The 57218-nt window shown below is 35.6% G+C and carries 60 protein-coding genes and 1 tRNA gene; 12 read left to right on the top strand and 49 right to left on the bottom strand.

Going from position 1 to position 57218, the window contains the following annotated elements; genetic code table 11:
* Window positions 1-28 precede the first annotated feature (28 nt).
* Window positions 29-277 carry a DUF896 domain-containing protein gene (locus IV88_RS03240; RefSeq protein WP_057798697.1) on the bottom strand — a complete coding sequence of 83 codons (249 nt, stop codon included), beginning with the start codon at window positions 275-277 and terminating at the stop codon, window positions 29-31.
* A gap of 137 nt (window positions 278-414) precedes the next feature.
* Between IV88_RS03240 and lexA the strand changes: the two genes are divergently transcribed.
* Both lexA and IV88_RS03230 read left to right on the top strand, forming a co-directional pair.
* The gene (gene lexA / locus IV88_RS03235; protein WP_057798695.1) at window positions 415-1050 is read left to right on the top strand and encodes a transcriptional repressor LexA; all 636 of its coding nucleotides are present in this window, start codon (window positions 415-417) and stop codon (window positions 1048-1050) included.
* A gap of 99 nt (window positions 1051-1149) precedes the next feature.
* Window positions 1150-1776 carry a hypothetical protein gene (locus IV88_RS03230; protein WP_057798693.1) on the top strand — a complete coding sequence of 209 codons (627 nt, stop codon included), beginning with the start codon at window positions 1150-1152 and terminating at the stop codon, window positions 1774-1776.
* A 31-nt stretch (window positions 1777-1807) separates the two neighbouring features.
* Here the strand turns inward: IV88_RS03230 and IV88_RS03225 are convergent, their stop codons facing one another.
* Window positions 1808-2962, bottom strand: a complete 1155-nt coding sequence (locus IV88_RS03225; RefSeq protein ID WP_057798691.1) for a hydroxymethylglutaryl-CoA synthase — start codon at window positions 2960-2962, stop codon at window positions 1808-1810.
* A 245-nt stretch (window positions 2963-3207) separates the two neighbouring features.
* On the opposite strand from IV88_RS03225, the gene IV88_RS03220 reads away from it, so the two are divergent.
* Window positions 3208-4344: a DNA/RNA non-specific endonuclease gene (locus tag IV88_RS03220; RefSeq protein WP_236698595.1), complete on the top strand. Its 1137-nt coding sequence runs from the start codon at window positions 3208-3210 to the stop codon at window positions 4342-4344.
* A 47-nt stretch (window positions 4345-4391) separates the two neighbouring features.
* A complete protein-coding gene (locus tag IV88_RS03215) occupies window positions 4392-4934 on the top strand; it encodes a hypothetical protein (RefSeq protein WP_057798688.1) in 543 nt (180 codons plus the stop codon).
* A gap of 77 nt (window positions 4935-5011) precedes the next feature.
* On the opposite strand, the gene IV88_RS03210 is transcribed toward IV88_RS03215, so the two are convergent.
* From IV88_RS03210 to rnz, 5 genes are all read right to left on the bottom strand, one after another.
* Window positions 5012-5099 (bottom strand) — tRNA-Ser (locus IV88_RS03210).
* A gap of 82 nt (window positions 5100-5181) precedes the next feature.
* Window positions 5182-5703, bottom strand: coding sequence for an adenine phosphoribosyltransferase (locus tag IV88_RS03205; protein WP_057798686.1), 522 nt, complete (start codon window positions 5701-5703; stop codon window positions 5182-5184).
* Window positions 5704-5724: 21 nt separating this feature from the next.
* Window positions 5725-8034 carry a single-stranded-DNA-specific exonuclease RecJ gene (gene recJ, locus IV88_RS03200; protein ID WP_057798684.1) on the bottom strand — a complete coding sequence of 770 codons (2310 nt, stop codon included), beginning with the start codon at window positions 8032-8034 and terminating at the stop codon, window positions 5725-5727.
* 14 nt (window positions 8035-8048) lie between these two features.
* Complete coding sequence (locus IV88_RS03195; RefSeq protein WP_057798682.1) at window positions 8049-8825, bottom strand: SDR family NAD(P)-dependent oxidoreductase; 777 nt, start codon at window positions 8823-8825, stop codon at window positions 8049-8051.
* 11 nt (window positions 8826-8836) lie between these two features.
* Window positions 8837-9763, bottom strand: a complete 927-nt coding sequence (rnz, locus tag IV88_RS03190; protein ID WP_057798680.1) for a ribonuclease Z — start codon at window positions 9761-9763, stop codon at window positions 8837-8839.
* Between the two features lie 122 nt (window positions 9764-9885).
* Here rnz and IV88_RS03185 point away from each other — a divergent pair, with 122 nt between their 5' ends.
* Entirely contained in the window at window positions 9886-10170 is a 285-nt protein-coding gene (locus tag IV88_RS03185; RefSeq protein ID WP_057798678.1) for a hypothetical protein, read from the top strand.
* 50 nt (window positions 10171-10220) lie between these two features.
* Here IV88_RS03185 and IV88_RS03180 read toward each other — a convergent pair whose 3' ends face one another.
* The 5 genes from IV88_RS03180 to IV88_RS03160 all read right to left on the bottom strand — a co-directional run bounded on the left by IV88_RS03180 (window position 10221) and on the right by IV88_RS03160 (window position 17662).
* Window positions 10221-12161 carry an acyltransferase family protein gene (locus tag IV88_RS03180; protein WP_057798675.1) on the bottom strand — a complete coding sequence of 647 codons (1941 nt, stop codon included), beginning with the start codon at window positions 12159-12161 and terminating at the stop codon, window positions 10221-10223.
* 22 nt (window positions 12162-12183) lie between these two features.
* On the bottom strand, window positions 12184-13473 hold the full coding sequence (obgE, locus tag IV88_RS03175; protein WP_057798673.1) for a GTPase ObgE: 1290 nt from the start codon (window positions 13471-13473) through the stop codon (window positions 12184-12186).
* 57 nt (window positions 13474-13530) lie between these two features.
* A complete protein-coding gene (gene uvrC, locus IV88_RS03170; RefSeq protein WP_057798671.1) occupies window positions 13531-15324 on the bottom strand; it encodes an excinuclease ABC subunit UvrC in 1794 nt (597 codons plus the stop codon).
* Between the two features lie 126 nt (window positions 15325-15450).
* A complete protein-coding gene (locus tag IV88_RS03165) occupies window positions 15451-16197 on the bottom strand; it encodes an amino acid ABC transporter ATP-binding protein (protein WP_307725019.1) in 747 nt (248 codons plus the stop codon).
* On the bottom strand, window positions 16187-17662 hold the full coding sequence (locus IV88_RS03160) for an ABC transporter substrate-binding protein/permease (RefSeq protein ID WP_057798667.1): 1476 nt from the start codon (window positions 17660-17662) through the stop codon (window positions 16187-16189). The genes IV88_RS03165 and IV88_RS03160 overlap by 11 nt, the downstream gene beginning before the upstream one ends.
* A gap of 187 nt (window positions 17663-17849) precedes the next feature.
* Between IV88_RS03160 and IV88_RS09175 the strand changes: the two genes are divergently transcribed.
* Window positions 17850-17999, top strand: a complete 150-nt coding sequence (locus tag IV88_RS09175; protein ID WP_157059321.1) for an SPJ_0845 family protein — start codon at window positions 17850-17852, stop codon at window positions 17997-17999.
* Window positions 18000-18017: 18 nt separating this feature from the next.
* On the opposite strand, the gene IV88_RS03155 is transcribed toward IV88_RS09175, so the two are convergent.
* From IV88_RS03155 to rpsO, 8 genes are all read right to left on the bottom strand, one after another.
* Window positions 18018-18311 (bottom strand): nucleoside triphosphate pyrophosphohydrolase family protein, encoded by a 294-nt coding sequence (locus IV88_RS03155; RefSeq protein WP_057798665.1) that lies wholly within the window; start codon window positions 18309-18311, stop codon window positions 18018-18020.
* A gap of 4 nt (window positions 18312-18315) precedes the next feature.
* A complete protein-coding gene (yihA, locus tag IV88_RS03150; RefSeq protein WP_057798663.1) occupies window positions 18316-18903 on the bottom strand; it encodes a ribosome biogenesis GTP-binding protein YihA/YsxC in 588 nt (195 codons plus the stop codon).
* Window positions 18904-18994: 91 nt separating this feature from the next.
* The gene (gene clpX / locus IV88_RS03145; protein ID WP_057798661.1) at window positions 18995-20248 is read right to left on the bottom strand and encodes an ATP-dependent Clp protease ATP-binding subunit ClpX; all 1254 of its coding nucleotides are present in this window, start codon (window positions 20246-20248) and stop codon (window positions 18995-18997) included.
* A 131-nt stretch (window positions 20249-20379) separates the two neighbouring features.
* Complete coding sequence (tig, locus tag IV88_RS03140) at window positions 20380-21684, bottom strand: trigger factor (protein WP_057798659.1); 1305 nt, start codon at window positions 21682-21684, stop codon at window positions 20380-20382.
* Between the two features lie 149 nt (window positions 21685-21833).
* On the bottom strand, window positions 21834-23021 hold the full coding sequence (gene tuf / locus IV88_RS03135; RefSeq protein ID WP_057798657.1) for an elongation factor Tu: 1188 nt from the start codon (window positions 23019-23021) through the stop codon (window positions 21834-21836).
* A gap of 187 nt (window positions 23022-23208) precedes the next feature.
* Window positions 23209-24099 carry a hypothetical protein gene (locus IV88_RS03130; protein ID WP_057798655.1) on the bottom strand — a complete coding sequence of 297 codons (891 nt, stop codon included), beginning with the start codon at window positions 24097-24099 and terminating at the stop codon, window positions 23209-23211.
* Window positions 24089-25798: a ribonuclease J gene (locus tag IV88_RS03125; protein WP_057798653.1), complete on the bottom strand. Its 1710-nt coding sequence runs from the start codon at window positions 25796-25798 to the stop codon at window positions 24089-24091. Before IV88_RS03125 ends, IV88_RS03130 begins: the two co-directional genes overlap by 11 nt.
* 134 nt (window positions 25799-25932) lie before the next feature.
* Entirely contained in the window at window positions 25933-26202 is a 270-nt protein-coding gene (rpsO, locus tag IV88_RS03120) for a 30S ribosomal protein S15 (RefSeq protein WP_057798652.1), read from the bottom strand.
* 211 nt (window positions 26203-26413) lie between these two features.
* Between rpsO and rpsT the strand changes: the two genes are divergently transcribed.
* Complete coding sequence (gene rpsT / locus IV88_RS03115; protein WP_057798650.1) at window positions 26414-26668, top strand: 30S ribosomal protein S20; 255 nt, start codon at window positions 26414-26416, stop codon at window positions 26666-26668.
* Window positions 26669-26687: 19 nt separating this feature from the next.
* Here rpsT and holA read toward each other — a convergent pair whose 3' ends face one another.
* The 11 genes from holA to IV88_RS03060 form a co-directional block, all read right to left on the bottom strand.
* Complete coding sequence (gene holA, locus IV88_RS03110) at window positions 26688-27710, bottom strand: DNA polymerase III subunit delta (protein WP_057798648.1); 1023 nt, start codon at window positions 27708-27710, stop codon at window positions 26688-26690.
* Between the two features lie 9 nt (window positions 27711-27719).
* Window positions 27720-29912 carry a DNA internalization-related competence protein ComEC/Rec2 gene (locus tag IV88_RS03105; protein ID WP_162258639.1) on the bottom strand — a complete coding sequence of 731 codons (2193 nt, stop codon included), beginning with the start codon at window positions 29910-29912 and terminating at the stop codon, window positions 27720-27722.
* A gap of 55 nt (window positions 29913-29967) precedes the next feature.
* A complete protein-coding gene (locus tag IV88_RS03100; RefSeq protein ID WP_057798645.1) occupies window positions 29968-30456 on the bottom strand; it encodes a ComE operon protein 2 in 489 nt (162 codons plus the stop codon).
* Window positions 30457-30478: 22 nt separating this feature from the next.
* Complete coding sequence (locus tag IV88_RS03095; RefSeq protein WP_057798643.1) at window positions 30479-31240, bottom strand: helix-hairpin-helix domain-containing protein; 762 nt, start codon at window positions 31238-31240, stop codon at window positions 30479-30481.
* Window positions 31241-31293: 53 nt separating this feature from the next.
* Complete coding sequence (gene coaD / locus IV88_RS03090; RefSeq protein WP_057798640.1) at window positions 31294-31773, bottom strand: pantetheine-phosphate adenylyltransferase; 480 nt, start codon at window positions 31771-31773, stop codon at window positions 31294-31296.
* A gap of 2 nt (window positions 31774-31775) precedes the next feature.
* On the bottom strand, window positions 31776-32327 hold the full coding sequence (rsmD, locus tag IV88_RS03085) for a 16S rRNA (guanine(966)-N(2))-methyltransferase RsmD (protein WP_057798638.1): 552 nt from the start codon (window positions 32325-32327) through the stop codon (window positions 31776-31778).
* 2 nt (window positions 32328-32329) lie between these two features.
* Entirely contained in the window at window positions 32330-32584 is a 255-nt protein-coding gene (locus IV88_RS03080) for a DUF2129 domain-containing protein (RefSeq protein ID WP_057798636.1), read from the bottom strand.
* A gap of 1 nt (window position 32585) precedes the next feature.
* Entirely contained in the window at window positions 32586-33725 is a 1140-nt protein-coding gene (locus tag IV88_RS03075; RefSeq protein WP_057798704.1) for an FtsW/RodA/SpoVE family cell cycle protein, read from the bottom strand.
* 132 nt (window positions 33726-33857) lie between these two features.
* Window positions 33858-35702: a translational GTPase TypA gene (gene typA / locus IV88_RS03070; RefSeq protein WP_057798634.1), complete on the bottom strand. Its 1845-nt coding sequence runs from the start codon at window positions 35700-35702 to the stop codon at window positions 33858-33860.
* 76 nt (window positions 35703-35778) lie between these two features.
* A complete protein-coding gene (locus IV88_RS03065) occupies window positions 35779-36561 on the bottom strand; it encodes an inositol monophosphatase family protein (protein ID WP_057798631.1) in 783 nt (260 codons plus the stop codon).
* Between the two features lie 2 nt (window positions 36562-36563).
* A complete protein-coding gene (locus tag IV88_RS03060; RefSeq protein WP_057798629.1) occupies window positions 36564-36836 on the bottom strand; it encodes a UPF0223 family protein in 273 nt (90 codons plus the stop codon).
* 84 nt (window positions 36837-36920) lie between these two features.
* Between IV88_RS03060 and def the strand changes: the two genes are divergently transcribed.
* Window positions 36921-37475, top strand: coding sequence for a peptide deformylase (def, locus tag IV88_RS03055; RefSeq protein ID WP_083486829.1), 555 nt, complete (start codon window positions 36921-36923; stop codon window positions 37473-37475).
* Between the two features lie 29 nt (window positions 37476-37504).
* On the opposite strand, the gene IV88_RS03050 is transcribed toward def, so the two are convergent.
* Window positions 37505-37972, bottom strand: coding sequence for a hypothetical protein (locus IV88_RS03050; RefSeq protein ID WP_147165241.1), 468 nt, complete (start codon window positions 37970-37972; stop codon window positions 37505-37507).
* Window positions 37973-38159: 187 nt separating this feature from the next.
* Here IV88_RS03050 and IV88_RS03045 point away from each other — a divergent pair, with 187 nt between their 5' ends.
* A complete protein-coding gene (locus tag IV88_RS03045; RefSeq protein ID WP_057798625.1) occupies window positions 38160-38372 on the top strand; it encodes a DNA-directed RNA polymerase subunit epsilon in 213 nt (70 codons plus the stop codon).
* A 3-nt stretch (window positions 38373-38375) separates the two neighbouring features.
* Window positions 38376-40055, top strand: coding sequence for a ribonuclease J1 (rnjA, locus tag IV88_RS03040; RefSeq protein ID WP_057798623.1), 1680 nt, complete (start codon window positions 38376-38378; stop codon window positions 40053-40055).
* Window positions 40056-40186: 131 nt separating this feature from the next.
* On the opposite strand, the gene IV88_RS09400 is transcribed toward rnjA, so the two are convergent.
* The 7 genes from IV88_RS09400 to IV88_RS03010 form a co-directional block, all read right to left on the bottom strand.
* Window positions 40187-40654, bottom strand: a complete 468-nt coding sequence (locus IV88_RS09400; protein WP_147165246.1) for a C40 family peptidase — start codon at window positions 40652-40654, stop codon at window positions 40187-40189.
* A 153-nt stretch (window positions 40655-40807) separates the two neighbouring features.
* The coding region (locus tag IV88_RS09395) for a LysM peptidoglycan-binding domain-containing protein (protein ID WP_236698594.1) at window positions 40808-41548 on the bottom strand (741 nt) is incomplete at its 3' end.
* 337 nt (window positions 41549-41885) lie between these two features.
* A complete protein-coding gene (locus IV88_RS03030; RefSeq protein WP_057798619.1) occupies window positions 41886-43796 on the bottom strand; it encodes a PTS fructose transporter subunit IIABC in 1911 nt (636 codons plus the stop codon).
* A gap of 19 nt (window positions 43797-43815) precedes the next feature.
* Complete coding sequence (gene pfkB / locus IV88_RS03025; protein ID WP_057798617.1) at window positions 43816-44727, bottom strand: 1-phosphofructokinase; 912 nt, start codon at window positions 44725-44727, stop codon at window positions 43816-43818.
* A 2-nt stretch (window positions 44728-44729) separates the two neighbouring features.
* Window positions 44730-45464, bottom strand: a complete 735-nt coding sequence (locus IV88_RS03020) for a DeoR/GlpR family DNA-binding transcription regulator (RefSeq protein ID WP_057798615.1) — start codon at window positions 45462-45464, stop codon at window positions 44730-44732.
* A 119-nt stretch (window positions 45465-45583) separates the two neighbouring features.
* Entirely contained in the window at window positions 45584-46636 is a 1053-nt protein-coding gene (locus tag IV88_RS03015; RefSeq protein ID WP_057798614.1) for an AI-2E family transporter, read from the bottom strand.
* Between the two features lie 33 nt (window positions 46637-46669).
* Window positions 46670-47623 carry a ribose-phosphate diphosphokinase gene (locus IV88_RS03010; protein ID WP_057798701.1) on the bottom strand — a complete coding sequence of 318 codons (954 nt, stop codon included), beginning with the start codon at window positions 47621-47623 and terminating at the stop codon, window positions 46670-46672.
* Between the two features lie 267 nt (window positions 47624-47890).
* On the opposite strand from IV88_RS03010, the gene IV88_RS03005 reads away from it, so the two are divergent.
* Entirely contained in the window at window positions 47891-48217 is a 327-nt protein-coding gene (locus IV88_RS03005) for a hypothetical protein (protein ID WP_236698593.1), read from the top strand.
* A 59-nt stretch (window positions 48218-48276) separates the two neighbouring features.
* Window positions 48277-48642 (top strand): DUF805 domain-containing protein, encoded by a 366-nt coding sequence (locus IV88_RS03000; protein WP_057798600.1) that lies wholly within the window; start codon window positions 48277-48279, stop codon window positions 48640-48642.
* 34 nt (window positions 48643-48676) lie between these two features.
* Here the strand turns inward: IV88_RS03000 and recD2 are convergent, their stop codons facing one another.
* From recD2 to IV88_RS02950, 10 genes are all read right to left on the bottom strand, one after another.
* The gene (gene recD2, locus IV88_RS02995) at window positions 48677-51127 is read right to left on the bottom strand and encodes an SF1B family DNA helicase RecD2 (RefSeq protein ID WP_057798593.1); all 2451 of its coding nucleotides are present in this window, start codon (window positions 51125-51127) and stop codon (window positions 48677-48679) included.
* Between the two features lies 1 nt (window position 51128).
* Complete coding sequence (locus tag IV88_RS02990) at window positions 51129-51779, bottom strand: tetratricopeptide repeat protein (RefSeq protein ID WP_057798588.1); 651 nt, start codon at window positions 51777-51779, stop codon at window positions 51129-51131.
* 10 nt (window positions 51780-51789) lie between these two features.
* Window positions 51790-52464: a histidine phosphatase family protein gene (locus tag IV88_RS02985; protein WP_057798586.1), complete on the bottom strand. Its 675-nt coding sequence runs from the start codon at window positions 52462-52464 to the stop codon at window positions 51790-51792.
* A gap of 110 nt (window positions 52465-52574) precedes the next feature.
* Complete coding sequence (mnmA, locus tag IV88_RS02980; RefSeq protein ID WP_338045626.1) at window positions 52575-53720, bottom strand: tRNA 2-thiouridine(34) synthase MnmA; 1146 nt, start codon at window positions 53718-53720, stop codon at window positions 52575-52577.
* Between the two features lie 109 nt (window positions 53721-53829).
* A complete protein-coding gene (locus tag IV88_RS02975; RefSeq protein WP_057798582.1) occupies window positions 53830-54171 on the bottom strand; it encodes a DUF1831 domain-containing protein in 342 nt (113 codons plus the stop codon).
* Window positions 54172-54175: 4 nt separating this feature from the next.
* The gene (locus tag IV88_RS02970; protein ID WP_057798699.1) at window positions 54176-55333 is read right to left on the bottom strand and encodes a cysteine desulfurase family protein; all 1158 of its coding nucleotides are present in this window, start codon (window positions 55331-55333) and stop codon (window positions 54176-54178) included.
* 14 nt (window positions 55334-55347) lie between these two features.
* Window positions 55348-56034 carry a 5'-methylthioadenosine/adenosylhomocysteine nucleosidase gene (locus IV88_RS02965; protein ID WP_057798580.1) on the bottom strand — a complete coding sequence of 229 codons (687 nt, stop codon included), beginning with the start codon at window positions 56032-56034 and terminating at the stop codon, window positions 55348-55350.
* A 10-nt stretch (window positions 56035-56044) separates the two neighbouring features.
* Window positions 56045-56302 carry a hypothetical protein gene (locus IV88_RS02960; RefSeq protein ID WP_057798578.1) on the bottom strand — a complete coding sequence of 86 codons (258 nt, stop codon included), beginning with the start codon at window positions 56300-56302 and terminating at the stop codon, window positions 56045-56047.
* A 9-nt stretch (window positions 56303-56311) separates the two neighbouring features.
* A complete protein-coding gene (locus IV88_RS02955; RefSeq protein WP_057798576.1) occupies window positions 56312-56851 on the bottom strand; it encodes an NUDIX hydrolase in 540 nt (179 codons plus the stop codon).
* Complete coding sequence (locus IV88_RS02950; protein ID WP_057798574.1) at window positions 56841-57059, bottom strand: cold-shock protein; 219 nt, start codon at window positions 57057-57059, stop codon at window positions 56841-56843. The genes IV88_RS02955 and IV88_RS02950 overlap by 11 nt, the downstream gene beginning before the upstream one ends.
* Window positions 57060-57218: the final 159 nt, after the last annotated feature.

The raw sequence follows: 57218 nt of genomic DNA, 5'->3' as shown, positions 1-57218 counted from the left end.
TTCTACCCACAACAAAGAAACGCGACCATTAGTCGTCTCTTAGACCTTTGTCTCGTTGAACCTGTTTCACCTTTTCAGGTGTAACTTCTTTACCTGATTTATCAAAAATTTGCATCATTTCAACTTGGCTCTTAAAGCTTGCTCTAAACTTTTTTAAATATTTTTGTCTTAAATCTTTTCGCTCTAGTATTTCTATATCTGTCAAACCTTCATCCTTAGCCTTGTGAGCTAGCTCATTAATTCGATCAATTAATTTTTGCATTTCAGTATCTGCCATCTAATATCACTCCTTTTAACAATACTATTTTACTATGAAATTACAAAAATACAACAAATACGAACGTTTGTTTGATATATACCCAGAATCATGATATTCTTAATTCAATCAATAAACTGAAGAAACGAGGAATAATCATGGTAAAAAGCGTTGGCAATAAACAACTTGCGGTCCTAAGCTTTATTCATGAACGAGTTACTGAGCAAGGATATCCACCTACTGTTCGAGAAATTTGTGAGGCGGTTGGTCTGTCATCAACATCCACAGTACATGGTCATATTGATCGACTACAGAAAAAAGGATTTTTGAAAAAGGATCCAACAAAGCCACGCGCAATCGAAATTACCAATGAAGGTCTTGAACAACTCGGAATCGAACCAAACATAGAAAAAAATAAGATTCCACTTTTGGGTGTGGTAACTGCTGGTGAACCAATCTTAGCAGTTGAAGAAGCTACTGATTACTTCCCTATCCCGCCTGAATTTGAATCTGAGAGCAACGATCTTTTTATGTTAACAATTCGTGGTGAGAGTATGATTAATGCTGGCATTTTGTCAGGAGATCAGGTGATCGTTCGACGTCAAAATACGGCCACAAATGGTGAAATTGTAATTGCTATGACTGATGAAAATGAAGCAACATGTAAAAGATTCTTCCATGAACCTGATCATATTAGACTTCAACCTGAGAACGATACGATGGCACCTATAATTTTACCCAACGTTACTATTTTAGGAAAAGTTGTTGGACTATTCCGAAATGATATCTACTAATATATATTGTAAGAACAGCCATTATGGCTGTTTTTTCTTTATAAACAAACCAACTTGGTATATCCTTAAAGTAGACAATATTAAAGCGAGGATTATGAAATGCTATATTTATTTATTAGTGCCGCAATTGCCACCATTTTAAGCCTATTTGGAGTATATAATTCTATTCATAACCACAGCGGATGGTTAGGAAGTGGCTGGATTGTTTCTGTTATTATTGCAATTCTTTGCATATCTGCAACAGTATTCACTGGTCGCAGCGTTCAAAATACCGTTCATCAAAATCAAATTGCAAAAGAAGAAGCTAAGAAGTCTTCCAAGATGCCTGAATTAACGAAGAATATGACAATCGATCAACTGACTAGTGAAGACTCTGATCAGCAAAAGGCCGCTAAAACTGACTTAAAAGAGCAAAATGCTCTAAAGTCATTGGCAAGAAGTTTTGCTACGATTGGAAAAGTTTCATTTAACTCAAGTGATAAAACCTATTCAGTAGTACCTACAACCAAAGATTTTGCAGGACCATTAAGACAGATTGTAAAAAATCCTGAAAATGCATCAAAAGCCAACTTTGATTCAATAAAAGAAAGCTTTGTTAATTCATCTAAGTCAATTCAAAAGTCGGTTGATAGTGGATATACCCTTCAACTAATGAATCCGGACCAAACATCAAAATCACTCCTATCCGTTAAAGATGGTGAAATAATCTACAACTATTTTAAATAAAAAGAAGCTGACAATGTGCGTCAGCTTCTTTTTATTTATACATTCTCTGTTGATTAGTTTGCCCCATAAATTTAAATTCAGACTTATCTTGTTTAAATCCCGTCAAAAAATTTCGATCTGTAAATTCTAAACTCGCCTTGTATATATCTTCATACTCAGATACAGTAACTTGCCTTCTATTATCCAACCAAGAAATGTCCAAGTTTTCCAAAACCGACTTAAACCCAGGTACTGTATTGGCAGTAAAGAACTCCCCTTCAGCACCAGATCCATAACTAAACAGTCCGATTAAATCATTGTCCTTTAATTTTCCTTTTTTTAATAGAGAAATCAAACTCAAATATAATGATCCTGTATATAAATTACCAACCTCTGCATTTAATTGTTTAGATGCATCAAATTGATCAAACAAACGCTGTTGCACTTCCTTTGACTCCCCTTGAAGTCCGATTCTTAAAGCCTTTAGACCCATTTTTGTATATGGGAGATGAAAAATTAGTGCATCAAAATCTGACGTACTTAAGTTTTCGCGTTCTTTATATTCATTAAATGTCTGATCAAAAAAATCAATAAATTCCCTTGAGGAGTACTTACCATCCACTAAAGCTTCTTTACGATACAAAGGTCGCCAGAAATCCATAATGTCCTTAGTTAGATGTGCATTTCCAGGATTGATTTTCAAAATACTTGGTTTTGCACTCATAATCATGGCAACTGCACCACCACCCTGAGTTGGCTCTCCAGGAGTGTTAATACCGTATCTTGCAATGTCTGATCCAACTAATAAAACACGACTGTTAGGATTCATCATTATATGTCCCATGGCTAACTGAATTCCAGCTGTCAGTCCGAAACATGCTTGTTTCAGTTCCACCCCACTTGCCTGAGGATTAATTTTTAAAAGTCCTTGTAAATATACTGCAGCAGATTTAGATGAGTCTACTCCAGATTCAGTGCCAAATAAAATCAAGTCGATATTTTTTCTCTCAAAATCATCTACAATTTTACCTGCAGCATTAGCAGCCAAAGTCACGCTATCTTGGGAATTTGGAATGACTGCCTGTTTTTTTTGTCCAATTCCAATTAAATATTTATTGGGATCTTCTTTTCTAGTTTCTGCAAGCTCTCCCATATCTACATACATATCACTGGTGAAAAAGTTTAGTTTATCAATACCGATGTCCATTTTAAAACCCCGAATTCTATTAATAATGTTTGTAATTATATCATGAGCCATTAATTCACTCAGTAAGACACTTATTAATTTCAATAATATTTAATTTTTCCTGCACTTAATTGATTAGCTGCCATTAATATCACAAATACTCCTGTATAATAAATATTAGTTTTGCAAAATCAACCGCTTAAAAAATGCGTATAATTCGCATTAACAAGCAATTATTTTCAATAAATGACGAAAGGATTTTTCCCGTGAAAAAGTTTAAAATTTTATCCATTACCATTTTAAGTACCCTTCTACTCGGAGCGTGTGCTAATTCAAATGATAATCATGACAGTTCAAACACCAGTGCTCACAATCAGAGTGAAAAAGTATTTAAATCACAAACACATAAATCAAAAGCTTCAACGCAATTAAAAAAATCAGAAGGATCTTCTAACGATAGTCGAAAAGAAATTCTTGATAAATTAGTAAAACTAACAGATTCCAAATCATCTGGATCCAACAAAAATTATTACTGGGAAAACGGTGCAGCAAAAACGAATGGTTTCGGAGACTTAAAATACGGTGACTACAATTTTTCATCTGATAGCCAAGGACGCTCAGCCGTGGCTAAGGCCGTCCTAACATACTCGGAATATCAATCATCAAAAGGTGGACGACAAGGCACCCCATTAGATCCACCTAGCTGGCCAATGAATAATCCAATTGTCGGTATTCATTTTGAACTTACTGATCGTACATACCACGGTTATTTATATAATCGTAGTCATTCGATTGCTGATAGTTTGTTAGGTAAGGGATCATATACATCTCAATTTAACTTCACTACTGGTACTCGGCCACAAAATGTTGGTGCTAACCAAAAAGGCGGTATGCGTGCAGCTGAAGAAACAGTCGAAAAGTACTGGGAAAGCCATCCCAATTCCAAAGAAACTGTTGAATACGAAACAACCCCAATCTATAAAGGTGACGAAACCGTTCCTCGCGGATCAATTGTTGATATAAAATCATCAGATAATGAAATCAATACCGAAATTGTTGTTATTAATTCGGTTGAAGGAATCAAAATTAACTACAACAACGCCGATAGTGATGTTCAACCATATGTCAAAAATACTAGAGTTAAATCAAAACCAGTTGTAAAAGTATTGAGTCATCCTAAACAAACAGTTCAACCTGTTACTAAACCAGTTACACAATCCACAAATTATACAAAGAGTGCGGATTGGAGCGTTGCAGCACCAGGAAAAGTATTTGTTTCGGATAGCAACATGTATTACAGCCGAGTAAAAAATCCTGATAATTTTGCCTATATAAGCAAATCGACTGCCCAAGCTGAAGGAGACCAACCTGCCGCTCGGGGAAATGAATATGCTCAGCCATAGTAAAAATCCAGAAAAATTTATGCCAAAAATTGAAATCGGAGTAACTCATGAAAAAAATATCAAAGTTAACAACTAAAATACTTTTATTCGTTCTTTTAATATTAGGTATCTCAAGTACAGGTAATTTTGAATCTACAGCACATGCCGAAACTTATGTTTATACAACTGAGACTGGTTCTCACTACTTCTACAATCCACATGATCGCGGATTAAATCATGCAAAAAAGCTATTTCATGTGACACTATCTGAGGCCCAAAGCGAAGGTTTAACATTAGCAGGAACTGTAAGAAAACAAACTGTCCATCGAGCTAGACCGCATAAGGTTATCAAAAAATCTATCAGAAGAACTTATCACAAAAAAGTTGTGACACACAGAACAACCAGACCTCACAAGAGTAAAAAAACAGTTTTGAACACTGTCAAATATCAAACCACTCGTCCTGTACAACATAAAAGAGTAACAAAATCACATAAAGTTACTCGATCTAATCGAATTGTTAAACATACAAGCCTCATTACTCACAGAGCCACAAAACACCATACTGTTATTAGAAAAAGTATTCACCATAGAAGTTATCATCACAGATAGTTGAATATTGAGATTAGACAAAAAACGTTCTAGCATTTTATGCTAGAACGTTTTTATTATCTCTTATCCTTACTATAAGGAGAGTACAGGATTTGAACCTGCGCGCCGGTATTAACCGGTTCGCCGGATTTCGAGTCCGGTGCATTACCACTCTGCCAACTCTCCATAACAGCACTTAGTTTACCATACTAAATGATTAAATTTCAAACTGAAATCTATACCACTCATGGTCAGTGCCGACTAATTATTAGTATTCCATCAAGCACAACATATCATAATCTTTGATCTTTTCGCGACCGTGTAAGTCTTTCAGTTCGATAAAGAATGCTGTACCTACAACAATTCCACCAAGTTTTTCAACAAGCTCGATTGTTGCTTTAATTGTTCCACCGGTAGCAAGTAGATCATCGGTAACTAAAACACGTTGACCCGGTTTGATAGCATCCTTATGCAAATAAAGTGCTGATTCGTCACCGTACTCAAGTTCATACGTTGCTTTAACAGTTTCACGAGGTAACTTACCCTTTTTACGTGCTGGAGCAAAGCCAACGCCAAGCTCATAAGCAACAGGACATCCCACGATAAATCCGCGCGCTTCAGGTCCCACAATCATTTCTACTTGTTTACTTTTAGCATATTCAATAATCTCATTTGTAGCTTGTCTATAAGCATCGCCGTCACCCATTAATGGTGAGATATCACGGAATGTAACTCCGGGTTCTGGATAATCTTGGATACTAGCAATATACTTCGTTAAATCTAATGTCATCGTATGATAACCCCTTCTATATTACTCTCCTAAATATGGAGTAATTAATTGAGTCAGCTCATTGGAATTACTGTACAGCAATTGTTCTTGAACTTTAATTAACCTTTTGCGACGTTGATAGATCGGAGCACTGGAAAGTTCAACTTTATCAGTGACCGGCTCTATTTTCAAAAGTCCATTGTCTATTTTAACAAAATTCAGTTCAAAAAACACATTAAGAATAAAGTTAAACTTTTCGTTTGGAATATTCAGCGTTTTAGAAACTGTACCCAGCTTAGCTTTTTCAAAATTATTATTTTGTTTAAGAAAACTAAATACATGACCAAATTCCTGACGTGTCGGCATTCCAGCAGCGTAAAAATCTGTTTGATGAAAGAAATACAACACTATTGAATTTGGATGAACTTGACCAAGAACAGATTCAAGATCTTCCATAGATTCCGGGCAATCAACTATTGCAAACGTATTTATATCTTCATTATCTTCAAGATCTTTATAAAAAACAAGCTCACGATTTGGAATATTCTTTTGGGTAACTTCTAAAAGCTTTTCGTGAAAAAAAACATATACATATTGATTTTGAAATAAATTGACATTAAAGTTATTGGTTCTTTGGTCAATAATTGCTATACCACTAGTTTTTAAATCCTTAACCATTATTTGAGGTTTGACATTACCGCGCCATTCATTCTCTGACAAAGTTCCGACAAGACTAACATCTGTCGCATTAGCGTATTGATCAGCTAATTCACCACGTTTAAAAGCAATAGCATCAATTTGCTGACCATCGGCATTGGGTAAAGCAAACTTAAGATGGGAACTATCCTGGCCAATTGCTTTCACATTTTTCAACTCGATATGTTTCAACTCAAAGAATGGTTGTTGATTATCTGTTCCAAAGGGACCCATCTTTTTTAAACTAGCAATCAAATCTAAGGAAATATCAGAAGCATTAATTTCAGCATCAACTTTTAATTCTGCTTTATTCTTATATGAAATATCTGCTTCCTTGGCACCCTTTTCTAGAACTTCTTCTAGACTTTTGAGATTATTCTTTGCAATGGTTAGACCAACAGCCATATGATGTCCACCAAAGTTTTCAAAAATATTTGGTGCTTGATTCAAAGCATTAAAAAGATTTAAATCAGGAACACTTCTCCCAGATCCTTTGAAATCAGCACTCATTTCTGAATCACTTAATACAAGCGTTGGTTTATTAGTCAGCTCTACCAATCGACTCGCAACAATCCCTAAAACACCTTGGTGCCAATTATGCCCCACAACAACTAGTGTTTCTCGATTTTTGTGATCTTCATCTAAAGCTATTTTCTCCGCTTCAGAATAAATATCTTGAACCAAGCCTTGGCGCTTCTTATTAATACCATCAATATCTTCAGCTAGCTTACCCGCCTCATCTTCATCAAAAGTAAGTAAAAGCTCAACTGATTTAGTCGCATTCTCAATACGTCCTACCGCATTTAAACGCGGTGCGATTCCAAAACCAATATCTTGCTCGTCCACTTTTGCTTGATTGAGTCCAGCAACCTCCATTAACTTGGCTAAGCCAATTCGTTGGGTTTCCTGTAGTTGTTTAAGCCCCCATTTTACTAACTGCCGATTTTCATCAGTTAAAGAAACCAAATCTCCAATCGTGCCGATTGCGTACAAATCCAATAAATCAGTTGGTAACTCTTCTAAAAGTGCTTGGGCAACCTTAAAAGCAACCCCCACTCCGGATAAATCATAAAATGGATACTCAGCTTGAGGATAACGTGGATGAACAACTGCCAATGCGTTGGGCAACTTATCAGGTAACTCATGATGATCAGTAATAATAACATCAACATTATTTTGATTAGCTAATTCGATCTCATTAAAACCTGAAACACCATTATCAACCGTAATAATTAATTGCACACCAGCATCAATAAAACGTTGGTATTCATCCATATTAGGCCCATAGCCGTCTTTAAATCGATCTGGTACAAAGTACTCAATATTAGCGCCTAATTGCTCCAGCGTTTCGTACATTACGGCTGTACTAGTAACACCGTCAGCGTCATAATCACCATATACTAAAATTGATTCTCCATTTTCAATAGCAGATTGAATTCGGTCAATGGCTTTTTGCATATCATGTAACAAAAATGGATCATGAATTGCTTCCTGATCATCCTCAATAAAATTCTTTATGGATTGTTCATTATCTAATCCTCGGTTAAGTAATACTTTAATTAGCGTTGGATTTAAGCCAAGCGATGTACTTAATTCTTTAACATGAGTTGCTGGTAATTCTTTTGGTTCAATCCACTTATATTTGTCATCTCTCACAGTATCTACTCACCCTACTTACGATCAATTAATTTACTTCCTAAAACCTTATTACCGATTATCGGAAAGACTTTGTACAATTTGCTACTCCAACCCATATAGACAGGTAAAAACAGTTCTGTTTGATTACTTTGTGACATACGAATAATTTTCTTTGCGGTGACATTTGGATCGAGAGCCAAACTACCCATTTTTTCCAAATATTTCCCCGTCTTATCCGCATTATCAAAGAAATTTGTTTTCATTGGTCCGGGATTAACTACCTTAACACCAACATGTTTATTTTTTAGTTCCAAGCGTAGTCCATTTGACCATGCTACTAAAGCTGCTTTAGTAGCTCCGTAGACAGCTGCCTTTTTAGTAGTAACTGACGCAGCCACGGAACATATATTCAAAATATTACCTTCAACATTTTCAATAGATGAAACTAAACCTTTGGTAAAAAGCATCGTTCCCAATACATTAACATCAAACGTTGATTTAATTTCTTCCACCGATTGGTCTACAAAATCTTCAAAGAAACCAATCCCTGCATTGTTAATTAACAAATCGATTGCACTAAAATGATTACTTATCCATTTGGCCGTTGTTTCAATACTTGTTTGATTAGCTAAATCCAATTCAAGACAATTAACTGAATATGCTCCGTATAATAAGCACTCTCGTCCAACCTCTTGTAACCGATCAGTATTTCTAGCTACCAATATTAGTTTTGCTGATTGTTTAGCTAATTCAAGTGCAATTTCTCGTCCTAGCCCACTACTTGCACCTGTAACAACAACTGTTCTCATAAATAACCTCTCTATTTTAAGGGAATATCAATGATATCAAAATCTTTAACGACTTTAGTATTTGGAAAAACCGTCTGAGCCTGCTTTTCCAATTCTTTCGCCATTTTTCCGGTATAACGAGCCGAAATATGAGTTAAATATAACTCCTTGGCATGCGCTTTAACTGCCAGTTCAGCTGCCTGAATGTTAGTTGAATGATAATAATTATGAGCTAAACGACTTTCATCTTTAGCAAAGGTACTTTCATGCACAATTACATCTGCATTTTCCGCTAAGTGGATACTGTTGTCCGTTTTACGTGTGTCGCCAAAGACGGTCACAATCCGTCCATTCTTTGGCTCTCCGAGAAAATCATGACCGTCAAACGTTCGACCATCTGCTAAAGTAACTGTCTGCCCGGCTTTCAATTGACCGTAAACTGGTCCGGAAGGAATGCCTAATTCTTTTAGTTTTTCAACTTGTAATTCACCAGGATGGCTTTTCTCCTCCACTCGATATCCATAGCTATCGATTCGATGATCAAGCGACCAGGCCTTGACAATATAATTGCTGTCTTCAAAAACAACCTTGTCATTCTGAACTTCTACATAATTAATTTTATAATTCAATCTCGTATCAGAAACTCGTAAAGTTGTTTGTATAAAACTTTTTAGTCCTTTGGGGCCAAATAAAGTTAAATCTGAATTCCCCCCCTGAAAAGATCTACTACTTAAAAATCCTGGAAGACCAAAAATATGATCGCCATGTAAATGGGTAATGAATATTTTATCAATTTTTCTAGGTTTTAAATTAGTTCTTAAAATTTGATGTTGAGTTGCTTCACCGCAATCAAACAGCCAAACTTCGTTGCTTTCATCTAAAAGCTTTAAAGCTACAGATGTTACATTTCGAAACTTACCAGGTGTTCCGGCTCCAGTTCCTAAAAATTCTAATTCCATTTTATTCCTCATTCTTCATCGATGTTTTTATCTCTATTCAGTTTACTACATTTCCATTCTTACTACTTTAAATTTTTTTATTCCTAGTGTACTATTCAACTAAAACGTTAGGAGAATTAATTTTGAATCTGGGCGATTTTAAAACTTCCGTATCTGAACTAGATCCTAAACTGTACCTAATAGCACATTTTGATGATGATCTATCAATTCAAGATTTCGAAAACAGAGAATCTGAATTAAAAATCATTTTCAATCTTGGAACAGAAAACTCAAAAATAACCTTGTCAGATTTCATGGAATCAACAACCGATATTGATCCTAAAACTAACCTTTATATTCAAAGCGACACTAACATTCGATTAATTTTTGGATATCACTTACGGGGAGAAAAGTTAATTCTGGAATAAATTAAGAAAAGAGCCAAATAGCGTTTAACTGCTATGGCTCCTTTTTTATTTTAGTCAGCATCTTTAATTAATTGTTGTGTAACTAACTTAGTAAACGCTTTGCTTCCTTGTTCGTTTGGATGAACGTGATCCCCACCAAACCAACCAGGTTGATTCTGTGACAAATCGTGCCAATCGATTACAGTAAAGTTCTTATATTTTTTAGCTGCCTTAGCGAGAGTTCTATTTACTGAACCTTCCCAAGCCTGTGTTGGAACATGAACATTGACCCAATAAATATGACGATTCTTACCAGCGTCGTTTACAACATCTCCAATTTGTTGCATTGTAATTGGCGAGTTAGTTCCAAGATTAATCAAAACGTTATCACTGAGATTACCTTGGCTCTTGAGAGACTTCACGATATCTGGAGCATCCCAGACTTGACGTCCAACTTTACCAGAAATATATGCACTTGGAAATACTTGTTGAATATCAGTTGAAACGTCCAGCATAATTGAATCACCAATCCCGGTTACCGGAATCTTTTCAGCAATTTTTACTTCACTTGGTTGTAATCCATAATCTTTGGCAACAACTTTTTCTTTCTTGTTAAGTTTAACTTTTTTATTTTCTTTAAGTGCCTTAACCTCTGCCTTATGTTTTTCAGCAGCCTTTTGATTCTCTTTTTGTTTTTTTAATACTTCAGCATTCTTTTTATCAGTTTCTCTATTATTCTTAGCTAATTTAGACTGAAGAGCATCCGTTTTCTTAGCAGTATTAACTGGTGCAGTTGTTGCCCCGAATGCAGCAATAGCTGTAACTAGAACAACTGGAATCGCCCAGAAACGTTTATTGCCAATCCCCTTACCAGTGAATAGACTCTTAATTGTTGTCCAAGTTTGTTTGTAATCAAACTTAGCCAGAGGTATTTCAATAAATCGATACGACAATTCACTAATACCTAAAATAATCGCTGTTTCAATAATTGGATTTAAGATTGGGTGTTTAGCAATATTAGTAACAATTTGTTCATAGAAAATCATTACTGGGAATTGATATAGATAGATTGCATATGAACGACTACCTAACCATTTGAAAAATGGATTGGTTAACCATTTATCCCAGCTAGCTGATGGATGAGCAACAATCGCAATCATTAATACCGATAGTAATGAGAATATTAACATTCCACCATGATAAGTTAATGCACTAGTACCTGATAAACCAAATGTAAGAACAAGCATAAATACCAGTGTTACTGCACCGATAACATTCATAATCGTCTTAGTAGTTCGATCAACTACTGAACTCAACCTAGTTGAAGGCCAGACAAATGAAAGTGCAGCTCCCAACAAGTATGGTGCCATACGCGTATCAGTACCATAATAAACACGGTTAGTGTTATTAGGACTGAATAACACAGCCATCAAGATAGCAGAAACGATTGCCAATACGAATAATAACAATGCACTTCTTTGGCGTTTTTTGAGGAACTTAAGAAGGATTACCATAACAAATGGCCAAATAAAGTAATACTGTACTAATACTGACAAGTACCACAAGTGAGTAAACGGTGATTCACCATTATAACGATCAAAATATGATTGACCGTGTCCCACTTCCCACCAGTTATACACAAACACTAAATTGGTCCAGATTACACTTCTAATTTGACCCAACAGGTTTCTAGCAAACAATGTCATATAAGCTGTACTTGCTAGCAAAACGACAATTAAAGTTGGATATAATCTTTTGATTCGTCTAATAAAGAATGAACCAATTTTAATCTTACCGGTTCGGTCCCATTCTTGAATAAACAAATCTGTAATCAGATAACCGGAGACTGCAAAGAAGATTGGAACTCCTAAGTAACCTCCCTGAACACTATATGGCATTAAATGATACAAAATAACGCCGAGTAATGCCAAAACTCGAAGTCCATCAAACCCTGTTATGTAGCGACGTTTCCCGTCGTTTAATAATTGAACTGATTCTTGAGATTCATTCATTTCATCATTTCTCCACAATATATTACTCTACAAATTCAAAAACAAAATCCAAAATTTGGACACTGTCGCCATTCTTAGCACCTAATGAGCGAAGTTCATCATCAATACCCATACCTCTCATTTGACGAGCAAATCTAAGCATACTCTCATCATGAGTTGTATCAGTCATCTTAAATAGACGTTCAATCTTAGGTCCAGTAATAACCCATAGTCCGTCTTCATTATTGATTTCAAATCCCTTATCTTCACTATAACTGTAATTTTGTGAATCAATGGTTTCTTCTTCAACAAGTGGATTATCAGGAAGTTCTTCTAGAACTTCAGCAGTTCGTTTCATTAAGTTTTGAAGCCCATCATGCGTAATTGCAGAAATTGGAAATACTTCCGTATCAGCAAACTCTGAATCAGCCTTAAGCTTTTCAGTAAACTCTTTTAGATTTTCGTCTGCTCCACTAACATCCATTTTAGTTGGAACAATAATTTGATAACGTTCCATCAATGCCGGATTATATTTGCGAAGCTCGTTATTAATCTTTTTAAAATTATCAAATGGTTCGATTTCAGTAATTCCGCTCATATCAACTAAGTGTAAAAGTACTTTTGTACGCTCTACATGTCGTAAGAACTCAAATCCTAAACCAACACCCTGTGAAGCTCCTTCAATTAAACCAGGAATATCAGCAATAACAAAGTCTTTCCCATTATCCAACTGCACCATACCTAGGTTAGGTACTAAGGTTGTAAAATGATATTCGGCAATCTTAGGTTTAGCACTAGTTACAACAGACAAAAGTGTCGACTTTCCAACTGAAGGAAAACCAATCAAACCAACGTCAGCTAAGACCTTTAATTCTAAGCTAATCATCCGTTCATCACCTGGTTCACCATTTTCAGATATTTCAGGTGCTGGATTCCTTGGACTTGCAAAATGCATATTACCGCGGCCACCACGACCGCCTTTAGCAACCACTAATTCTTGATCAACATCAACTAAATCGCCGATCACTTCACCAGTTTCAGCATCTTTTACAATTGTTCCACCTGGGACACCAATCACTAAGTCCTGGGCACTGCGACCTGTCATTTGCTTATTCATACCATTACGTCCAGGATCAGCTTTAAACTTACGTTTGTAGCGGAAATCCATTAAGGTTCTCATCCCTGAGTCCACCTTAAATACGACACTACCGCCACGACCACCGTCGCCACCTGCAGGTCCACCATTTGGAACAAATTTTTCTCTTCGGAACGCAACTATCCCGTTCCCGCCATTTCCGGCTTTTACATCAATTTTGACTTGGTCAACAAACATTTAATTTCTCCCATACAGAATTATAAACTCAAGTATATCATAGGTAATTAAAAATCCTTAACTGTTTCCATTAGTCTGAGCAGCCAAAGATATTTTAATCGTCTGAGCCACTCTTTTCGATACACCATGTTTTTGTAAATCTTCAATACTTGCCGTACTAATCTTATTCAACGATCCATATTCACGCAATAGTTTGTTACGTGTCTTTGGTCCGACGCCTTGAATTGAGTCGAGCCTTGATGAAAGTGAGTTTTTAGCATGTAACTGACGATGAAATGTAATGGCAAATCGGTGCACTTCATCTTGAATTCTCTGAACTAAGTAAAATCCTTGGCTCTTTGGATCGAGCTCAATTCGATGGTCATCATCACCATACAACAAATCAGAAGTCTTATGATGCTCATTTTTAACCATCCCAGCAACTGGGATATGAAGCCCTAATTCATTAATTAATACATCTCGAACTGCATTTAACTGTACAACCCCACCATCCATTAAAATTAAATCTGGCATAGATTGGTGTTCTTTAAGTAATCTCACATATCTTCGTCGAATTACTTCTCTAGTACTAGCAGCTTCATCAGCGTGGTCGACTGAATTTAGTTTATATTTACGATACATTTTTTTATCTGGTTTGCCGTCTGTAAAGACAACCATGGCTGAAACCAAATCCTCACCTTGGATATGTGAATGATCAAAAGCTTCGATTCTATGTCCAACAGGTAATCCAAGTGCATCGGTAACTTCTTTCATGGCACCAACAGTCTTGCCTTCATCTAATTCCATCAATCTGAATTTTTCTTCAAGGGTAATCTGCGCATTCTCCTCTGCTAGATTCATGAGGTTACGCTTCTCACCACGCTGTGGAGTTCGAACTGGTACTCCCAGAATATCGGACATAACTGCATTGTCCAATCCTTTTGGAACTAATATTTCATTCGGCAAAACCTTATTTTTATTATTATAAAATTGCAAAATGAAAGAAGTGATTTCTTCATCTGCATCATTAACTACTGGAAAGAGACGCTTCTCCCGTTTCATTAACCGTGACTGTCGGATAAAGAAAATCTGAATCGATAGCCATCCCTTATCTAGATAGAAATTAAACAGATCTCTTGGTGTTCGGTCATTTGAAATGATTTTTTGCTTTTCAACAGTAACTTCAATGTAGTGAATTTGGTCTCGCAACTCAGCAGCGCGTTCAAATTCCATTTGACTAGCTGCTTTTTCCATTCTTGCAGTTAACGACTGTTTTACCTTAGCCACATTTCCATTTAAAAATGATTTGATACGAACAATTTGCTTTTCGTACTCTTCTTCTGGAACTTCCTTAAAACATGCTCCAAGACACTGACCCATGTGATAGTACAAACATGGTCGACCTTGGAATCCATTACAACGACGCAAGGGATAAACTTTTTCAAGAAAATGAAGAGTCTCTTCTGCCGCATACACATTTGGATAAGGGCCAAAATAATATCCACCATCGCGCTTGATAGAAGATACAATTTCCATTTTAGGATCACGTTCTTTAGTAATCTTGATATATGGGTATCCTGTACCCTTTTTTAATTTGATATTAAAGTAAGGCTGATACTTTTGAATCAATGTTATTTCCAGTAGAAATGCTTCTTTATCACTCGAAGTAACAATATAATCAAAATCTGCAATTTCTTCAACTAGACGCGCAGTCTTACCATCATGAGCACTTTTGAAATAAGAGCGAACCCGATTTTTAAGATTCTTGGCTTTTCCAACATAAATAATCTGACTATTCAAATTCTTCATTTGATAACACCCAGGTCGATCAGGTAATAAAGCCAACTTATGTTCAATATGTTCTGAAGCCATTCTCCCACCCCATTCTATTTTATACAGTCATACAATTATACAACCCTCATAAACGTTGAACAAGTTTTACGTTTTCATCAAAAAAAGTGTGAGCAATGGTACGCACACACTTTCAATATAAGATTTTTAGCTTTCGAGAATTTTAGATAAGAATTCTTGAGCACGTTCCGTAGTTGGTTGTTCAAAGAATTGATTTGGTTCAGTTTTTTCTTGAATATCAGCATTTTCCATAAACCAAACTTGATTCGAAACAGATTTAGCAAAGCCCATTTCATGAGTAACAACTACCATAGTCATTCCATCTTTAGCAAGTTGCTTCATAACATCTAATACTTCACCGACCATTTCAGGATCAAGAGCTGAAGTTGGTTCATCAAATAACATGACATCTGGTTTCATTGCTAAAGCCCTCGCAATAGCGACACGTTGTTTTTGACCACCAGATAAGCTTTCCGGATATGCATCAGCTTTGTCAGCTAGACCGACTTGTTCAAGTAAAGCTAACGCCTCTTTTTTTGCTTGTGCTTCATTAGTCTTTTTAACTTTAATTGGTGCAAGTGTTAAATTTTGCAAGACGCTTAGATTTGGAAATAGATTGAAGTTCTGAAATACCATTCCGACTTTTTGACGCACTTGTTCTAATTCTTTATCGCTCTTACCAACTAAGTTATCTCCTTCCAAGAATACATTTCCTCCACTTGGCTTTTCTAAAAGTGTAATACAACGAAGAAAGGTACTTTTACCAGCTCCTGAAGGGCCAACAACACTAATTACATCGCCTTCATTAACAACAGCTGAAATATTTTTAAGAATAGTATTTTCACCAAATTTTTTGGTTAGGTTTTCGATTTTTATGAGTTCTTTAGGCATGATTAAACTTCCCTTCGTAATGTTCTAAGACCTTAGATAATGAGAATGTCATAACAAAGTACAATACCATCGCTACAACAATTGGTGCTACTCCACGATAAGTATCGGATTGAACAATTTTAAGTTGATAAATTAAATCTGTTACACCGATAATAGAAACAATTGAACTTTCCTTAATTAAGGAGATAAATTCATTTCCTAATGCAGGCCAGATATTCTTCAAAGCTTGAGGCATAATAACAAATCGCATTTGATCACGACTGCTAAGTCCCAAACTTTGAGCAGCTTCAGTTTGACCTTTATCAATAGAATTAATACCGCCACGGATTACTTCTGCAACATAGGCTCCACTATTCAGAGAAACAGCGATAATACCAGCTGTTAATGCTGGTAAATTAACAAATAAACCAAGTCCAAAGTATACAAACATTAATTGGACCATTAGTGGAGTACCACGTACAAATTCAATGTAAGCAACCGCAATAGCATGGAAAATCTTGTTTTTACTCAATCTCATAAATGCTAATAGTGTTCCGGTTAGAAAACCGAAGAAAACTGAACAAACAGAGATTAGTAAAGTATAGCCAACTCCTAAAGCAAAGAACTTCCAGTAATGACTCATTGAAGTATTAACAGTATTACTCTTCAAATGACTTCCAGCTTCTTTTAAATACTGTGGAATTAAGCCTTGATCTTTAATTTCTTTAATTGTGCTATTAATATGTACTTTTAAAACAGGCGAATTTTTTGGCAAGGCTACAGCAGTACTACTATCAGTACCACTTAACTTAAAACCACCCTTAATAACTTTTAAACTTGGGTTATTGGCCGCAAAAGCTTCAGCACTTGGTTTTTCCATTACAACCCCATCAACCTTATTAGTTTGCAGAGCAAGGATTAAATCTGTTCCTTTTTCAATTCCAGTTACTGATGCTCCACTAATTTGCTTTTTTGCTAAGTTGTATTGAATAGAACCTGTCTGTGCAGCGACCTTCTTATTTACAAATGATGATTTATCTTTGTATAGTCCAGCATCTTTTTTATTAATTAAGATGCTTTGACCACCGTTGTAATAAACGTTTGAAAAATCAACACTTTTTTCACGAGCGGGACTTGGATTCATACCGGCCAAAATCATATCGACTTTATGTGTTTGTAAACCAACTAAGAGTGAATCAAAATCCATATTCTTGATCTTCAACTTAACGCCAAGATCCTTAGCAATTTTTTTTGCAATACTGATATCCATTCCGACATCAGTGCTTTTGCCATTTTGCGTAGTTTGAAATTCATAAGGAGCATAATCTGGACTAGTTCCTAAGGTAATGTATCCTCGTTCCTTAATTCGTTTATATGTACTATCTTGTGAATCACTGGCATGGATTTTAGCTGGACTAATCTGCGAAAATCCTAATGTACCAAATAACATCACCATCATTGTTATTAAAATACTTAGTTTTGCTTTCATAAATATGCTCCTCCAAATTTATTATGTCTTTTAATTTACACCTAAAATAAGAAATATAAAATATAAATATCACTAAATGCATATTTATAACTATTTTATATGTATATTCACAAATATATTGAATATACGAATAAAAATTATGACAGATTAAATATTATTTGCTATGATAACGACAAAGGATGTGTGGATGATGGGATTACAAGCAAAAAGAGAATTAAACCTTGATAAAATGTTAGATCAGTTTACTTCAAACACAAAAGAGAGTGAACAAACAAAAAAAGATCGTGAAAAGTTTTTAAAGAAAAATTCTGACAAGAAAACAAATAAAAAGAGCTGACCAACAAGGTCAACTCTTTTATTTTCCAGTATACTTGGGATAACGCTTTTCCAACGATCTAATATTAACCTTTGCAATATCGTCAAATGGAATATCTGCCCACTCAGCAATCTGTGAAAGATACCATAGTACATCTCCCATTTCTTTCTTTAACTCATCTTTATTCAACTCTTGGCTTCTAAAAGTGTAATTCTTAACGATGTTTACAACTTGACCACTTTCACCAGCTAATCCCAAAGCACAATTTGTTAAAACTTGTTCGTTTCCTAATAAAGTACGGTTTGCTTTCTTCTGATATTCATTAAACTCCATCTTATTAATCTCCCATTCGATCTTCAATCCATTTCCAAATCTCTTCTTTACCGCTTTTTGTTTGAGCAGAGAACATCTGGAATTGGTCTCTTTGATTAAAGCCTAACTTCTTCTTAATAATACTTTCTTGCTTATTCCATTTTCCACGTGCAATCTTGTCACTCTTAGTTGCAACGACTAAAACTGGAATCTTGTAATAACTTAAGTATTGATACATGGAAACATCGTCTTCAGTAGGCTCATGTCGTGCATCAATAAGAGAAATAACACCTTTTAATGGTTTACGCGTTGTCAGATAAGTTTCAATCATTTGACCCCATTTTTCACGTTCTTTTTGTGAAACCTTTGCGTATCCATAACCAGGAACATCCACAAAAAACACTTGATCTTCGACTCGATAAAAGTTAAGAGTTTGTGTTTTACCTGGTTGCGACGAAGTTCTCGCATATGATTTTCGATTGATTAAAACATTTGTCAAAGAAGATTTCCCGACGTTTGAACGGCCGACCATCGCAATTTCTGGATACCCTTGATCAGGATACTGTTCTGGTTGAACCGCACTAATTTGTAACTCTACGTTATGCACTTCCACTATATTCACCCACTATTCTTGATACTTAATCATACCATGAAATACTACTAAAAAAGTCCGCATTCAAATAAATCAATGCGGACTTTAAATTTTAAGAAGCTTGTTTGTCAGTTAATTCAAGTTCTGGTTGTGCTTCTTCAGTAACTGTTTTTTTATTCACAGTAACTTTTTTAACATCAGTTCGAGAAGGAATTTCATACATAATATCGCGCATTACATTTTCAATAATAGAACGTAAGCCACGTGCACCAGTATCTCGTTCAATAGCTAATTCAGCAATTGACTTCAATGCTTGTGGTGTGAAATGCAAATCTACTCCATCTAGTCCCAATAACATTGTATATTGCTTTACTAAAGCATTTTTGGGTTCAGTTGAGATCCGAACTAAGTCATCAGCAGTAAGCTTTTCTAAGGCAGTCAAAATTGGTAAACGTCCAATAAATTCTGGAATTAAACCGAACTTCAATAAGTCTTCAGGAATAACTTGTTGCATCAAGCTCTTGGAATCATCAAGATTACTATTTTCATTATTTCCAAATCCAATAGTTTTGTCGCCAAGACGATTCTTAACAATCGTTTCGATTCCGTCAAATGCCCCACCAACGATGAATAGGATGTTAGTAGTGTCAATCTGAATAAATTCCTGTTGTGGATGTTTTCTTCCACCTTGAGGCGGCACACTAGCGATTGTCCCCTCTAAGATCTTAAGCAATGCCTGTTGAACACCTTCACCTGAAACATCACGAGTGATTGATACATTTTCACTTTTTTTAGCAATCTTATCAATCTCATCGATGTAAATAATTCCACGTTCAGCCTGTTCAACGTTGTAATCTGCATTTTGTAATAACTTAAGTAAGATATTCTCAACATCTTCACCAACATACCCAGCTTCAGTTAAAGTTGTAGCATCAGCAATTGCGAATGGCACATGCAAAATTTTTGCCAAACTTTGGGCAAGAAAAGTCTTTCCTGAGCCAGTTGGTCCAATAAGGCTAATATTACTCTTTTGAAGTTCGGGAGCGTCTTCATCATCTGATTTTTCATTCATCTGATTAATACGTTTGTAATGGTTATAGACAGCAACAGATAGTGTTTTCTTTGCTTCATCTTGACCAATTACATATTGGTTTAAATATTGAACAATCTGAACAGGTGTTGGAATATCAGTAACTTCAATCTGTCCTTGTTCAGCTAACTCTTCATCAATAATTTCCTTACACAAATCAACACATTCGTTACAAATGTATACATCTGGCCCAGCAATTATTTTTTTAACTTGATCTTGTGTTTTACCACAGAAAGAACAAGCGATTGGTTCTGTAGGTTGTTGATCATCAAACAATACATTCACCTCGTTTTTATTTGCAACTATCATAACAAACTATTGATAATTATCCTAATAGGTTGTTTCAAAAACAAACGACCCCGAGTCAACTCGAGATCGTTTGTTGGTTGATTATTTGATTGCAAAAATTATTTTGTTGATTTAGATTTTGGTTCTTCAACAGCTTCATTCTTAATTAATTCAACTGCATCTTTTATTGCAACATCATGCTTAACCATATCTTCTGAAAGTGCTGAACGAACAGCATCTTCTTCCATACCATATTGACCAGCAAGATTTTTGATTTCAGCATCAATATCATCTTTTGAAGGTTCAATTTTTTCAGCTTCAACAATAGCTTCCAAAACCAAGTTTGTTTTAACACGGTTAGCAGCGCCTTCGCTAAGTTGTTGCTTGAGTTGGTCTTCTGATGAACCTGTCAATTGGAAATACATGTCAGGACTAATGCCTTGTTGTTGCATGTTTGCCATGTATTGGCTAACTTGACGATCAACATCTTCATCAAGCATTGCTTGTGGGATTTCTTCAACCTCAGCATTATCAACAGCTGCTTGAACTGCTTCATTTTCTTTTGCGTCGCTAGCTGATTGAGTCTTACGAGCCTTGATATCAGCTTTTGTTTTTTCTTTAAGTTGGTCAAGTGAGTCAACTTCTTCGTCAACATCCTTAGCAAACTCATCATCAAGTTCTGGAAGTTCTTTTGTCTTAACTTCGTGAACTACAACCTTAAAGATTGCCTTTTTGCCTTGTAATTCTTCAGCTTGATAATCTTCTGGGAATGTTACTTCAACATCAACTTTATCATCTGACTTGTGACCAAGTAATTGATCTTCAAATCCAGGGATAAATGAGTTTGAACCTAATTCAAGGTCATAGTTGTCAGCTTTTCCACCATCAAATGGTACACCGTCAACAGAACCATCAAAGTCGATTGTAACTGTATCGCCCTTTTCAGCTGCCTTATCTTCTTTTAATACTAATTCAGCTTGTTGTTCACGTTTCTTTTCAATATCAGCGTCAACTTCTTTTTGAGTTACACGAGTGCTTTGTTTTTCAACCTTAACACCTTTGTATTCGCCAAGTTTAACTTCAGGTTCAACTGTTACGATTGCTTTGATAACCCAAGGTTTGTTCTTTTCCATGCTATCAACATCAACTTTAGGTTGGTCAACTGGCTTAATTCCAGCTTCTGCAATAGCTTTTTCGTATGCATCTGGTAATACAACATTCAGTGCATCTTGGTACAATGCTTCTTCACCATACATTTGGTTAAAGATTTGGCGTGGCACTTTTCCTTTACGGAATCCAGGTACGTTTAATTGTTTTTTTGTTTGAGCAAAAGCTTTGTCCAAACCAGTTTTAATTTCATCAGTACCAACTTCGAAAGTTAAAGTTCCTTCGTTAGTACCAGTTTTTTCCCATTTTGCAGTCATTGTATTCCCTCCGACAAATTAATTTTATGCCTAATACTTCTAAATTGCGTACCGTATTATTTTACCGTACTCACTAATAAAAGTAAATATTACAAGCATTTTTAAGCAAAAAAAAGAAACCCACAAAGTGGATTCCTAATTTGTAAATATTAGTCGTCGATTTCAGATACAACACCGGCACCAACCGTGTGACCACCTTCACGAACAGTAAACTTAGTACCCTTTTCAATAGCAACGGGTTCGATAAGTTCTACTGTAAATGTAACGTTATCACCAGGCATAACCATTTCAACGTTTTCTGGTAATTCAATAACACCAGTAACATCAGTTGTATGGAAATAGAATTGTGGACGATAGTTTGAGAAGAATGGAGTATGACGTCCACCTTCATCTTTAGTCAAGATATAAACTTCACTCTTGAACTTCTTGTGAGTTTGGATTGAACCAGGTGCAGCCAAAACTTGGCCACGAACAACTTGATCACGGTTAACACCACGAAGAAGTGCACCAACGTTATCTCCAGCTTCACCAAGATCAAGTGTCTTACGGAACATTTCTAGTCCAGTAATAGTTGTCTTAAGAGGAGCATCAGTCAAACCTACGATTTCAACTTCGTCACCGACTTTAACTTCACCACGGTCGATACGACCAGAAGCAACAGTACCACGTCCAGTGATTGTAAATACATCTTCAACAGGCATCAAGAATGGCTTGTCTGTTTGACGTTCTGGAGTTGGAATGTATTCGTCGATTGTGTCCATCAAGTCCATGATAACCTTTTCTTGTTCAGCATCGCCTTCAAGGGCTTTAAGAGCTGAACCGCGAAGTACAGGAACATCATCGCCAGGGAAATCATATTCTGATAGTAATTCACGAACTTCCATTTCAACTAAATCGATCAATTCGTCATCATCAACAAGATCAGTCTTGTTAAGGAATACAACGATGTAATCAACACCAACTTGGTGAGCCAAAAGGATATGTTCACGAGTTTGTGGCATAGGACCATCAGTTGCAGCAACAACTAAGATAGCACCATCCATTTGTGCAGCACCAGTGATCATGTTTTTAACGTAATCAGCATGTCCTGGAGCATCGATATGAGCGTAATGACGCTTTTCAGTTTCATATTCAACGTGAGCTGTGTTGATTGTGATACCACGTTCTTTTTCTTCAGGTGCAGCATCAATATCAGCATAATCTGAAGCTTGTGCTAAACCTTTTTCTGACAACACTTTTGTAATAGCAGCTGTCAATGTAGTTTTCCCATGGTCAACGTGTCCAATTGTACCAATATTTACATGGGGTTTTGTTCTTTCGTAATGTTCTTTTGCCATTAATACGAACCTCCTGTATTGTCGTAAGAATTTCACAGTCCTTGGCATTGCGACTGGATTCTTTAAAAACTATTATACTACATCCTCAACGAAAGGCAACCTGTCCCCTCAGAGAATCCTTAAGTATTATATGATAATGACGATTAACTTGTAAACAATAAAATCAATAATAATAATAATTTTGTTGTTATTTTAATATATTTGAAATATCTTGTAACATTTCGTCCAGTATCCTTAACCGACCTCTGGCCTGCAAATCAGGATTCTCACTCGTTAAAGATTCTATCCATTTTGTAGAGCTGTTATTAATCTTTGTTTCAAAAGGGAAAGATAATCTGTAATAAATTTCTAAACTTTGTTTTAACTGTTGTACTTCACTTGGATTTTTAATTTCATTGTCTAATTGATGAATTATATCCCGATACAATGGATCCTTGTTAAAGATGGTTAACTCTGAAGGAATAACCTCATACTGATTATGATCAATCCACATAAATTGTACTTTTTCTGCACTCTGCAAAGATACCAACTGTTCTAACAAAGTAACTCTCATAAATTGATTTAAGAACGGATCAACCAAAGCGAACTTAACAGCCTCTTCAAACTCTTTAATAGGTAAACTAAATGATTGTTCTAAAACTCTTTGTTGCTCAATCAAATTATGATTACCAATATGATACAGTGACTTCTTTAATTCTATGATAGTTTGTTTTGAATTCCGCTTAAATAAATCCATTTCCTGGAAAAGTAACTTTTTTAAAGCTTCATAATCCGAATCTTTCAAATTTTCTTGAATACTGATCAAAAATTGATAAGCAGGTACATATGACTTAGCTTGAATTAATGTTTCTATATAAAAAGTAGGCTGGTTTTCACTAAACCACCTACTATGTTCATTAATCCGTTTCAAGGCCATCTGGTACTGTTTATTCATTAGATGAATTTTTACAATCCGAGAAACCACCTCAGAGTTAAAATCGTTCCTGTCTAATTTTTCTAACAGTTCCATTGCACGACTAGTCTCACCATTTTCAATTAGTGGATCAATCTCTTGAAATTGATTATTTTTACTTTTCATTATTCTTGTTATTATTAACCCGTTTGCGGTGATGTTGATTAACTTCCATAATGACTGGCAAAATTACTGGATGACGCTTAGTTTGTTCAAACAAATATTTGCCTAGTTTTTCGCGAACATCTTGTTTTAAATGACCCCAGTCAAATTCCTTATTATCAAGATTTGCTTGAACCACATTCTTCACAATCTCAGCACTCTCCGAAATCAATTCAGAACTGGTTCTTTGGTAGACAAATCCTTTAGATGTAATTTTAGGATCAGTAATAATTTTCTTTTTCTTACGATCAATTGTCACAACTGCAACAAAGATACCATCTTCAGAAAGAATCTTTCGATCACGAAGAACAATATTTCCGATATCTCCGACACCAATTCCATCAATCATGGTATTACCAACTTCAATACCTTTTCCTAGATGCATTTCTTTGCCATCATATTCTAAGACATCACCCTTAGTAGTGATAAAAATATGATCAGCTGGAATTCCAGCTTCTTGAGCCAAATCAGCATGAGCAGCCAACAAACGATATTCACCTTGAATTGGAATAAGATATTCTGGTTTTAAAATGTTAATCATTAATTGAAGATCATCTTTAGTAGCATGACCAGCTGAATTAACTTCATCAGAAATTGACTTAACTTCCGCGCCAGCGCGATACAACATATCTTTTGTTTTAGCAACGGTTGTTTCCATAGCATGTGAAGGAGTCGTTGTAATATAAACTAAATCACCCTTCTGAATACTTTGTGCCCCCGTTTTACGAGCAGCCATCTTTTGTAGCGCCTTAATAGGCTCACCCATCTTACCAGTTTCAAGCAAGATTACTTGTTCTGGGGCTAATTTATCAATTTGGCTAAGTGGAACAATTAAATCAGGATCTGGTAAATGAAGTTTGTTCATTTGGAGAGCTGTATTAACAATTTTCTCTAAATCGTGACCAGTTAAAATGACTTTTCGACCAGCTTTTGCGGCAGCATTGATAACTTGTTGAATTCTAAGAATATTAGAAGCAACAGAAGCAACAATTATTCTTCCGTCATGATATTTAACTGTTTCCATAATTTTGCCAGAAATATCAATCTCATTAGCTGATGGCTTGTAATTTTCAGCATTTGCAGAGTCACTCAGCAAAGCAAGAACTTTACTATTTCCGATTTCAGCTAAACGACCATAGTCTGTCGCATATTCCGAAACAGCAGTTTGATCAAATTTGAAATCACCAGTATAAACAACCTGTCCTTGACTAGTCTTTAGTACGATTCCCAATGAGTTTGGAATGGAATGTGTAGTCTTGAAGAAAGAAACAACTACGTTTCCAAAATCAATTTCTTTTTGTTCATCAACAATATGAAAATCATTGAATCCCTTTAGTGCTGGCTCCTCTTCTACATCAATCTTAGCCAAGGCAATTGTCATCTCAGATCCAAAGACAGGAACTTTAAAGTCCTGCAAGAAATATGGAAGTGCTCCAATAGCATCAGCATGACCGTGAGTTAAGAACACACCAACTATTTGGTCTTTATGTTCTTTTAGATATGAAAAGTCTGGAATAACAATATCAATTCCTAGCAATTCATTTTCTGGGTATTTAAGACCACAGTCCAAAATAAAGATATCTTCATTTACTTGAACAGCATACATATTCTTTCCATTTTCGCGAACTCCGCCAAATGGAATTATTTTTACAATATCACTCATTTTTTACCACCTATATTAATTTTTGTTTTTTATTCCGAACGAGTTACAGTGCTTTCATTTTAACATATTTTAATTACTAAACAAAAAAGCATCCTCTTCAATAACGAAGAGAATGCTTAAATGTGTTACAAATATTAACGACGTAGTCCAAGACTTTGGATCAAATCGCGGTAACGTTGAACATCATTCTTACGAAGATATGCAAGCAAGTTACGACGATGACCGATCTTCTTCATCAATCCACGTTGTGAATGAAAATCTTTACGGTGAACACGTAAATGTTCATTGATTTCATTAATATCAGCAGTTAGAACTGCAATTTGTACTTCTGCAGAACCTGTGTCGCCTTCATGACGAGCATACTTTGCGATAATTTCGTTTTTTGTTGTTTGTGAAATAGCCATTTTTTAACACCTCATTCTTTTATTTCCTATAACTGAGTATTACGTCGGCAGATCGTAAAACTAAGTAATAGGTATGTGCTAAGCACTCTTAGTATCATACAAAAATTCCAATTATTTTGCAAGTTAGTAATTCACTTATTGCATAACATCAATAGATTCTGTATAATAATCGTTGTTGTATTTACGATAGAAACCAGTGGAGGTGAATCACATGCCAGTTATCAAGTCCGCAATGAAACGTGTTCGCACGAATGAAAAAGCTGCTGACCGTAATCGTTCACAATTGAGCGCAATGCGTACAAGCATCAAGGCATTCGAAACAGCTGCAAAAAACAGCTCAGACAATGCTGCAGAACTTTTAACTAACGCTTACAGTAAGATTGATAAAGCTAAATCAAAAGGTTTGATCAAAGCTAACAATGCTGCAAACAAGAAATCTCGTTTAGCTAAACAATTAAACAAATAAAGATTTGAAACTTAAAGTTTCAAATCTTTTTTTTATTGTTAAATTTAACTAGGAATAGTTCAAACAACCCCTGTGGATCACGAGTAGTTGATTTCAGTTGGTGCTCAATATCCACTAACCCCAAATATCCTGCTTCTAATCTTTCCAGATTAAAACGACGACTGGTTTGTAGTGCAAGTTTCACTCGATATGGATGCACTTTTAATTCCTCAGCAACTTTCCCCTGTGAGAACCCACGTTCACTTAAAATTTTACTTTGAATTAATAATCTAAATTGACTTAATAAAGCAGCATTGATTCTTAATGGCTGTTCCTGCAAAACCATTAAGTCAGCATAAATATCGAGTGCTTTTTTTATATTAGAGTTTAACAGAGCGTTGATGAGATCAAATACATTTTGATTCAAACTCTGTGGCACCAATTCTGAAACTGCCTGTTCCGTGATCATCTTAGAATCAACACCATAAAGATATAGTTTAGGTAACTCGTTCATAATAGTCGCTAAATTGGCATCTGTTCGACTAATTAAAAGATTCATCCCATTATTATCGATTTGATATCCATTATGTTCAATATCCGAGTTAACATATCCCCTTACTTCATTTTCAGAAGGACTATCAGTATTAATCAGAGTGGCTTTTGTTTTTAGGTCCTTTACAATTTTTTTTCGTCCATCTAGCTTGGCATATGGTGCTAAAATAACCATTACAGTTGTTGGTTCCGGATGATTCAAGTAGTTGACCAATCCATCAAGATCAACTTTCTGCTTCAATCGTTCCCCAGTTAAAAACTTTGCGTTCCGTACTATTACCAGTCTACGTTCACCAAAAAAAGGAGCAGATTCTACTTCATTTAAAATATTACTCATTGTCGTTTGCTCAAAATCTAATATTCCAACATTCATAATCCGTTGATCATCTGGAATAATACTTAGCAATGCTTTTTCTACTTTTTCTTGCAAATATTGATCATTTCCTTGTACCAAATAAACTGGATCAATTCTTTGATTATCAATATTCTTCGAAAGTTCATTTATTTTCATAATTTTTCCTTACTGTGCAATCTTTGTATACCATTTTCCCACATTACGAACACCATATCTATATGAAATCATCCCTCTTGTTTGTGTTGAAACAGATGGAATGCCTAATTCCTTCAACCGACGTATTGTTTCTGGATTTGGATGATTGTAGTGATTATCTCTTCCAGCTGAAATAATAGCTAACTTAGGTTGAATCTCAGCAAGAAAGCTTTTACCATTGGATGTTTTACTCCCATGATGTCCTAACTTAAAAACATCTACCTTTAGATTAGGATTACGCCGGAGTAATTCGCATTCTCCCACTTGTCCAAGATCACCACTAAACAAAAAAGTTTTTCCACCAAATTTTCCATACAAAGTAATGGAATCTTCATTCTTACCACTCCCAGAATGATTTGGACCTAATATTTCAAATGGAAGTCCTTTAAGATGTACACCTGCTAAAATAGTTGTTAATTTTGTTTCGCTTTTTAAGAATGGCAATATTTTTCGTTTAAATCCTAATGTGTTTTGCATTCCATTCGAAATAATCAGACGATCAACGTGAAAGTTTTTCAGGATCTCACTTACCTCGCCAATATGATCCGCATCCTGATGTGTCAAACATAGATTATTGAGACGCGTGATTCCTTTACTTTTTAGATATGGAATTGAGCTATTAGCCGCAATAAAATGGTTTTCTCTAGTTCTAGCCCAAGATGGTTTCTCAAAACCAACGTGACCACCAGTATCAATCAATGTAATCGACTTGTTTAATGGCTCACGAATTAGAATACTATCCCCCTGACCAACATCGAAAAAGCTTACTTCTCCATTCATAGGAATATGAATTATCAAAAACGTCAAAAAATAGATAGACATTAAAAATAATCCTGTACTTTTACGCCAATTCTTTTTACCAATATAAACTAAGCTAGCAACAAAGATTAAAACTGTAATTAACTCATTGGGTTTCCCAAAATTTATTAGTCCTGGTAATTCATTAGAAACCTGAATCATTTTATTAAATATTTGAATGATAACATTGCTTAGCTTATCTAACGACGGCACAAAATATGTAATGGCTACTAGTGGAAATACAACTGTAGAAAATACTGGAATAAATACCATATTGAACAATGTTGTTAATAAGTTAATTTGATAAGTTTTAAACAGCAAAATCGGTACGCTTATTAAAAATAAATTCCAACTAGACATTATTGAACCAACATTTTCGACTCTAGCCTGCATTATTAATATAAACGATAGTAAATAACTTAAAAATCCTCCTAATGACAGTAAAACAAATGGATTTATAAATAGATTAATCATTAAAACTAACGACCAAATATTTAAACCATCCAAACTTTTAGTACCTTTAGCGACCGCTAAAATAGCAGCCGACATTGCTGCCCTAAAGAGACTTGTTGAACCACCTCCAACAACATAATAAACTGGAAGTAATCCGACAACTAAAAACTTGATTTTTCCTCTAGTTAATCCTATCACTGCACCCAATCGCTCTAATAACAAAGTAAAAGCAAATAAGTGCAATCCAGAAATACTGAAAAGATGAATGATGCCAACATTTTTCAAAGCCTCGTTGTTTTCATTAAATGTCTCAGTTTGGCTTCCAAAAAGTAACGTAAGACAATATCCTTTTATTGGCTCTGTTAGACGTCTGCACCTATTCATCAGATTAAATCGTAATTGATGAATTGCTGTATAGATCGATTTATTAGTAGAATCCTCCATGCTAACAAAAGTGGCCTTATTGAACTTAACATACTCACCTTTACCATACGAGTTAAGAGCAAAATCAGGCTGATTAAAATTAGTAGGTTTAGCTAACTTCTCAAAAATCCCTTTAACATTAATGACCGAGGTCTTGTTAATTTTGGCTAAGAGTTCTTGTTGTTCTTGTTTTTTTAAATAACCCGAAATAGTAAGCCTTGAGTGCACAACATTATTATCAAAGCTGTGAATAGTAAAATGATCGCCCTCAACATCAATTTGATCTGGTGTAACTTTTGCTTTTACAACTCGAATAATTTTATTATCCAAAGCATTAAATGCGTTGATTCTTGTTTGAATATTTTTAAAGTGAATAAAAAATATCAGTCCAACAATTATCGCCAAAAAAGTAACTTTAAATTGCCGTAAAAGTAAAATACGTATTATCCAAATTGTAAGCAGGCCAAGCCATAATATTTTATCTTCCAAAAAGATTACACATGGCAATAACGCTACAGCAATAGCGTACCAAAGTGGCTGAATTTTATTTAGTTTCTGAATCACGAATTAACTTTGCAACGTCAATTTTTGACAAATCTTGATCTGTAAAATCGATTTGTTTAACTTCAATTTTCATTCGATCCAATAATTGAACAGCATATTCATCATTATGATAATTTCTTAGATAATTAATTTTGGTGATTCCAGCTTGCAAAATCATTTTTGTACATTGTAAACATGGAAAATCTGTAACATAAATTTCAGCTCCATCAGTTGCAACACCGAATTTAGCACACTGCAAAATTGCATTCATTTCGGCGTGAATTGTTCTAACACAGTGTCCGTCAACTAAATAACATCCTTCATCAATACAATGAACGTCACCAGCAACAGAACCATTGTATCCTCCTGCAATCACTCGTTTGTCACGGACAATAACTGCACCGACGGATAATCTAGTACATGTGCTTCGTAACGATAATAAAGTTGCCTGGGTCATAAAGTACTGATCCCAATTAATTCTTTGATCCATATCTCCACCTCATTTATTAGTATCATACTACAACGCTTGCTTTAATTGTTTCAAAAATTTTATCACCAATGCCTTGAACTTGCTTTAGTTCATCCACATTCTTAAATGAACCATGGGACTCACGGTATGCCACAATTTGCTCAGCTTTTTTGTCACCAATGCCATTTAATTTTGTTAAGTCCTCTTTACTAGCCGAATTCAAATTAACCTGACCGCTATCTGATTTTTGGTCGTTCTGTGAAGTGCTAGAGCTTTTAACTGCATTATCACTACTAGAGGATGTAGTCACAGATGGACTATTGGTGGTGCTAGTCGCTGAGCTATCAACGATTGGCCCTTTGACCTCACCACGAATCGGAACATAAACCACTTGCTGATCACTAAGTTGACTGGCTAAGTTAACATGCTTCCGATCTGCTGACCGATTTAACCCACCTGCCAGATTAATAGCATCTGTGATTCGCATACCTTCCTTTACTTCATAAACACCTGGGTTCTTAACTGCACCTTTTACATCGACCATTATTTTTGTATTTGCAACAGGAGCAGGTTTTGTAGTAACTGATTGAGTAGACCCAGATATTTTGTTATCAGTGTTAGCAGTATCTCCACTTACTCCACTACTAGTAGATATAGCACTTGAGCCGTTAATCCCCGCCAAGTCATTACTTTTAGGGTTTTTACACGCTCCCATTAACAGCGCTACTACAATAGTAACTACGGCAACTGCAACACCACTTATTATAATTTGGCGTTGATATTTATCCCATAATTCTTCCAACATGTAATCACTTCCTTCACTCTAAAAATACGCAAAATAAAAAAGTAGGATTTTTCCTACTTTTTCAATCGTGATTTCATAGCCGAAATAACATAATCCGGAGCTAGTCCTTCAATATTTCCGCCCATCATTATAACTTCTTTTAAAAGACTAGATGATGTTTTATTCCATTTTGGATCAGCTGGAATAAAAACAGTTTCAACCTCTTTATCAAGAAAATGATTCATTTCAGCAATTTGTTGTTCATATAACAAATCTGTACCATTACGTAGTCCACGAACAAGAACATTCACGTCGAACTGCTTAAACAATTCTACGGTAAGTCCTTGGTAACCAATAACCTTTACGTTAGGTAGATATTGTGTAGCTTTTTCAATAAAATTGACCCGTTCTTGAGGCGTAAACAAGTTATTTTTACTTGTGTTTTCACCAACTGCAATAATGAGTTGATCAAAAATATTACTAGATCTTTTGATTACATCAAGATGACCATTGGTTAAAGGATCAAAACTGCCAGCATATAGTGCAATTGTCATTATTATTCACCTCTATAAATAGAAACTTCAGTAATTCCGTAATCCTGGCGTTTCCATAATTTAAAGTTATCAATTTCGTCAGGAAGTTTCGCTTCCTGATTAGTTTCACAAACGATAACTGCATCATCCGCTAAAAGGTTCAGTTCAACCAATTTATTGATATCTTTCACTATTTTCTGTTGTTTATATGGTGGATCTAGTAATAACAAATCAAACTTAGTCTTACTGCTATCCATATGATCAATAATTTGATTACTGTCACCTTTTTTTATCTCAAATTTTTCAGGCTGCTTAGCCACTGCAACATTATCTGTAATTGTTTTAATTGCTTGATATTGTCGATCTATGATCACCGCATGCTCCATACCTCGAGAAACAGATTCAATTGCTAATCCTCCGCTTCCACCGTATAAATCAAGTGCCGTTCCACCAGAAAAATAAGGTCCAATCATGTTAAAGATAGATTCTTTAACCTTATCAGTAGTAGGTCGAGTTTTCATTCCAGGAACCGCTTTTAGACGACGTCCGCCAAATTCACCAGATACTATTCTCATTACTAATCCTCCACAGTTTCTGTTGAATCTGATTCTCGATAATTAACTTTCAAGTCTACTCGGGGTGACAAGTAAGCTGTTTTAACAAATGGTAATTTCTTAATCTGCTTAACAGTTGGTAATGCATTAACCCGATCAGTATAAAGCACAGCATACTTTAAACTTTTCGAAACGTACTGAAGCGAACCATATTTTTTTAAATTAGAAGCACGTTTCACATTGTTTAAGAAAATAGAAATGCTTTGTCTTTCATTCATTTTATTGCTCCAGTTCTAATTGTTTTTGCTTTTGTTCACTAGCGCTGATATTTAATAGCAACCCAATACATGCTGATAGTACCAACATACTAGATCCACCATAACTAATAAATGGAAATGTAACCCCAGTAATTGGCAACATACCGGTTACCCCGCCAACGTTAAACAACGTTTGAATTGTAAAATACGTGGCAATTCCGTAACAAACTAGTGTGTGATACATACTATTGGATCTAATTCCAATTCTAATAGCTCTAAAAATAATTGTCATTAATAACCCTATAAGTAAAAGAACTGTAACTAAACCAAGCTCTTCAGATACCACGGCCATAATAAAATCAGTATTAGCTTCAGGAAGATAGCCTTTCTTTTGGATACTGTTTCCTAAACCAACTCCAAATACTCCACCATTTCCAAGCGCATAATACGAGTTGACAAGTTGATTACCTGCACCTTTTGCTAATTCAAACGGATGTGCGAAGCCGACTAGCCGTTGTAACATATAATTTGATGTATGAACGTTAATTTTCGATACCACTATAGGTAATAACACAACAAAGGAAGCCGCACCCGCAAAAATAAAACCAATTCCTTTTCGATAGTCCAAGCCTGCTGCTAAGAAAATAACTAAAGCAATTGCCAAATTAATACTTGTTCCACCTAAATCTCGCTGTAAAAAGTTAAGAAAAACAAATACTAAAACTAAAATCAATGGACTCTTATAGTATTCAAAAGTATTTGGCTCCATTTCAACCCGTTCACTATGTCTGGAAAGAATATTGGATAGATATATCACAAAGAAAAACTTACAAACTTCAGACGGTTGTACATTAATTGGTCCTAAGCTAATCCATCCAGTAGCCCCATTAATATTTTGTCCCCACTTCAATAAGTAAACATAAGAAATGAAGATTGCCGCTGCAAAATACGTCAAAAATCGTTTATCACGTAATTTTGATTCTTTTAAGAAAAACATGAATGCTACAACAAGCACACCCACAAGAACAAACATCAATTGTTTAAACAGATAGCTTTTAGCACCAATTCCATTTAACAAATAATAATCAGCACTAGCTGAATAAACCATGATAACCCCAAATAAACTTAAAATTATAAATGGGATAAAAATCCAATAGTCCATGTATTTAAATTTTTTCAAATCATTTCATCCTTTAAAATTAAAGTTACACAAACATTATTATATCTCACTTTATGAGTGCTAGATATTAAAAAAGCGAAAACAATTAGATTGTTTTCGCTTTTTTATAAATTATTAGTTACGGCCAGTCATCTTACGACGCTTAGCAGCTTTTTCACGTTCATTTGTGTTCAAGATTTGTTTTCTTAAACGAACATGTTCTGGAGTGATTTCACAGTATTCATCTTCATTAATGAATTCAAGTGATTCTTCCAAAGAAAGATGTAATGGTGATTTAACCTTAGCAATATCTTCAGAACCAGCAGCACGAACGTTAGTCTGGTTACGACCACGAGTGATGTTAACTGAAATATCGTTATCACGGCTATTTTGACCAACAATCATTCCTTCATATACTTCTGTACCTGGATCAAGGAAGATTGTTCCACGATCTTGAACAGCCATGATAGCATATGTTGTAACTTTACCAGAGTTAATTGAAACAAGAGTACCATTACGACGTCCTGGGTTCCAATTCTTAATAACTGGTTTGTATTCTGAGAATGTGTGGTTCATAATTCCGTATCCACGAGTCATTGATAAGAACTCAGTTGAGTAACCAATCAAACCACGTGATGGAGCTGAGAATGTCAAACGAGTTTGACCGTTATCAGCTGTTTCCATATTTTGCATTTCAGCTTTACGTTGTGAAAGAGAGTCAATGATTGAACCAGAGTATTCCTCTGGAGTATCAATTTGAACTTCTTCATAAGGTTCGCTTAATTGGCCTTCAATTTCCTTATAGATAACTTCTGGACGTGAGGCTTGAAGTTCAAATCCTTCACGACGTAGAGTTTCAATAAGAATAGATAAATGAAGTTCTCCACGGCCTGACACAACCCAAGCACCAGGATCATCAGTATCTTCAACTTTAAGAGAAACGTCAGTATGAAGTTCATTCTTAAGACGTTGTTCAAGTTGACGAGAAGTAACAAACTTACCTTCGCGTCCAGCAAATGGTGAGTTATTAGTTCTAAATGTCATTTGTAATGTAGGTTCGTCGATTCTAAGAATTGGTAATGCTTCTGGATGTTCAGCATCAGCAACTGTTTCACCAACAAAGATATCTTCCATACCAGAAACGGCAATCAAGTCTCCGGCTTTAGCTTCTTTAATCTCTAATCGTTTCAATCCGAAGAAACCAAAAAGTTTGGTTACTCGGAAGTTCTTCGTTGATCCATCTAGTTTCATAACCGTAACGTTGTCACCAACTTTAATACGACCACGGAAAACACGACCAATTCCAATACGACCAACGAAGTCATTGTAATCTAGTAAAGCAACTTGGAATTGTAATGGTTCTTCAGTGTTGTCAACTGGAGCTGGAATTGTATCAACAATTGTGTCAAAGATAGGTTTCATTGTGTGTTCTTGATCGTCAGGGTTTGAAGAGAAGCTTGAAGTACCATTGATAGCAGAAGCATATACAACAGGGAATTCAAGTTGGTCTTCATCAGCACCTAATTCAATAAAGAGATCAAGAACTTCATCAACAACTTCTTCTGGACGAGCACCAGGACGGTCAATCTTGTTAACAACAACGATTGGTGTTAAATGTTGTTCTAGAGCTTTTTTAAGAACAAAACGAGTTTGTGGCATTGTTCCTTCAAAAGCATCAACAACAAGCAATACACCGTCAACCATTCGCATGATACGTTCAACTTCACCACCAAAGTCAGCATGTCCCGGTGTATCCAAGATATTGATTTGGCGTTCGCCATAACGAACAGCGGTATTCTTTGAAAGAATTGTGATACCACGTTCACGTTCAATAGCGTTAGAATCTAAAGCACGATCCTCGATTTGAACATGTTCGTCCAGTGTATCTGATTGTTTTAATAATTCATTAACAAGTGTAGTCTTACCATGATCGACATGGGCAATAATGGCAATGTTTCGAATATCATCTCTGCGTTTCAATATGTTTCCCCTTTTCAAATTAACTTGGCCTTGGATAAAAAAAGCTGTGACACTGAGATGGTCACAGTCGAATCACTTAATCAATTAGGTTGAGTATATCCTTATGTGCTTTTTTCGTAGCCACTAATACAACACTTGATTTTAGCATATCCAATTTGGACCCGTCAAGATTCGTTACCACAAGTCCTAACTCTGGAGCTAAAATATTTCCAGCAGCAAAGTCCCACGGTTGTAACTTAGAATAATAACCTACCTGTCGGCCTTCCATTATTCTCATAAACTCAATACCAGCACTACCAATCACTCTAGCTCCTAAACTATGCTGTTCAACTAAGGGAGCATAATTTAGATTTCTGGACAACATCGGCCCACTCAACCCCATCAATCCATCTGATAAGTCTAAATCTACTGGGTCTTCGAGGATATCATTATCGCGCCAAATGTTCACATCTGGTCCACCGTGAATAATAACATCATTCATTACATCCATAATAAAACCTAATTTACCAATTCCATCGATATATAATGCAATCATGACAGCAAAATTATCTCGTTGCTTAACAAAGTTTAATGTTCCATCGATTGGATCGACTATCCACACTGGTCCTTTTAAATCTTCTAATGGTGAAACTTTAGCCGTTTCTTCACCCAGAAAAGAACTATTTGGAATAATTGCCGACAATGCTTGAATTAATCTTTTTTGATTCAGCTTATCAATTTGAGTAACCAAATCACGTGGCCCCGTCTTTTCGGAAATAGACAATGGCTCGGTTTTCATTTGTTCCAATAAATAACTACGGTCATCTTTTAAAATTTGATAAACCTTTTTATCTATTGCTTTAAAATCAATTTCAGTCATCTCTAACCTCGAATCACTTTAGTCTTGGGATCTCTAAGTTGTTTAACAATGGGAAATGATGCTAAACCAGAGTTCTTCTCAAATTCTCTAAACAGTCTTTTTTGTTCACTTTTATTTGGCACGACCTTTTTAAAATTATCATAACTAGCTGATAGTATTTTGACAGAAACTCCACCATCATAGGCCTTCTCAATTTTGCTATAAAAATCAATGACTTGAGTAAGCTCATCTACGCTCCAAAATTCTTCAATTGGGTAAGAAAAATTATCCTTCATGTTTTCAATTCCTTTTTTTGACGTTGTTAAATTTAATTATATTCTATATTATAGTAATAAGAAATAACATTTGGAGGGATTACATTGATTAAAATGAACGATATAACACGTGACGGAAATGATGTCCTTCGTAAAAGAGCGGATAAAGTCACCTTTCCACTATCTGACGAGTATGCCAAAGCAGCTCAAGATATGATGGAATATTTAAAAAATAGTCAAGATAAAAAAATTGCTGAAAAATATCACTTACGAGCTGGCGTTGGTTTAGCAGCTCCTCAAATTGGACTTTCAATTCAAATGGCAGCTGTTTTAGTGCCTGGCCCAGATAACACCATTGATCTTGAGGAAACACTGGTCAATCCAGTTATTGTAAGTCAATCAGTTCAAGTTGCTGCACTTGAAGAAGGCGAAGGTTGTCTTTCAGTGGATAAAGAAGTCCCTGGATATGTACCACGTCATGATCGTATTACAATCCGTTACCAAAACTTAGATGGCGAAACAAAACAGATCAAGTTACGTGACTACCCTGCCATCGTTTGCCAACATGAAATTGATCATCTTAAGGGTACTCTCTTCTATGATCATATCAATAAACAAAACCCAATGGATATTGACGACAATGCAATTTTAATCGGATAAACAATAAAAGGTATAGACATAATAAATGTCTATACCTTTTTTAGATCATCTAAGTATTCTAATGTTTCATCATTTTTAATATATGCAATATCTACGTTCAACCCATGATCCTTTTGCCAAATATCTGAAACAACTAATGCAGGCTGATTATTCCACATAATATCATTTTTCTTGGCGAAAATTGCTAATTCTTGGTTAATATCATTTTTCAGCTCGTCTATACTAACATCTTTTATAACTCTCATCTTGTAATGAAAAGCCAAAACTAATTTACCCCAAACATCAGCAACCAGTTCCCCATCTATTTCATTATTTGATTTATCAATGATGCTCGCATCTCGAAGATTTTTTTCTACATCGGCCATTGAACCATCAACAATTTTCTTAGCGTTCAATTGAATAATTTTAATAGCTCTTTTTTTCTTGGTACGTTTGTAACTAGCATAAGTAATGATAAGAACTAAAATAATAATTATCAAAATAATTATTGGCATCATATAATCACCCCGCCTTTATGAGTAAATACTAACATGACGCACTACAAAAGGATAGCTTTCTATACTTATAGCACCGTATATGCTAAAATATTTAAAGATATTGTTGTAGAGTGTACAACCACTGAACGGTATGAAATTAATTTTTTGTTGAATTAATATAACTATTTGAAAGAAGGAATTTAATCTAATGATTTACAAAGTTTACTATCAAGAATCAAAACAAGAAAATCCTCGTAGAGAAAATACACATTCACTTTATTTAGAAGCTGAAAACAAGTCTGAGGCTATCAAAAAAGTGGAAGAAAATACTGACTTTAATTTAGAACAAATTGAAGCTCTTACTGGAAAAGCTCTCGAGTTTGAACAACAAGAGGAAAGCTACAAACTTTCTGAGTTTTAATATATGGTTAATAAAATAAATATCAAAAATAACGAAACCTCTGTTTACGCTATCGGAGGTTTAAATGAAATTGGAAAAAATACTTATGGTATTCAATTCCAGGATGAAATAATCCTTGTTGATGCTGGTATCAAGTTTCCTGAAGATGAATTATTGGGGATTGACTATGTTATTCCTGATTATCAATATCTAGTAGCGAACCAACAAAAAATTAAGGCACTTGTCATTACCCATGGTCATGAAGATCATATTGGTGGAATACCTTTCTTATTACAACAGATTAACGTTCCAATTTATGCTGGTCCCCTAGCAGCTGCTCTGATTCGAGGAAAACTTGAAGAACACGGCCTGCTTAAATCAACAGTCATTCATGAAATTGATGAGGACTCAGTGATCAAGTTCCAAAAAACTAGTGTTACTTTCTTCAGAACCACCCATTCAATTCCTGATACATTAGGTGTTGCTGTTCATACTCCATCTGGCGTTATTGTGGAGACCGGTGACTACAAGTTCGATCTTACCCCCACTACTCACCAGCCACCTAACCTACAAAAGATGGCAGCTCTTGGTGAAAAAGGTGTTCTACTACTGATGTCAGATAGTACTAACGCTGAACGTGATGAGTTCACAAAATCTGAACGTTGGGTTGGTAAATCCATTCGAAGAATTTTTGAAGAAGTTGAAGGACGAATTATATTTGCAACCTTCGCATCAAATATTTCTCGAATTCAAATGGCAACAGAAGCAGCTCTAAAACACGGACGTAAAATAGCCGTGTTTGGCCGATCTATGGAAGCTGCAATGGTCAATGGACGTGAGTTAGGCTATCTAGATATTCCTGACGAAGCATTAGTTTCAGCTGAAGATATCAAACACCTTCCTGAGGATAAGGTTCTGATTATGTGTACGGGTTCTCAAGGTGAACCAATGGCCGCTTTGAGTCGTATCGCAAACGGAACTCATCGTCAAATTTCTATTCAACCAAATGACACTGTTGTTTTCTCTAGTAACCCTATTCCTGGTAACACAACCAGTGTTAACCGCGTTATAAACGCTTTGGAAGAAGCTGGTGCTCGAGTTATCCATGGTAAAGTAAATAACATTCACACATCTGGTCATGGTGGCCAGGATGAACAAAGACTAATGCTTCGTTTAATGAAGCCTAAGTACTTTATGCCAATTCATGGTGAATACCGTATGCTCCAAATTCATACTGAATTAGCTCGATCATGTGATGTGCCAATTGAAAACAGCTTTATTTTAGAAAATGGTGACGTTCTTGCTCTTACGAGTGACAGTGCACGTAAAGCTGGTCATTTCAGCGCTGGCGATGTCTATGTAGACGGAAATGGCGTTGGTGATATTGGAAATGCCGTACTACGTGATCGGCAATTATTATCAGAAGAAGGATTAGTGGTTGTTGTAGCAACTCTGAATATGGAAACTAAGATGATTGAAGCCGGTCCTGATTTACTTTCACGTGGTTTTGTATATATGCGCGAATCTGGTGAATTAATCAACGAAGGCCGCAAACTTATGTTCCAAACCATCAGACATGCTATGAGAAATCCACATGCAACAGAAGCATCTATTAACCGAGCAATTATTGACGACTTGCAGGAGTTCTTGTTTGATAAAACAGAACGCCACCCTGTTATCATGCCAATGCTCATTATGAACTAATAATTTTTTTATGATCCATATTAAAATCCCTCATTAAACTTATAATGAGGGATTTTTTTTCTGGTGATTAAAAAGATTGATATTTATAACAAAAAAGGATGACCGTTTGGTCATCCTTTTCGTTATAATAATTATTTAACAGTTCCAGCAAAGCTAGGTGCAAAGTATGAAGAAATTGTTTGAACTTTAACGTTTTCACCTGGTTGTGGAGCAGCAGCAAATTGGTTTCCACCTAATGAGATAGCAACATGATATGTTGAACCATGGTTACCCCAGAAAAGAAGGTCTCCAGCTTGTGCTTGTGAAACTGGTTTTGCGTTTACATAGTTTTCCATAGCAACAGTGTAACTAGGAATGTTCTTGTTAGCTGCATGCTTGTAAACGTATGAAACAAATCCTGAACAGTCAAATCCAGCAGGAGTTTTACCACCCCATACGTAAGGAATTGTGTTGTTAGCTAATTGACGTGCGTATCCTGTAACAGATCCTGCATTAGCGTTAGTATTTTGAACAGGTTTTGGTGTTGCTACTGGTTTAGCAACAGGTTTTGGTGTTGAAACCGGCTTAGCAACTGGCTTTGGAGCAGCTGATTGTGCCACTGGTTTAGGAGCAGGTGCTTGACTTGCTTCATGATTAACAACAGGCTTTGGTGCAGCAACATGGTTAACAGCACTTGGTTGAGCAGGTGTCTTAGCTGCAGCACTTGATTGTGCTGGTGCTTGACTTGCTGCTGAACTAGCTTGTGTTGCTTNTGCAGCACTTGATTGTGCTGGTGCTTGACTTGCTGCTGAACTAGCTTGTGTTGCTTCGCTTGCAGCACTTGATTGTGCTGGTGCTTGGCTTGCTGCTGAACTAGCTTGTGTTGCTTCGCTTGCGGCACTTGATTGTGCTGGTGCTTGGCTTGCTGCTGAACTAGCTTGTACAGCTTCACTTACAGCACTCGATTGTGGTGCTTGGCTAACTTGAACAGGTTCTTGAACTTGTTCTACTGGTGCTTGTACTTCAGCAACTGGTTGAACTGGTTGTTGTACTTGTGGTAATTTTGCCTGAGCAGCGTCTGTTCCAGCAATAGGTACAAGAAGTGTTTGTCCAACTTTAATCAAGTTACTGTGTAGACGGTTAGCAATGATAATTGAATCAACTGAAACGCCATGTTCTTTAGCAATTTCAGCAATACTATCACCATATTTAACTGTTACTTTAACAAATTGAGCTTTTTGAACGTCAGTTTTTGAGATCTTCTTTGCAGTAGGAACTTCAAAATTTTGACCTTCAAAAATTAGATGACTGTTTGAATTAACATTATTTAATGTTTCCAAGCTCTTGATAGAAACACCAAATTTTTGTGATAAAGCCCAAACAGTATCGTTCTTTTGAACTTTTACTGAATCAGCATGAGTTGCTACTTGTGAACCACCTGCAACCAAAAGACCGGCACCTGCAACACCTGCTAATAATAATTTGGATTTACTAGATTTTGAATTTGAAATCATTAAGATTGTTCACTCCTTGAATTTTTATAAGTATATTTTAGGATTAATTGTATTCGAAAATTAAATTAGTATTTTTGCACTGAAATAATGATATCACCCACCTTGATCATTGCAACATTTACTACCAACAAATACCTGTGTTCCAAAGAAAAAATGCGCTAACCACTTGTTATATCAACCTTTAGAGAACCTTAATTATTTTAAAGTTTTTTTTACAAAAAATGAGCTAAAAAGTTATATGACAGCTAGTTTTTCATAGTGTTACACAAATATTACAAAAAAATCAGTTTGTTACAATCTATGTAACAAACTGACTAGACCACTTTATCTATTAATACTACTTATTTTCCTCTAATTTCGGTTTCCAAATTCCTAAAATAGCTCCGGCAATAACTGCTCCAATAACAACAGCAGCAAGGTAAAGTAACTTATGATCTGCTAACGGTAAAACCCAAAGTCCTCCATGAGGAGCTGGAACACTTACCTTCCATAATTGAGACAATCCACCACCAATTGCTGATCCGATGACACTTGAAATGATTACACGAAGTGGATCCGCTGTTGCAAATGGGATTGCCCCCTCTGTAATAAATGATAGACCTAGAACCCAATTTGAAATACCTGCTTCACGTTCCTGTTGTGTGAACTTCTTTGGCCAAATTGTTGTTGCAATTGCTGTTGCAAGAGGTGGAATCATACCACCAATCATAACGGCAGCCATTAAATTACCAGATTTTGTTGATGTAAATGCTGCAATTGCAAAAGCATAAGCAGCCTTATTGAATGGGCCTCCCATATCAATAGCCATCATTCCACCTAATAAAGTACCAAGTAACACTGCGTTACCAGTCCCCATACTTTCTAGAAAACTAGTAACCCATGCGTTAACTGCAGCAAATACTGGATTAACAATGAAGAACATCAAACCACCAACCAGAAGTAATCCTAAAATAGGATAAATCAACATTGGTTTCAATCCTTCAAGACTCTTAGGAACCCACTTGAATGCTTTTTTAAGGAAATTAACAAAAACCCCAGCTGCAAATCCGGCAATCAATCCGCCAATAAATCCTGAAACACTTGTTGTGTGAACTACACTAGCAGCAGCCTGTGTTGCCATAAATCCACCAACAACACCTGGCATCAAAGCTGGTAAATCACCAATAGACTGTGCAATAAAACCTGCTAAAATTGGAATCAAGAAAGAAAAAGCATAGGTTCCGATATTATTAGGAAATGTAAACCACATACTATTTTGACCAACATATCGTTCTAACATAAACGAGATAGCCATAATGATACCACCACCAACGACGAATGGTAGCATATGTGAAATACCGTTCATTAGATCTTTATATATTTCATTCCAGAAACTACCGTCTGTTGCTTCTTCAGTATCATCATTACTCTCGGTAGAATGAAAAGTTGTTCCTTCATTGTTTTCGATTTGGTCAATCAATTGATCTGCTTTATTAATACCATCAATAACGGGACGATTTAATAACTGCTTGCCATCAAAACGTGCCATCGCAACCTTTTTATCAGCAGTAACAATGACACCATCAGCCTTTTCAATTTCAGCAGCAGTTAATTTATTTTTAACGCCTTCTGACCCATTTGTTTCAACTTTAATATTAATATTTTTTTCTTTAGCCGCTTTAATTAATGCGGCCTCTGCCATATAGGTATGAGCAATTCCGTTCGGACAGGCTGAAACTGCAACAATAAATGGTTTTCCGTCAGCGTCAACATTACTTGATTGTTTTTCTTCGTTAGCATCGACTGTCTCTTTTGCTGCCTCAGCATCTTCAAAACATTTTAGAACATCATCAGGTGTCCGAGTACTCTTAAGATTGTTAACCAATGTAGGATCAATTAATAATCCGGAAAGTTTTGCTAGTGCTTGTAAATGAGCGTTGTTTGCACCTTCTGGAGCAGCAATCATAAAGAATAGCTTTACTGGTTTTCCATCCAAAGCATCAAAGTCCACACCATCAGAACTCTTAGCAAATAGTACAGCTGCTTCCTTAACAGCATTTGTCTTCGCATGTGGCATAGCAATTTCGTCACCAATACCAGTTGTAGATTCCTGTTCGCGTTCTAAAATACCTTTCTTATAGGTTTCGCGATCTGTCACCACACCACTAGCCACATATTTATCAATCATTTCATCAATAGCTTCTGCCTTAGTAGTAGCTTTTAGATTCATAATCATAAGATCTTTTTGTAATAAGTCTCTTATTTCCATGAAAATTTCCTCCTATAAATTACAATTCCGTAATTTTGATTTCCTTATAAACTTGATCAATCAATTCTTTTTTAGCTATATCAAGCGAGAATGCTGTCGCACTACCGCTTGCTAAGCCTCGGTGAAAGGCCTCCTTGAAATCACCACTTTTTGATAACTCACCAACAAACCCTGATAACATAGAGTCACCAGCACCAACAGAATTTTTAACTGTTCCTTTTGGAGCTTCACTCTTAAACACTGCATTCTGAGTAATTAAGATTCCACCTTTGCTTGCCATCGAAATCATTACACTTTGTGCACCCATTTGGATTAGTTTTTTTCCATACTCAATGATTTGATCGTCATCTTTTAGTTCTGTATGGAATAAATCAGCTAATTCATGGTTATTAGGTTTAACCACTAGAGGATGATCATTCAAAGTATCAAGTAACCCCTGACCGGTTGTATCAACCGCAAATTCAGCACCATTTTTTTTAATTATTTCAATTAGATTATGATATAAATTCTGAGGTAAATTTGCAGGAACACTACCAGAGAAGATAACTGTATCTCCGTGACCAATTTTGTTAAATTGATCGATAAACTGATTTAATTCTTTCTCACTAATTTGTGGTCCCTCTGCATTAATTTCAGTTTCAGTGTTCGCATGAAGTTTCACGTTAATTCTAGTGTCATCTTGAATCTTAACGAACTGTTCCTTAATGTTTAGTTTATGTAACTCTTCTAAAACAAACTCACCCGTAAATCCACCTAAAAAACCAAGTGCACAGTTATCAATATCATTTTCATTCAAGATTCGTGAGACATTGATTCCTTTACCACCAGAAAATTTAACAGAGCTGTCTGCTCGATTTACTAGACCTTCTTTTAGATCAGTTAGCGTCATTACATAATCAATCGATGGGTTTAATGTAACTGTATATATCATCTTTAGACCTCCATTATTTTCATACCTTTGTACTCAGAAGCAGTTTGATTAGTAATAATCTTCAAAGATTTTGCATCTGCTACCTTAACAAAAGACACTTCATCAAACTTTGATTGATCCGCTAAAACAAAAGTTTTTTTGCTTTGTAGGATAACCTGTTTCTTTATATCAGCTTCTTGAATATCAGGTGTTGTGAACCCTTTTTCTGTATCAATACCATTAATACCTAAAAAACTTTTATTAAATTGAAAATCACGTATTCGATCAATTGCTTCAAACCCGGTAATTGCTTTAGTTGAACTCTTAATCATCCCTCCTAATAAATAAGTGGATACCTTGAAGTTCGACAATAAGGAAGCAACCTCAATACCGTTCGTTACAACTAAAATATCTTTCTTGTTGGTCAAATTCGAAACCATATTAGCCGTAGTTGATCCAGCATCAATAAAAATAACATCACCATTTTCAACTAAGTTAGCAGCATACTCACCTAATTTTGCTTTAACATCCGTATTAACCTTATTTTTTGTTTCAATATCCGGTTCATCTCGCAATGACTTAGCAATCTTTGCTCCGCCTCTAATCTTAATTAGATTTCCTCTTAGCTCTAGCCGATCAAGATCCCGTCTAATTGTTGATTCAGAGCATCCAGTAATTTTTGATAATTCTAAAAGTTTAGCGAACTGATGTTGCTTTAAATAGTTTAAAATTAATTCTTCTCTCAATTCTGTAAGCACTTACATCACCTCTTCAATAATATATCACCAAACTATTTCAATTTCAATCAAAACATTTCATTTTCTTTCAAAACATTTCAAAAGAGCATACAAAAAAACCATCTCAAAGATTAAGGTGGTTAATCTATTTCCTGTTCAACTGAGTCTCTAACTGTCCGTTGTGTATGATGTGGCATTTGAACATCAAATAATTTTAAGAAGAATGCCACGATTGGAATACCAACAATCAAGCCCCAAGCACCGAATAATTCACCACTAATAATCAAAGTGATAAAAGTGGTAAAAATTGGCAAGTCTGTAGCACCAGCCATAAGACGTGGATGTAAGAAGTAAGATTCGAACAGATGCACAATAATCACCAGGACAAATACTTCTAGGACTGAGATAACACCATTTGCAGAAAATGCAATAATAGAAAGTGGCACTAATGAAATTATTACACCAGCAACTGGTATTAGTCCGAGAGCAAATACCATTATTGCTAACACTAGCAACTTTGGCACACCAATAATCCACAATCCGATTGTCATTAACACTGTATTAATAGAACAAATAATTAACTGTGTTTCAACGACGGTACCCAGAATATTAATGAAGCTACCTGCTAAGAAATACACATGTCTGAAGAATTTACTATATCTACTCTTCAAAAATGAGTGACCAAACTCTTTCAGATGGTTGTAAGTGAGATTAAAAATGAAACTTAAGAAAAAGGCAATTAGAATATGCTCGACTCCACGACCAAACTTACCAATCCTTGAAAGTCCAGACATAGCAATGGATTTTCCGCCCTTAACTGCTTCAGCGCTCTTAATTGTCTTTTCAACAAAGCTAGTAATTTCTTTATCCCACATTGGGTGTTGATGCAAAGTTGATGCAATCATATCAGGAATTCCCTTTAATTGGTCATAAATCAACGATGCCGAAATCGAAACAACAAAGACAATTAAAGCTAGGAGTACCAGATAAAATATAATAGCCCCAATTGCTTGTGAAACCTTAATAATTGAGCGCAACCTGTTGATTCCAACATGCGCAATATAAATAAAAATAGTTGTTAATAAGATCAGTGAAATAAATGGTCTAATCAACCAAATAACACAGATCAATAAAATCAAAGTGAGAAAAACTTGAATTCGATCTTTTTTTAAATAACGTATAACGCTGTCCACATTCGATCCCCCCATTCAAGTACAGTGCTTAAATTACTTGCTTTGGCTTCTGAATAACGGAGCTAAAGGTTCGTTATTATGAATCATCTCAATGGCATTTCCAATTAATGGACCAACTGATAATTCTACTAATTTATCAAATTTCTTTTCTTCACCAATTCGAATTGAATCAGTAACAATCACTTTTTCGAGAAGTGAATTTTGAAGAATTTCAGGTGCTTTACGTGAGAAAATGGCGTGTGTTGCGGCACCATATACTTTTACTGCTCCAGCATTTTTTAAAGCCTGAGCAGAAATTGTAATTCTAGTTCCTGTATCGATCATATCATCAATAACAATTGCAACCTTGCCCTTAACACCCCCAATAATTTCAGTAGGAATTTCGTTAAGTGATTCTGAGGATTCAACATTACGATTATCAATGATAGCAATTGGAGTACCAAGCTTTTCGGCTAGAGTACGAGCTCTTGAAACACTAGCATGGTCTGGTGATACAACCACCATGTTTTCTGGATCAAAATTGTGATCAGTAAAATAACTAGCTAATAGTGGTGATGCAGCTAAATGATCAACTGGTACATCAAAGAATCCTTGAATTTGAGGCGCATGTAAGTCAAGTGTTAGAACACGTGTAACTTGATCATCCTCTAATAGATTAGCAATCAACTTCGCCGTGATTGGTTCTCTTGAACGAGCCTTACGATCTTGGCGTGAATATCCATAATATGGAATTACCACGTTAATCTGACTGGCACTAGCACGTCTTAGTGCATCGACCATAATAAGTAGTTCCATCAATGAATCATTGATAGGATCAGAAATGGACTGAATTACATAAACTTCAGATCCACGAATACTTTCGTCAATATTGACCTGGATTTCTCCATCGCTAAACTGTTTAACGCTAGCCTTTCCTAAAGATAGTCCAACTTCTTTAGCAATCTTTTCAGCTAAATCAACATTTGCATTCAACGCAAATAATTTCATTTTAGGCTCTATTTGTCCCACAAGTAAAATCCCCCTGAATTTAAATTACTTTCCAAGTATAAAGTGCTTTAAAGCAACAGTCAAATACATAATACCATTCACTAATATGACATATTTTGTGTGGTAAATTTAAAATTGAAAGAATATAATATTCTTGAGTTTGTCAAAACTTTTATCTTATACTAATAAGCATTATGTATAAGGCAAATAAATACACGTTTATATCCATTAATTGTTATAATTAATACAGATTATAAGTTTATCAAAATGAAAAAGAAAGAAGTGAAGTTTATGCCATTTTTAGCTTTACTTGTTGATGTAGTAACAGCAGCTTTCTACTTTCTCCAATTGAAAGTAATGAGTCAACCAATGTTTATTATTGGGCTAATTGTTCAAATTGTGGCTATACTTGCGCTATTGGTTCTATCATTTGGCTATCGCGGACAACGTCAATCCAGATGGAGGCCTGAAGGATATGGCTACATGACCATTCGTTACGGAATTATTATCGTATCTTTGGTAGTTAATGCACTCGTACTCTTCCTATATATCCTTAATCAAACTGGAAATAATATAATTTTTAGTAGCTTCTAACCTAACGTCCAGATTCGGAATGACGATAAAAGCTGTATAAATGTGAGGGGGAAACCGTTATGGTTGAATCATATAAGAAATTTTGGAATAATATTTTTAATTTTTCTGGAACATCAAATCGTCCAGATTACTGGTGGCCAGTAATAATTAATGCTATTTTGGGTGTAATTATTGGTGCAATTCTTCAAATCGCATTAGGTCATTCAATTGACACTATTTCAAATCCAGCAGACGCCGCTGCCAACATTGGCTACAATATCATGGGAATTATTGTTTGGATTGCTACTTTAGCTCTTCAAATTCGTCGTTTACATGATACTGACAGATCTGGATGGTGGGTTCTTCTACCAATCATTCCATTTATTGGTGGAATTTGGTTATTCATCTTATTCCTATTACCAACAAAACAAAATCGTTGGAGCTAATTCAACAAAAAACACAGACAAATGTCTGTGTTTTTTATTTCATAAAATCTTTGGGAGTAATTCCATCCATCCCAATCATTGGATCAACTGATCCAGTATTAACTTGATCAATTGTTAAAGGACCTGATGGCACTTCTTCAGGTTCTTTTTCTATAATTTCAGATACCTGTTTATTCTCACTATGTTCTTTGTACTCTTCTTCAACACCTAACCGTCGAAGAAGTCCAGTATTTCTATTTGATGACTCGTGATCGACAGCTGTTTGAAAGGCTGAACGTTCTCCTAACAAAATGAGAAAAGACTCAGCCCTAGTCACTCCTGTATACACTAGGTTCCTTTGCAACATTCTGGCATACTGGTGAACAATCGGCATAATAACCATTTTAAATTCACTACCCTGGGCCTTATGAATTGAAATACAATATGCCAAAGTTAGTTGATTCCACTCATTTTGAGAATAAGTTACTTCATTATCATCAAATTCAACAATAATATGCGGTTGTGTATGATTCTTATCCTTTAAGACAACCGCTGATATTTCACCAATATCTCCATTAAATACATTGTTTTCTGGAGAATTAACTAATTGAAGTACTTTATCGCCCTTCATGAAGGTTTGATTTTTGACTGTGACAGTCTTGTCCTTTGATAAATCCACTGGATTCATAATTTTTTGCAAATAACGATTAAGTTCATCAACACCAGCTACACCTCGATACATTGGAACTAGAATTTGAATATCATTTTTATCAAATCCCCTATCCAACGCTTTTTGAACTACTTGACCAATTAGAGGTTGTACCTGATAAGCACTAGCTTTGAAAAAAGAACGATCCTGTTGATTTTTCTCCAAATCATCTGGTAACTTTCCTTTTTGAATACTATAAGCTAAATCACTAATCGTTGACCCGGCTTTTTGCCTATGAATCTGATCCAATGTAATTGTTGGTATCTTTTTACTACTAATCAAGTCGTGAAAAACCTGGCCAGGTCCTACTGAAGGCAACTGATCTTTATCACCAACAAATACTACCTGCATGTCAAGTGGAACAGCCATAATAAGAAGCTTAAATAGTTCCGTATCTACCATCGACATTTCATCTACAACCAGCAATCCGCCACTAATATCCGTTGCAACATCATTTTCATCAGGATCATCTTGTCCATTCAATCCCAATAAACGATGAATCGTTTTAGCCGGAACATTGGTTACTTCATTTAATCGTTTGGCAGCTCGTCCTGTTGGAGCGGCTAACATAATTGGATATTTCTGATCTGTATATTCATCCGGATCAAGAGAGATATCGTTTATTTTCGCATACAAATTGATTAAACCATTTACGATAGTTGTTTTCCCCGTACCTGGTCCACCAGTTATGATTGTCATAGGCTCAACAATTGCTTTAGTTAAAGCTGTCCGTTGAGTATCATCGTATTCAACACCCAACTGTTTTTCGACTTTATCAATCGTTTTGCTAATCTTAATATCTGAAACATCATCACTAGTTGAATTATTAATCAAAAATTCAATTTGCCGACCAATATCCAACTCAGCATAATAGAGCTTTTTTAAATAGATTCGATCTTCTTCCCCAACGATATTTCCCGATTTAGCAACCTCAACCACTTGTTCAGCAATCTGTTCGGGTGTGATTTTTAGAGATCCCGTATTAAGCAACTGTTCAGATTGACGAATTAATTCAATAGCACTTATATAAGTATCTCCTGTATTGTTGGACCACTCTGAAACAGCAGTTATGATTGCAGCCTGAATTCGTTCTGGTGCATCAAGTTTAATCCCCGTTTGTTGAGCGATTTGATCAGCTCTTTTAAAGCCAATACCAGCTATATCGGATACTAGTTGATACGGATGTTCTTCAACAATTGTTAAACTTTCCTCATGATATTTATGGAAAATTTTGGCAGCTAAACTACTTCCAAATCCGTATGTAGATAACCCAATAACAATATTTTCCATCCCGTCGCTTTGTTGAATAGCTTCATATAAGGACTCTTTTTGCTTTTGAGATATGTCTATATGATCTAACGCATGGTCATCAGTTCCAATTTTACGAATAGCATCAAGACCTAATTGCTCGACAATCTTGGTTGCAGCCTTTTCTCCCACACCCTTAAAACTTGATCCGGAGAAATATGCTATTAAACCTTGCTTCGTTGACGGTCTAGTTTTTGAATATTGATCCACTTTTAATTGGGTACCGTACTTTGGATGATCAACTAATTGTCCCGTGAACGTGTACTGCTGTTCTTCGTTTGTATCAGCAAAGTCTCCAACAACAACGATTTGACTATCATCCCATCCAAAGTTATTAGATTGCACATCAACCAACATAACTTTGTAAAATGAATCAGAACTGGCAAAAAAAACTGCCGCAATTGTTCCCGTTAATTCGGGTTTATTGGATGCAGTTTGGTTAGATGTTATTGATTTATCCTCAAATAAATTTAACTCCTCATTTGCCATTCTAATTTTCCTTATTGGTAATTAATTTGTTAATATCTTCTAGCTTTTGTTTAGCATTCTCAAAGTACTTAGGATCTGCTCTTTTAACCTGATCAAAATATTTATTGTTAATAGAATTACCCTCTTCTAATCCTGCTTCCACAATTCCGCGATTAAAAACTAGTTCGTTTGAATGATCATTTTTCAAAGCAGTATCATAATAATCTCGAGCCGACTTTAAATCACCAGTAGCTAACTGAATATCTCCCAAAAGTTTGTTTGTATCAGGATCTTGTTTATGACCTTCTGATGCCGTTAAAGCAAAAGCAAAAGCCATTTTATACTGTGACAATGCATAATAACTTTGAGCAGTCATCAAATAAGCATCATGTTGTAGTTTTGGATCATCCACAAGTTTAAAAACAGGAATAGCTTTTTCATACATTTGATTAGTGTATAAAAGTATTCCAATACCATATTCAAACAAACTACGTGCTTGATCATTGGACTTAAATTTAACTAGCGATTGATTTAATAGTTGCTCAGCTTGATCAAAACTTTCTTCATTAATTAAAAGCATACATAAATCGTAATAAGTTTGATAGTTGTCTGGATCATTATCGATTTCCGTAACAAGTTTATGTACTTGTTCAGTTGTTTTCTTACTTTTCAAAATAACTCCTCTAAATTAAATCCGTTGGATCAGTTTCCTTATTCAAGTAGCTCGTATCATTCCACAATTTTAATTGATAGCTCTGACCGCTGTCTTGGGTTTCTAACACAGTGGTACTTGTGTTAGCCAAACCACCTTTTTTTCTCAAATCAGCGAGTGGAACTTTCAATAATGAATTAATAATAGCGTTTAATGCAGCTCCATGACTGACAATAATTACCTTATCACTGTCCTTAGGATGAATATCAACAATTCGATTGATAGTTGGCATCATTCTTTGAACTAATTGCTGAAAGCTTTCGCCATTGATTCTGGTAGGGTCATACTTATCAGGATGTTCCCTGAATCCGTCAATTTCAGCCGGATATTTGGCCTCAGCATCAACAAACTTCATACCTTCCATTTTTCCTAAATTAAATTCCCTTAATCTACTAGCAATGGTTAATGGAATTGGATGACCTTGTAACTCATCTAATTCGTGTTGCAAAGTACTACCAGTTACTCGAGCTCTTCGCAGTGGACTTGTATAAATATGAACAAATTCCTTATCAGATAAAAATCCTGCTAACTTATGTATTTCAACGTAACTTTCTGGCAACAAGGCAGAATCGCCCTTTGCACCTTGGTAACGTCCTTCTAAATTCCATTCCGTTTTTCCATGTCTAATAAAATACAGTTCAGTCATATTAACACCCTTTTTCGATATGTATTCATTCTACCATTTACTATTCGAATCTCACACAAAAAAAAATAGGACTTTATCCAAATCGGATAAAGTCCCACAGTTATTAATATTTAGATGTATTGTAGCATACGATCATTACTGTAAGCAGCATCAATAATTCCACCACCAATGCACTCGTCTCCATCATACAAAACTAATGCCTGTCCTGGAGTAATAGCACGTGCTGGCTCGTCAAAATGAACATCAATCTTTGAAAAATCTTCATTAAAATGAACTGTAACTGGCACATCTTGTGCACGATATCTAAATTTAGCTGTACATTTAAAATTGTGACCACGATTTGAACCAATACTATTTACGAAATGCATATCAGATGCTTTAAGATCTGTAGCATATAGATGTGGATTCTCAAATCCTTGTCCAACATAAAGGATATTCTTTGAAAGATCCTTTCCAATAACAAACCAAGGCTCGTTATTCTTTGAACCACCACCGATTCCAAGTCCACGACGCTGACCAATTGTGTAGTACATAAGGCCAGCATGCTCGCCCTTAACTTCACCATCAACAGTCATCATCTTACCAGACTTAGCTGGAAGGTATGTTCCAAGGAACTCACGGAAATTCTTCTCACCGATAAAACAAATTCCAACAGAATCTTTCTTATCAGCAACTGCAAGTCCTGCCTCATGTGCAATTGCACGTACTTCAGGCTTACGCATTCCACCAAGTGGGAACATTACACGATCTAATTGATCAGCTGACAATTGGCTCAAAAAGTATGTTTGATCCTTATTGTCATCAACAGCACGCAGGAGATGTTGATGTCCATCAGCATCACGCTCTGCTTGAGCATAATGTCCAGTAGCAACATAATCTGCTCCTAAACTAATCGCATAATCCAAGAAGGCCTTGAACTTAATCTCGTTATTACAAATAACATCAGGATTAGGTGTCCGTCCCTTCTTATACTCATCCAAGAAGTATGTGAACACACGGTCCCAATACTCCTTTTCAAAGTTCACTGAGTAATAAGGAATACCAATTTTTGCTGCAACCTTGGCAACATCCTTATAGTCCTCAGTAGCTGTACAATAGCCGTTTTCGTCAGTGTCATCCCAGTTTTTCATGAATACACCGACCACGTCATACCCCTGCTTCTTAAGCAAATATGCTACAACAGAGGAATCAACGCCACCGCTCATGCCAACAACAACACGTGTCTTACTGTTGTCGTTCATTAAAATCACCATCATTTCTTTCAGATTCTGGAGAATCTACGATTGAAGGTCGCATAAATCCAGTAACAACGATTTTAACACTATTCAGTAAAAATTTCCTTATTTTTAGTACCCAGATATATTTTTATACCTTTTGCAAAACAGACCTACTTACAAACTCTTCCAAAATATAGTGATACTGTTCAACTAATCCTTGGTCTTGTTCACGGTTAAAAATATTAACCTTTCGTAATCCATTAGCTGTTACAGTATTCATCTTCAATCCATCCAAGGTGCTGTTTATTGTAACTTTTAATTTAATTCCTTGTTTGTATGGTGAGGTTGGGTCGAGCGAACGTTCAAAACTAAAACTACCTGTTTTGGTAACAACAAATCCTAAATCACGTAATGTATATTTTTTAATATCATTACTTAAGCTATAAGTATCTGTGTCTCCTTCAACTTGAATCTTCTCAGTATAAGCCATTTTATTACGCCTCCTGTGAATTTAGTCGATCTACAATTTCCTTAAGCTGGTTACATAAGTAACTAATATCGTCACTAGTTGTGTACTTTCCAAAGCTAATACGAATTGATTCACTGATTCGAGGTGAATCTTCACCGTACATTGCAATTAAAACATGTGAGGGCTCTAAGCTACCAGCAGTACATGCAGAACCACCAGAAATTGCAATTCCGGCTAAGTCCAAATTAGTTTGCATTACATAGGTAGAATGACCTTTTAACCAAATATTGAATACATGTTGCAAATTATCATCTGACATTGATCCATTAATATCAAAGTCAATTTGGTTGTCATTCAAGAAATCGATAATTTGGTGTTTAAAGCCAACATACTTCTCCTGCAATTCTGTTTTACTTTCAGTGGTTAATCTTTCCACAGCGCTAGCAAAGCCAGCAATATTAGCCACATTTTCTGTTCCTGCCCGTCGTTTATCTTCTTGTTCTCCACCTAAAACAAAACTATCAAAATTTACATCTGAATTTTTATAAAGAAAACCTAACATTTTTGGACCGTTTAATTTATGGGCCGAAGTTGACAATAAGTCAATATGATCGCGTTTTACATCAATATCTAATAATCCATAAGCTTGCACGGCATCAGTATGGAAAATAGCCTGATGATCCTTCAAAATCTCTCCAATTTCATGAATTGGCATATGACTTCCAACTTCATTATTTCCGGTCATAATACTTACTAGAATTGTTTCATCATCAAGTGCTTGTTTAAATTGATCCAGATCTATCACACCATCTTCATTAACATCTAGATAAGTAACAGTAAAACCATCCTTTTCTAATTTTTCCATTGGACGTAGAACTGATGGATGTTCAATCTTCGTCGTGATAATATGCTTACCAAACTTCTGATATCGATCAGCAACTTTTAGAATAGCTGTGTTATTGCTTTCAGTACCACCACTAGTAAAAATAATTTCTTCATCATCAGCGTTGATGCTCTTGGCGATAATACTTCTTGAATTCTCTAAAGAAGCGCGTGCCTTTCGTCCAACTCCATGCAAACTTGAAGCGTTACCCCAGTTATTAGTAAGATTATCCGCAATAACCTCAACAACCTTTGGATCAGTTGGCGTGGTTGCGGCGTTATCTAAATAAACCTCTTTCATCATAAACTTCCTTTTTAATTATTGAATAAATTGATTAACATTTTAGCTGAACGTTTTCCGGCATCAATAATAAAATCATCGAATGATACGTTAGCCGAATCATCGCCAGTATCTGACATTGCACGAACTACAACGAATGGTTTATTAAACTGAACAGCAACTTGACCAATTGCTGCCCCTTCCATTTCACAACACAATGCGTCAGGAAAATGACCTTTAATAACATCAATCGCATCATTACTTGAAATGAATTGATCTCCAGTAACAATTAATCCCGTCTTAATATTTAAATCACTCTGTTTACCGGCATCTGACAATCGTTTAATTAAATCATCATCCGCTTTAAAACGTGCAGGTTGTTGTGGTAATTGGCCATATTCATATCCAAAGGCCGTTGCATCAGCATCGTGATATGCAACTTCTGAAGACAATACAACATCTCCGACTTTTAATCCTTCGCCAATTCCACCTGCTGAACCAGAGTGAATTAGTGCTTCAACTTTGAAATTAGTAATTAAAATTGCAGCCGTAATACCTGCTTCAACTTTACCAATTCCAGATTGAACTAAAACAACATCTGCTTTTCCAATTGTTCCCTGATAGAACTTAATACCGTTTATATCCGTTGTTTCTTTTAACTCCATAACATCTTGAAGAGATTTAATTTCCTCTTCCATTGCGCAAATTACACCGTACTTCATTTAAGTTCTCCTAACCAACAAAAAATAAGATTAAATACACAATAACAATTGCTATTAATAATTCGACAATCGTCCAATTCAGACGTTTCCCCAACAACTTGCGGCGTTCCTCAGCTAAAATTTCAGCGTTGTAACGTTGGGCAGGTCTCTCTTCATCTATTGTTTCAAAACTAGTATCTTCTGTATTATCATTAACCGTCTTTTTGGTACTAGATTCTTGTACCTTTTTATTCTTCTTATAACTAGCTCTTGTTTCATTTTCAGGCATTGTCTTCACCTACTTTTTCATTGCTTGCCAGTAGTAAATTGCCATAATAGTCTTGGCATCTTCAATTTCGCCGTCATTAACTTTTTGTAATGCTTCTGGTAGCGTTAATTCAAAAATTCGTAAGTTTTCACCCTGATCTTTTGGCAGCTCTTTTTGAACTGGGCTGAGTCCAGTAGCCTTGTATAATACCATATACTCATCAGCAAATCCTGGTGTTGAATAAAACCCTGTAATCTTTTCAATATGATCAGCTTTATAACGCGTTTCTTCATTAAGTTCGCGTTTAGCTGTTTCTAAAAAATCTTCCTCAGGTTCAACTTTACCTGCTGGAATTTCGATTGTTGTTTTTTCAATTGGTGTTCGCCACTGTTCTTCAAATATAGCTTTATCGTCATCAGTAATCATCAATACTGCAACTGCATCCTGATGCTTCACAACGTCCCGATTTGCTTGTTGACCATCCGGCAAAATGACAGTATCTTGATAAACATCAATTATTTGTCCATGATATTTAGAATCTGATTTGATAATTTTTTCTTCAAAGTTCATCTTGTTCTTCCTTTCGAAGTACACGAACGGCTTGCATTCCGCGTTTACCTTCAGCAACTAATAAATCGACTTTTTCGCCAACCTCTAAGGTTTTGAAATTTTCAGACTCAATTACTGAATAATGAACGAAGACTTGCGTTCCGTCTGTTAGCTCAATGAATCCAAATCCTTTATCCTTATTAAATTCTACAACTGTTCCGTGTTCCAAATTATCACGTCCTCATTTTTATATGCCTAGTAATATGATAATGGTCTTTGAACCTTAAGTAAATTAAAACTTATCAACTACAGAAAATCATATGATTTAACAAAAAATTGCAGCACTCAAAATATGAGAACTTGAACTGACCCCCTGATATTGGACAAA

Origin of the sequence: Pediococcus argentinicus, from assembly GCF_001437605.1 — a bacterium.
GTDB lineage: Bacteria > Bacillota > Bacilli > Lactobacillales > Lactobacillaceae > Pediococcus > Pediococcus argentinicus.
The sequence above is the reverse complement of the archived record's forward strand: the minus strand, read 5'-3'. Positions and strand labels throughout refer to the sequence as shown.

What these genes read in the sequence shown, in the direction of transcription:
- IV88_RS03240 (WP_057798697.1), bottom strand. Translation starts at nt 277, where the DNA reads ATGGCAGATACTGAAATGCAAAAATTAATTGATCGAATTAATGAGCTA.
- lexA (WP_057798695.1), top strand. Translation starts at nt 415, where the DNA reads ATGGTAAAAAGCGTTGGCAATAAACAACTTGCGGTCCTAAGCTTTATT.
- IV88_RS03230 (WP_057798693.1), top strand. Translation starts at nt 1,150, where the DNA reads ATGCTATATTTATTTATTAGTGCCGCAATTGCCACCATTTTAAGCCTA.
- IV88_RS03225 (WP_057798691.1), bottom strand. Translation starts at nt 2,962, where the DNA reads ATGGACATCGGTATTGATAAACTAAACTTTTTCACCAGTGATATGTAT.
- IV88_RS03215 (WP_057798688.1), top strand. Translation starts at nt 4,392, where the DNA reads ATGAAAAAAATATCAAAGTTAACAACTAAAATACTTTTATTCGTTCTT.
- IV88_RS03205 (WP_057798686.1), bottom strand. Translation starts at nt 5,703, where the DNA reads ATGACATTAGATTTAACGAAGTATATTGCTAGTATCCAAGATTATCCA.
- IV88_RS03195 (WP_057798682.1), bottom strand. Translation starts at nt 8,825, where the DNA reads ATGAGAACAGTTGTTGTTACAGGTGCAAGTAGTGGGCTAGGACGAGAA.
- rnz (WP_057798680.1), bottom strand. Translation starts at nt 9,763, where the DNA reads ATGGAATTAGAATTTTTAGGAACTGGAGCCGGAACACCTGGTAAGTTT.
- IV88_RS03180 (WP_057798675.1), bottom strand. Translation starts at nt 12,161, where the DNA reads ATGAATGAATCTCAAGAATCAGTTCAATTATTAAACGACGGGAAACGT.
- obgE (WP_057798673.1), bottom strand. Translation starts at nt 13,473, where the DNA reads ATGTTTGTTGACCAAGTCAAAATTGATGTAAAAGCCGGAAATGGCGGG.
- uvrC (WP_057798671.1), bottom strand. Translation starts at nt 15,324, where the DNA reads ATGGCTTCAGAACATATTGAACATAAGTTGGCTTTATTACCTGATCGA.
- IV88_RS03160 (WP_057798667.1), bottom strand. Translation starts at nt 17,662, where the DNA reads ATGAAAGCAAAACTAAGTATTTTAATAACAATGATGGTGATGTTATTT.
- IV88_RS09175 (WP_157059321.1), top strand. Translation starts at nt 17,850, where the DNA reads ATGATGGGATTACAAGCAAAAAGAGAATTAAACCTTGATAAAATGTTA.
- IV88_RS03155 (WP_057798665.1), bottom strand. Translation starts at nt 18,311, where the DNA reads ATGGAGTTTAATGAATATCAGAAGAAAGCAAACCGTACTTTATTAGGA.
- tig (WP_057798659.1), bottom strand. Translation starts at nt 21,684, where the DNA reads ATGACTGCAAAATGGGAAAAAACTGGTACTAACGAAGGAACTTTAACT.
- tuf (WP_057798657.1), bottom strand. Translation starts at nt 23,021, where the DNA reads ATGGCAAAAGAACATTACGAAAGAACAAAACCCCATGTAAATATTGGT.
- IV88_RS03130 (WP_057798655.1), bottom strand. Translation starts at nt 24,099, where the DNA reads ATGAAAAGTAAAAATAATCAATTTCAAGAGATTGATCCACTAATTGAA.
- IV88_RS03125 (WP_057798653.1), bottom strand. Translation starts at nt 25,798, where the DNA reads ATGAGTGATATTGTAAAAATAATTCCATTTGGCGGAGTTCGCGAAAAT.
- rpsO (WP_057798652.1), bottom strand. Translation starts at nt 26,202, where the DNA reads ATGGCTATTTCACAAACAACAAAAAACGAAATTATCGCAAAGTATGCT.
- rpsT (WP_057798650.1), top strand. Translation starts at nt 26,414, where the DNA reads ATGCCAGTTATCAAGTCCGCAATGAAACGTGTTCGCACGAATGAAAAA.
- holA (WP_057798648.1), bottom strand. Translation starts at nt 27,710, where the DNA reads ATGAAAATAAATGAACTTTCGAAGAATATTGATAATCAAAGAATTGAT.
- IV88_RS03100 (WP_057798645.1), bottom strand. Translation starts at nt 30,456, where the DNA reads ATGGATCAAAGAATTAATTGGGATCAGTACTTTATGACCCAGGCAACT.
- IV88_RS03095 (WP_057798643.1), bottom strand. Translation starts at nt 31,240, where the DNA reads ATGTTGGAAGAATTATGGGATAAATATCAACGCCAAATTATAATAAGT.
- coaD (WP_057798640.1), bottom strand. Translation starts at nt 31,773, where the DNA reads ATGACAATTGCACTATATGCTGGCAGTTTTGATCCTTTAACCAATGGT.
- rsmD (WP_057798638.1), bottom strand. Translation starts at nt 32,327, where the DNA reads ATGAGAATAGTATCTGGTGAATTTGGCGGACGTCGTCTAAAAGCGGTT.
- IV88_RS03080 (WP_057798636.1), bottom strand. Translation starts at nt 32,584, where the DNA reads ATGAATGAAAGACAAAGCATTTCTATTTTCTTAAACAATGTGAAACGT.
- IV88_RS03075 (WP_057798704.1), bottom strand. Translation starts at nt 33,725, where the DNA reads ATGGACTATTGGATTTTTATCCCATTTATAATTTTAAGTTTATTTGGG.
- IV88_RS03065 (WP_057798631.1), bottom strand. Translation starts at nt 36,561, where the DNA reads ATGACTGAAATTGATTTTAAAGCAATAGATAAAAAGGTTTATCAAATT.
- IV88_RS03060 (WP_057798629.1), bottom strand. Translation starts at nt 36,836, where the DNA reads ATGAAGGATAATTTTTCTTACCCAATTGAAGAATTTTGGAGCGTAGAT.
- IV88_RS03050 (WP_147165241.1), bottom strand. Translation starts at nt 37,972, where the DNA reads ATGATGCCAATAATTATTTTGATAATTATTATTTTAGTTCTTATCATT.
- IV88_RS03045 (WP_057798625.1), top strand. Translation starts at nt 38,160, where the DNA reads ATGATTTACAAAGTTTACTATCAAGAATCAAAACAAGAAAATCCTCGT.
- rnjA (WP_057798623.1), top strand. Translation starts at nt 38,376, where the DNA reads ATGGTTAATAAAATAAATATCAAAAATAACGAAACCTCTGTTTACGCT.
- IV88_RS03030 (WP_057798619.1), bottom strand. Translation starts at nt 43,796, where the DNA reads ATGGAAATAAGAGACTTATTACAAAAAGATCTTATGATTATGAATCTA.
- pfkB (WP_057798617.1), bottom strand. Translation starts at nt 44,727, where the DNA reads ATGATATATACAGTTACATTAAACCCATCGATTGATTATGTAATGACG.
- IV88_RS03010 (WP_057798701.1), bottom strand. Translation starts at nt 47,623, where the DNA reads ATGAAATTATTTGCGTTGAATGCAAATGTTGATTTAGCTGAAAAGATT.
- IV88_RS03005 (WP_236698593.1), top strand. Translation starts at nt 47,891, where the DNA reads ATGAAAAAGAAAGAAGTGAAGTTTATGCCATTTTTAGCTTTACTTGTT.
- IV88_RS03000 (WP_057798600.1), top strand. Translation starts at nt 48,277, where the DNA reads ATGGTTGAATCATATAAGAAATTTTGGAATAATATTTTTAATTTTTCT.
- recD2 (WP_057798593.1), bottom strand. Translation starts at nt 51,127, where the DNA reads ATGGCAAATGAGGAGTTAAATTTATTTGAGGATAAATCAATAACATCT.
- IV88_RS02985 (WP_057798586.1), bottom strand. Translation starts at nt 52,464, where the DNA reads ATGACTGAACTGTATTTTATTAGACATGGAAAAACGGAATGGAATTTA.
- mnmA (WP_338045626.1), bottom strand. Translation starts at nt 53,720, where the DNA reads ATGATGGTGATTTTAATGAACGACAACAGTAAGACACGTGTTGTTGTT.
- IV88_RS02975 (WP_057798582.1), bottom strand. Translation starts at nt 54,171, where the DNA reads ATGGCTTATACTGAGAAGATTCAAGTTGAAGGAGACACAGATACTTAT.
- IV88_RS02970 (WP_057798699.1), bottom strand. Translation starts at nt 55,333, where the DNA reads ATGAAAGAGGTTTATTTAGATAACGCCGCAACCACGCCAACTGATCCA.
- IV88_RS02965 (WP_057798580.1), bottom strand. Translation starts at nt 56,034, where the DNA reads ATGAAGTACGGTGTAATTTGCGCAATGGAAGAGGAAATTAAATCTCTT.
- IV88_RS02960 (WP_057798578.1), bottom strand. Translation starts at nt 56,302, where the DNA reads ATGCCTGAAAATGAAACAAGAGCTAGTTATAAGAAGAATAAAAAGGTA.
- IV88_RS02955 (WP_057798576.1), bottom strand. Translation starts at nt 56,851, where the DNA reads ATGAACTTTGAAGAAAAAATTATCAAATCAGATTCTAAATATCATGGA.